The organism is Pararcticibacter amylolyticus, from assembly GCF_003130405.1.
GTDB classification, from domain to species: domain Bacteria; phylum Bacteroidota; class Bacteroidia; order Sphingobacteriales; family Sphingobacteriaceae; genus Arcticibacter; species Arcticibacter amylolyticus.
Genome location: NZ_QEAS01000026.1, coordinates 19045 through 75993, shown reverse-complemented (window position 1 = coordinate 75993; position 56949 = coordinate 19045). Strand labels below are relative to the sequence as shown.

General features: G+C 48.0%; 33 protein-coding genes and 1 riboswitch. Of the genes, 13 read left to right on the top strand and 20 right to left on the bottom strand.

Annotation, left to right across the window (positions count from 1 at the left end):
- Positions 1 to 501: 501 nt before the first annotated feature.
- Together DDR33_RS22740 and DDR33_RS22735 are read left to right on the top strand one after the other, a co-directional pair.
- Positions 502 to 723, top strand: coding sequence for a YidH family protein (locus tag DDR33_RS22740; RefSeq protein ID WP_109418101.1), 222 nt, complete (start codon positions 502 to 504; stop codon positions 721 to 723).
- 98 nt (positions 724 to 821) lie between these two features.
- Positions 822 to 1034 (top strand): hypothetical protein, encoded by a 213-nt coding sequence (locus tag DDR33_RS22735; protein ID WP_109418100.1) that lies wholly within the window; start codon positions 822 to 824, stop codon positions 1032 to 1034.
- Positions 1035 to 1042: 8 nt separating this feature from the next.
- Here the strand turns inward: DDR33_RS22735 and DDR33_RS22730 are convergent, their stop codons facing one another.
- Both DDR33_RS22730 and DDR33_RS22725 read right to left on the bottom strand, forming a co-directional pair.
- Positions 1043 to 2884 (bottom strand): carbon starvation CstA family protein, encoded by a 1842-nt coding sequence (locus DDR33_RS22730; RefSeq protein WP_109418099.1) that lies wholly within the window; start codon positions 2882 to 2884, stop codon positions 1043 to 1045.
- A gap of 73 nt (positions 2885 to 2957) precedes the next feature.
- Complete coding sequence (locus DDR33_RS22725; protein ID WP_158280838.1) at positions 2958 to 5045, bottom strand: FUSC family membrane protein; 2088 nt, start codon at positions 5043 to 5045, stop codon at positions 2958 to 2960.
- Between the two features lie 152 nt (positions 5046 to 5197).
- Between DDR33_RS22725 and DDR33_RS22720 the strand changes: the two genes are divergently transcribed.
- A complete protein-coding gene (locus tag DDR33_RS22720; protein ID WP_238387910.1) occupies positions 5198 to 6889 on the top strand; it encodes an RluA family pseudouridine synthase in 1692 nt (563 codons plus the stop codon).
- 102 nt (positions 6890 to 6991) lie between these two features.
- On the opposite strand, the gene DDR33_RS22715 is transcribed toward DDR33_RS22720, so the two are convergent.
- The 9 genes from DDR33_RS22715 to DDR33_RS22675 form a co-directional block, all read right to left on the bottom strand.
- Positions 6992 to 7777: a hypothetical protein gene (locus tag DDR33_RS22715; RefSeq protein ID WP_146198833.1), complete on the bottom strand. Its 786-nt coding sequence runs from the start codon at positions 7775 to 7777 to the stop codon at positions 6992 to 6994.
- Between the two features lie 320 nt (positions 7778 to 8097).
- On the bottom strand, positions 8098 to 9540 hold the full coding sequence (locus DDR33_RS22710; protein WP_238387909.1) for an APC family permease: 1443 nt from the start codon (positions 9538 to 9540) through the stop codon (positions 8098 to 8100).
- A gap of 10 nt (positions 9541 to 9550) precedes the next feature.
- On the bottom strand, positions 9551 to 10714 hold the full coding sequence (locus tag DDR33_RS22705; protein WP_109418096.1) for an LLM class flavin-dependent oxidoreductase: 1164 nt from the start codon (positions 10712 to 10714) through the stop codon (positions 9551 to 9553).
- Positions 10715 to 10718: 4 nt separating this feature from the next.
- The gene (locus tag DDR33_RS22700) at positions 10719 to 12434 is read right to left on the bottom strand and encodes an amidohydrolase (protein ID WP_158280837.1); all 1716 of its coding nucleotides are present in this window, start codon (positions 12432 to 12434) and stop codon (positions 10719 to 10721) included.
- A 71-nt stretch (positions 12435 to 12505) separates the two neighbouring features.
- Complete coding sequence (locus tag DDR33_RS22695; RefSeq protein WP_109418094.1) at positions 12506 to 14230, bottom strand: amidohydrolase; 1725 nt, start codon at positions 14228 to 14230, stop codon at positions 12506 to 12508.
- Between the two features lie 21 nt (positions 14231 to 14251).
- The gene (locus DDR33_RS22690) at positions 14252 to 15727 is read right to left on the bottom strand and encodes a RagB/SusD family nutrient uptake outer membrane protein (RefSeq protein ID WP_109418093.1); all 1476 of its coding nucleotides are present in this window, start codon (positions 15725 to 15727) and stop codon (positions 14252 to 14254) included.
- 18 nt (positions 15728 to 15745) lie between these two features.
- Complete coding sequence (locus DDR33_RS22685; protein ID WP_109418092.1) at positions 15746 to 18943, bottom strand: SusC/RagA family TonB-linked outer membrane protein; 3198 nt, start codon at positions 18941 to 18943, stop codon at positions 15746 to 15748.
- A 723-nt stretch (positions 18944 to 19666) separates the two neighbouring features.
- Positions 19667 to 21121 (bottom strand): phytoene desaturase family protein, encoded by a 1455-nt coding sequence (locus DDR33_RS22680; RefSeq protein WP_109418091.1) that lies wholly within the window; start codon positions 21119 to 21121, stop codon positions 19667 to 19669.
- 114 nt (positions 21122 to 21235) lie between these two features.
- A complete protein-coding gene (locus tag DDR33_RS22675; RefSeq protein WP_109418105.1) occupies positions 21236 to 25282 on the bottom strand; it encodes a hybrid sensor histidine kinase/response regulator transcription factor in 4047 nt (1348 codons plus the stop codon).
- A gap of 175 nt (positions 25283 to 25457) precedes the next feature.
- Here DDR33_RS22675 and DDR33_RS22670 point away from each other — a divergent pair, with 175 nt between their 5' ends.
- Genes DDR33_RS22670 through DDR33_RS22650 form a run of 5 tightly spaced genes read left to right on the top strand, consistent with a single transcriptional unit; the run spans position 25458 to position 35714 of the window.
- Entirely contained in the window at positions 25458 to 26885 is a 1428-nt protein-coding gene (locus DDR33_RS22670) for a SusF/SusE family outer membrane protein (protein WP_158280836.1), read from the top strand.
- A gap of 18 nt (positions 26886 to 26903) precedes the next feature.
- The gene (locus DDR33_RS22665; RefSeq protein ID WP_109418089.1) at positions 26904 to 29930 is read left to right on the top strand and encodes a SusC/RagA family TonB-linked outer membrane protein; all 3027 of its coding nucleotides are present in this window, start codon (positions 26904 to 26906) and stop codon (positions 29928 to 29930) included.
- Between the two features lie 12 nt (positions 29931 to 29942).
- On the top strand, positions 29943 to 31526 hold the full coding sequence (locus DDR33_RS22660) for a RagB/SusD family nutrient uptake outer membrane protein (RefSeq protein WP_109418088.1): 1584 nt from the start codon (positions 29943 to 29945) through the stop codon (positions 31524 to 31526).
- A gap of 54 nt (positions 31527 to 31580) precedes the next feature.
- Positions 31581 to 33179, top strand: coding sequence for a glycoside hydrolase (locus tag DDR33_RS22655; RefSeq protein WP_109418087.1), 1599 nt, complete (start codon positions 31581 to 31583; stop codon positions 33177 to 33179).
- A gap of 27 nt (positions 33180 to 33206) precedes the next feature.
- Complete coding sequence (locus DDR33_RS22650) at positions 33207 to 35714, top strand: sugar-binding domain-containing protein (protein ID WP_109418086.1); 2508 nt, start codon at positions 33207 to 33209, stop codon at positions 35712 to 35714.
- 95 nt (positions 35715 to 35809) lie between these two features.
- Here the strand turns inward: DDR33_RS22650 and DDR33_RS22645 are convergent, their stop codons facing one another.
- The 8 genes from DDR33_RS22645 to DDR33_RS22610 all read right to left on the bottom strand — a co-directional run bounded on the left by DDR33_RS22645 (position 35810) and on the right by DDR33_RS22610 (position 44006).
- Positions 35810 to 36934: a cell surface protein gene (locus DDR33_RS22645; RefSeq protein WP_238387908.1), complete on the bottom strand. Its 1125-nt coding sequence runs from the start codon at positions 36932 to 36934 to the stop codon at positions 35810 to 35812.
- A gap of 102 nt (positions 36935 to 37036) precedes the next feature.
- A riboswitch (cobalamin riboswitch) is annotated at positions 37037 to 37225 on the bottom strand.
- Positions 37226 to 37299: 74 nt separating this feature from the next.
- Complete coding sequence (locus DDR33_RS22640) at positions 37300 to 37617, bottom strand: DUF6686 family protein (protein WP_317047469.1); 318 nt, start codon at positions 37615 to 37617, stop codon at positions 37300 to 37302.
- A gap of 149 nt (positions 37618 to 37766) precedes the next feature.
- Complete coding sequence (locus DDR33_RS22635; protein WP_109418084.1) at positions 37767 to 39977, bottom strand: putative Ig domain-containing protein; 2211 nt, start codon at positions 39975 to 39977, stop codon at positions 37767 to 37769.
- 146 nt (positions 39978 to 40123) lie between these two features.
- Positions 40124 to 40762, bottom strand: a complete 639-nt coding sequence (locus tag DDR33_RS22630; protein ID WP_109418103.1) for a response regulator transcription factor — start codon at positions 40760 to 40762, stop codon at positions 40124 to 40126.
- A gap of 175 nt (positions 40763 to 40937) precedes the next feature.
- Complete coding sequence (locus DDR33_RS22625) at positions 40938 to 41117, bottom strand: hypothetical protein (RefSeq protein ID WP_109418083.1); 180 nt, start codon at positions 41115 to 41117, stop codon at positions 40938 to 40940.
- Positions 41118 to 41376: 259 nt separating this feature from the next.
- Positions 41377 to 41862: a hypothetical protein gene (locus DDR33_RS22620; protein ID WP_109418082.1), complete on the bottom strand. Its 486-nt coding sequence runs from the start codon at positions 41860 to 41862 to the stop codon at positions 41377 to 41379.
- 4 nt (positions 41863 to 41866) lie between these two features.
- The gene (locus tag DDR33_RS22615; RefSeq protein ID WP_109418081.1) at positions 41867 to 43018 is read right to left on the bottom strand and encodes a zinc-dependent alcohol dehydrogenase; all 1152 of its coding nucleotides are present in this window, start codon (positions 43016 to 43018) and stop codon (positions 41867 to 41869) included.
- 76 nt (positions 43019 to 43094) lie between these two features.
- Positions 43095 to 44006 (bottom strand): AraC family transcriptional regulator, encoded by a 912-nt coding sequence (locus tag DDR33_RS22610; RefSeq protein WP_109418080.1) that lies wholly within the window; start codon positions 44004 to 44006, stop codon positions 43095 to 43097.
- Between the two features lie 145 nt (positions 44007 to 44151).
- Between DDR33_RS22610 and DDR33_RS22605 the strand changes: the two genes are divergently transcribed.
- Complete coding sequence (locus DDR33_RS22605; RefSeq protein WP_109418079.1) at positions 44152 to 45816, top strand: UxaA family hydrolase; 1665 nt, start codon at positions 44152 to 44154, stop codon at positions 45814 to 45816.
- Between the two features lie 172 nt (positions 45817 to 45988).
- On the opposite strand, the gene DDR33_RS22600 is transcribed toward DDR33_RS22605, so the two are convergent.
- Positions 45989 to 47017 carry a LacI family DNA-binding transcriptional regulator gene (locus tag DDR33_RS22600; protein ID WP_109418078.1) on the bottom strand — a complete coding sequence of 343 codons (1029 nt, stop codon included), beginning with the start codon at positions 47015 to 47017 and terminating at the stop codon, positions 45989 to 45991.
- Between the two features lie 356 nt (positions 47018 to 47373).
- On the opposite strand from DDR33_RS22600, the gene DDR33_RS22595 reads away from it, so the two are divergent.
- Genes DDR33_RS22595 through DDR33_RS22580 form a run of 4 tightly spaced genes read left to right on the top strand, consistent with a single transcriptional unit; the run spans position 47374 to position 56770 of the window.
- Entirely contained in the window at positions 47374 to 50163 is a 2790-nt protein-coding gene (locus DDR33_RS22595; RefSeq protein WP_158280835.1) for a SusC/RagA family TonB-linked outer membrane protein, read from the top strand.
- Positions 50164 to 50178: 15 nt separating this feature from the next.
- Complete coding sequence (locus tag DDR33_RS22590; protein ID WP_109418076.1) at positions 50179 to 51870, top strand: RagB/SusD family nutrient uptake outer membrane protein; 1692 nt, start codon at positions 50179 to 50181, stop codon at positions 51868 to 51870.
- 29 nt (positions 51871 to 51899) lie between these two features.
- Positions 51900 to 55013 (top strand): SusC/RagA family TonB-linked outer membrane protein, encoded by a 3114-nt coding sequence (locus DDR33_RS22585; protein WP_109418075.1) that lies wholly within the window; start codon positions 51900 to 51902, stop codon positions 55011 to 55013.
- 8 nt (positions 55014 to 55021) lie between these two features.
- Positions 55022 to 56770, top strand: coding sequence for a RagB/SusD family nutrient uptake outer membrane protein (locus DDR33_RS22580; protein ID WP_109418074.1), 1749 nt, complete (start codon positions 55022 to 55024; stop codon positions 56768 to 56770).
- Positions 56771 to 56949: the final 179 nt, after the last annotated feature.

Genomic DNA, 56949 nt, shown 5'->3' with positions numbered 1-56949 from the left:
ATAGTTCAAACAGGATTACCAAATTGCAGTGTATAATTCAACCAGGAATAACAAATCATCGTGTATAATTAATTCAGGATTTATTCAGTAAGGTGTATAGCCATTCTAGGATAAGACATTGTTTGGGAATGGTTTGAGAACGATTCGGGACATCTTTGGGTCTGCTTTGGGTGCTGTCCGGGATTTGTCCCCGATTTGTCCGGGTTTTCTCCGGGGTTTCCGGGAGAAATCCCGGAGAAAACCCGGACAAATCTGCGAAACCGCTCGGTGAGAAGGGCCGGCAGTCCCGAAGCAGGGGCGAACCAGTCCCCTGCAGGTACCGGACAGTAAGCTGGACTGAGTCTCTGTTCTCTTCCTGTCTGGCTCATATATCCGTCAGACAATACGAGTCTGAATTCCTCCTCATACGTCCAAAGTACAATCGCCGACCTGCATAAACAGGAACCAATACAAAACAATCAGCCTGTAATTCTATTTTATCATTAAATAAACGAAATCAATATGAACAGAACCATAGGATTAATACTGATCGTACTTGGAGTGGTCATGCTGATCTGGACAGGATTTTCTTTTACAAAAAAGGAAAAAGTAATAGATGCAGGCCCTATTGAAATATCGGCAGATAAAAAAGAAACTGTTAACTGGCCGCCTTACGTCGGAGGTATCCTTCTGGTGGGGGGAATTGTGATCGTTGCAGCCTCAGGGAAGACCAGGAGCCGGTAAATGACAGGAGGCCTTTTTGCGGCCTCCTGTGTAAATTTTATTTTTCGGAACGACAATTACATGCGGATGTACTAAATTGCGTCCTTTTCCATACAGAGATGCACGAACGACTAGAAGCTCACTTTGAAAACAGGGTTTATTACTTCTATTTAGAATCACAATCCGACGACGAAATATTTATCCGGATGTACAAAACGCCTTACCTCTTTATTAAGCATAATAAAACATGGATAAATGCAACGTCCAATAAAATGGCTATGGCCGATGGCCTGATTGAAGCGGTGGTAAAAGCAATCAGCGAGGCCTCCTGATCTCCGGCTTAACGTTCAACCAGTTCCTTTACAGACTCTCCGTAAAAGTCAGTCAGGCTTCCTTCTTTCTTAAGCAAGTCATACCATTTTCTGAACGCACCAATAAATACCAGGAGCATCAGGAACATGGCGGCTATTGCCAGCGAGGCCAGGATGTACTGCTGATGCGGAAGATAAATAGATGTCACCTGGATATACCCCGCCCAGAAAGTAATCAAAGCCATAAAAACACCGGGAATTGCCGACCACAAGGCATATTTCCCGCGGTTCATGCGGATCAGCATAGTGGTGCAGACAATCAGTCCGCAGGCAGCCAGCAGCTGGTTGCTGATACCGAATAAAGGCCAGATACTGCTGACATTGCCCGTATATACCAGATATCCCCATGCAAAAGTAAACAGCACGCTGCTGATGATCACTCCGGGCGTCCAGTTCTTGTCATTGAATTTCGGGATAACGGCGCCAAGCATCTCCTGCAGGAAAAAGCGCCCGACTCTCGTACCGGCATCAATGGCAGTCAGGATAAAGACAGCTTCAAACATAATCGCAAAGTTGTACCAGTAAGCCGTCAATTGATCCATGTAGGGAATCTTATTGAAGATATGAGCCATCCCTACCGCAAGCGAAACGGCGCCTCCCGTCCGGCCATGGAGATCGAGTCCGATCACATCCGCATAGTGCTGCAGGTCAACCGTATGCAATGCCGGATGGGCTGCCAGAAAAGCGTCATATCCCTCCTTGGGAGTATTGATAGCGAAGTAATCTCCCGGCATCAGTGTACAGGCAGCAATAAGGGCCATTAAAGCAACGAAGCCTTCTACCAGCATCGCGCCGTACCCCACGAAGAGAATTTCCCGCTCATGAGCGATCATTTTGGGCGTAGTGCCGGTGGCGATCACTGCATGAAAGCCGGAAATCGCACCGCAGGCAATCACAATAAAGATAAATGGCAACACGGGACCGCCGATAACCGGGCCACCGCCATTAATAAAGGAAGTAATAGCGGGCATCTGCACTGTCGGGTGAATGACGATCACCCCTATCGCCAGCATCAGGATAGTCCCGATCTTCAGATAAGTGGACAGATAATCTCTTGGTACCAGCAGGAGCCACACCGGAAGAACCGATGCCAGGAAGCCATAAACAGGAATGGCGATTGAAATGGTGCTGATATCCCAGCTGAACAGGTTATTGATCTGTTCATTCTGCATAAGATCATGCCCCCCGATGATGCCGGCAATCAGCAGCACGCCACCGAGTATGCTCGCAAAAGTCACACTATTCTTCCTGTAGCGCATAATCAGGCCCATGATGATTGCAATTGGCATAGTAATGATCACGGTAAAAAGCGACCAGGAAGCTTCATGCATGGCGTTAATACAGGCAAGAGATAAGCCGGCAAGCGTGAGAATCAGGATAAACAGGATCGCCAGTCCGGCTATAGTACCGGTCGTAGCCCCGATTTCCTTGGTCGCAATAGTGGCAAGGCTTTGCCCTTTATGCCTGACCGAGGCAAACAACACGACCATGTCATGCACTCCCCCGCCGAGTACGCATCCGATCAGGATCCAGAGCGCCCCTGGAAGATAGCCAAACTGGGCTGCCAGCACAGGGCCGACAAGCGGACCGGCGGCGGCGATTGCCGCAAAATGATGTCCGAATAATACTTTCCTGTCCGTTGCTACGTAATCCTGTCCGTCCGAAAACTCCACGGCCGGAGTAAGATGTTTGTCATTAAGGCGCAGAACTTTGTTCGCTATAAAGAGGCCATACACCCTGTAAGCAATGGCGAAGATGAGCAGTGCAGAGAAAATAAGAGTAAGGGCGTTAACGCCGTTGAGAACATCCATAAGCAATATATTGGTTAATCCGGCCAAAAGTTACTAAATGGTTCTGATAATGCCTCAATGAACATAAAAAAAGCTATTCTGAAAACTCAGCGCAATGCAGATGGATCTCCCGGCAGATCCCTACCAGCCAGTCACTTTTTTCTCCACGAACATCCGGATTACCAGTCAGAGAATGATGATCATTCCTGACAAGAGAAAGTCCCGATTTCAATGCATCAATGGCTTCCGTGACAGCTGCTTTCCCAGGTACGCTGCCGGAAAAAGCCTCACCGGCACGTAGTACAGAGAACAGGGAAGAAAGCACCGAAGTGAGCATCTGGTTCAGGATCTGGAACTGGAAGACATTCTTTTGCCTTCCCGAAAACCGCCTTGGCTCAGACAGCATTCCGTTAAAAGCGGTTGAAAGATTAGCAAGACTTACATAAGCGTCCTTGCGCGAAAGTTTATAGGAGGTTGGCTGGGCCGGTTTCCCCGACAGCTCAAACAGAAGCTTTTCGAGATATACGATATTTGCTTTGAGTACCTCTGCCATGAAAAAAGAGATCCTGCCAGATTCCCACACAGGGAAGACATAAGCAGCCGCGAAAGCAATTCCGCAGCCTATCAGTGTGTCGACAAGCCTCTCCAGGATAAACGAAGCATCTGATCCGGTATAAATATTCAGGCATAATATTACCATTATGGTAATGAAGATCACGCTTACCTGGTAGTTGATCCGGTTGCAGGCAAAAAAAGCCAGCAGGAAAAAGATAGCGGTAATGAGCTGAACACTTTGCCCGGGCAGGATGTACAGCAGTATAAGCCCTGCTCCTATCCCCAGCAGGCTCCCGCCAAGGCGTTCCTTATTCCGGCGTACCGTATGCTGAAAAGAAGGCCTCATAATGATCACGATAGTGAGCAATATCCAGTAACTATAGTTGCCAAGGGGAAGAAAGAGCGAAAGGATATAGCCCAGAACACAGGCCAGGGTAAGCCTGAGTGAGAAGCGGAAAACAGGAGAATTAACGCTTATGTTGGTCAGCAATGCTGCCCCCGGCATTTCATTACTTACAAAATGGTCATATTCAATCTGCGTTTCATCCGGCCATTTATCTTCTTCCTTCATTAAGGCCGAGCGTATGGCTTCAATATGCTCTGACACTCCCGACACGTTCATCTGCAGCTTTTTCAGCAGCAGCGCATTATCCGGCGTTTCGCGCTCGATGATATACTGAAGCCTCTGACTCATCAGGTCAAGTTCTTCGTTATATGATTCCTGCAACTGTATGTCGGCCCCCGAGTTAACGGCATAACCCAGCCGGAACAATTCTGCCGACATCAGCTCTATGATCCTGTTCACGAGTTCCAGCACACCGCTGACCCTGAAAACGCCCCTTACCTGCACATAATCATAATGAACGGCTGTAATCTCTTCATAAAGATCGATCACAGAGACCGAGGCCCGGAGAAGCATTTTCCCTTTTATATCCCCTTCGTTCATTGCCCTGGGTTCGCGCAGAATGATGCTTCTCAGCTGTTCCTGCTTCTCATTTACCTTCAGGTGGCGCGCCAGCAACTGCTTTTGCGCTTCATCAATGGGAGTGTTCACATCATAAAAGAGCGCTTTAACCCGCAAAAAGCCTGCTGTCGCAAAAATGCACTCAGCAATTGAATGCCTCACGGATTTGAATGGAAAAAGCCTGCTCTGCAGCAAACTGACCAGATAATACCAGGTAGCGCCCGCCAGTACTTCAAAACTGAACGCGATCGGATCGTTGGGCTTAAATCCGAGTACAAAGATCATAAAAATGATAGCAGCTGATCCAAGCAGGTAGAACCGGTTTCCGTATGCCGTCAGCATTGAGCAGCCGAAAACCACCAGGGTTAACCAAACACCTGTCACCACCGGCATATACCATACGCTGGCGGTAATGTAAGAAAGAAGAAAAAACAGGGGAACGCTGATCAGGGAGATCCTGCTCTTCTGCAGGATCGACCCCGCGCTGTCAGTCAGGCTGATCATCAGGGCTCCAAGGCCGATCGTAATAGCCTCCCGGGAATAACCCAGGCTGAATGCCATCACAACAGGCACTACCACCGTTAGTGTGATCCGCAGAGCATCTGTAAAATACTCAGAAAGGAAGAAATGGAAAAATCTGGTAATGACAGAGTACTTGGACATACAGGAAAGCCATTTTGAAAGCCGGCTGCAAAAGTAATACATTTCAGTCTGAACGCAGATGTATCCTCCTGATTATTACAATCAGCTGTCCCGGGATCAGAAAAACAGACAAACATTTGCATCAGTTGCACGAAAGAAGATAATTTCGCAACATGGAATACGAGAAGATGAGTGGCGGGGCTTTTCATCAGTTTAACGAAAATATACCGGAAGGGCCATTGCCGGAAAAATTCACTTATCCGTTCTGCTATGAAGCCCATCCGCTGGCCAGAATGGCGGCTTCGCAGGTCCGGGATTTCCTGAACAGTTCTTACGACAACGAGCACAACTTCGGCATCGACCCGGAGCATGAAGGAATGGTGATCGGCAAGATGTTCGGAGTGCTGGTAGTGAAAACCCCTGAAAACCAAACAGGCTTTTTAGCTGCCTATTCCGGAAAGCTGGCGCAGGGCAGGCAGCATCCGTATTTCGTGCCCCCCGTTTATGATGTATTTCAGGAAGACGGGATGTACCTGAACGAGCTGAAGAACCTGGTCGCTCTTAACGAAGATGTTGATTCACTTGAGGAGGACGGTACGTTCCTGGCGCTCAGGAAGAGTTTTGCTGAGACCCAAAAGCTGGCTGATGCCGAAATCAGCGAATGGAAGAGAAAGCTCAGGATGTGGAAAAAAGAACGCGACCAGAGAAGAAACGAGGGACGGCAAAGCTTAAAAGAAGAAGAATTTGCGGGCTTGCAGGATGTCCTCAGAAATGAAAGCCTAAAACAAAAGTTTGATTTAAGGATCTTATCAGCCTCCTGGCAGGAAAAGATCAGCGACATAGAGAAAAAGATCAGTCAGCACCAGCAAAAGATCGATCAACTGAAGGATGAACGGAAAAACCGGTCCGCCAGCTTGCAAGTCCGCCTTTTTGAAAACTACCGGTTCCTGAATGCCAGAAAGGAATGGAAAAGCCTCCTTTCTATTTTTACAGAGCAATCCGGACTCACTCCGCCTGCGGGGGCCGGAGAATGTGCCGCTCCCAAGCTTTTGCAATATGCATATCTGCATAATCTGCAACCCATTGCCATGGCGGAATTCTGGTGGGGACAATCGCCCAAATCAGAGGTACGCAAGCATGGTGAATTCTACCCCGCCTGCAGGGGAAAGTGCGGCCCTATCCTGACATTCATGATGGAAGGCTTACAGGTCGACGATAATCCCTTAGAAACCAACCCGGCTAATGGAAAAGAGATCAGCATCGTGTTTGAAGACGACGATATTCTTGTGATCAGCAAACCGGCGGAATTCCTGTCTGTTCCGGGGAAATTCGTTACAGACTCCGTCCAAACCCGGATCCAGAGGCTTTATCCCCGGGCTACCCTGGTGCACCGCCTTGATCAAAGCACCTCAGGCATCATTCTCGTGGGGAAACATTACGATGCCTATGTGTATCTCCAGAAACAGTTCGTCAAAAGAACTGTTGCAAAACGGTATCTTGCCGTTCTGGATGGCATTCTGGAAGAGGACGAGGGGATTATTGACCTTCCTCTCCGTGTCGACCTGGATAACCGTCCGCAGCAAATGGTTTGCTACGAACACGGCAAGCCTGCACAAACCCGGTATAAGGTGCAAAAGAGGGTAAATGGCCGTACATATATTCACTTCTATCCTGTCACCGGACGGACACATCAGCTCAGGGTACATGCGGCCCATTCATCCGGCTTAAATATTCCCATAGCGGGCGATGATTTGTACGGAACTAAAGATACGCGGCTGTTCCTCCATGCCGAATATCTCGAATTTACCCATCCCACAACCAGGGAGAGGCTTTCATTTACGGTCCCGGCAGATTTTGATATATAAAAACAAAAAGACCATCCCGGTTTGTCGTACAGGGATGGTCTTTGTATAACTCCCGGAAGCTCTTCCGGGCTATCCGTTTTCCCGGTTGCACCGGATCACTTACTATTTCTTGTCAGTAGAATATTCATAAGAATAAACCGTTTGCATTGAATTACTTCCATAAGTCTGAGTGAATGTACTCTTCACAGGAAAACCGTCTTCTGAGTATTCGTACTGGAATTTAAAATCAGGGCCCAGTGTTAGCATATTATTGATTTTTCCAAATATAACAGAGTGGGTATAATAGAAAAGCCATTCCGGAGTTGTACAGTTGATCATCGAGCCTTTCTTATTGTCGTAAGTAAATTCTGTCATCAAATCAAAATCAGGATGTCCATCTATTTGTCTGAATTCAGACTTCAAAGAACCGTTTTCATTATAGGTGTAAGTCATGTTAGCACCATGGGCTACCGCCGACACAATCTGTCCCTTAGAATTCGTAGTATACACCTCTGTGCTGCTGCTTTGAGTTGAACCCGGGTATGAAAGAACAAGGGTTATTGTGTTGGCACTGTAAGTATAAACAGACTTCTGCGACACAGCTCCGGCGAAGTACATATCCATGCCTGTCAGTTTACCTTCTTCATCATAACTGTAAACTTCTTTCCGTTCTTTTCCATCACTGGCAAGAGGATGAAGGAGTTCAGACAGCCGGTTCTTGCTGTCGTATTTAAATTCCCAGCGTTCGCCGTTACCTGACGAAACAGCAGTCAGTAATTTAACCCCGCTGGTTCCCGGACTTGTAGTTTCTTCTTCTTCAGGTGTGATAAGTTCATTTTTGTCGTTTTTCTTACATGCAGAGAAAATTGTCGCCACAGCCATGGCGAAAATTAATAGTTGTTTTTTCATTTTTGAGTTTTACCTTTTCTTGTGTTTTCAATCTTCGACAGACTTTGCGCAACGTGTCTAGAGTGCCTTCCTATACGGTAGGAACCAGAAAAGGTTATACTTAATAAAATTAATCTCTGGATGGATTTGCTTGCCGCATGCGGATTAATTCTGACGACGCCCCCTACCCCCGTTAACCTCTCTTTAGCCTCTTTTCACCATTTTCATCGCCTTTTCCCGAAGGTGTCCGCACGAGGGGGCGACCGAGTCTCGAAGCAGCTCACCAGCGATCCCGACGCGTTCTGCACGAGGGCCTCACCAGCACCGAAAATCAGCCTTAATCATAACTTCAATGGTTTCTTTTGCAGATAATAAAGCGGCACTCCAATGAGTGTAATGATGAGTCCGGGCCATGTAAACCCCGGTTTATAAATGATCAGCAGAATGCAAAAACTTAATCCAAGCAGGATATATACTGCAGGAAGTATGGGATAACCAACTGCCTTATACGGCCTTTCCGCTGCGGGCTGCCGCACCCTCAGAATGAAAACCCCTCCTATCGTCAGTACATAAAATAATACGGCAATAAACGTGATCATGTCAAGAAGATCACCGTACTTTCCGCTGAGACAGAGCAAGGAAGCCATTAAGAACTGTGCCCATAAAGCAACTGCCGGCACTGAATGCCTGTTAAGCTTTGCGGTTCTCCTGAAGAACAATCCGTCTTTCGCCATGCTGTAGTACACCCGGGCCCCTGCCAGTATAAGCCCGTTGTTGCACCCGAACGTTGCCACCATGATCAGCAACGCAATGATCACAGTGCCTTCACTTCCGAAAATAGCATGGGACGCCCCAATGCCGACACGGTCTTTCTCAGCGGTAGCAATCTCGTGAAGCGGCAGAACTGCGGTGAACATAATGTTGAGTAAAACATAGATAAGAGTTACAAGTAAAGTTCCGAACAGAAGGCTCAGGCCGATGTTCTTCCGGGGATTCGTGATCTCTCCTGCAACAAATGTTACATTATTCCAGGCTTCGTAGCTCATAATTGCTCCGACAAGTGCTGATGCCAGGGCTCCGCCTATTGCAGGCAGCCCTTCATAAGACAGCAATGATCCATCCTTTGTGATCCGCTGGAGATCCCAGGCCTGCGTCCAGTTTACATTCCAGACCTGCGGCTTAAAATAAATAAACCCGAAAATGATCAGGCCGATGATGCTTAATAATTTGGTGAGGGTGAATATTGCCTGAATAACCTTCCCCCCTTTTACTCCTTTTGTATTAGCCCATGTCAGGAAGAAGATGATACCGATCGCGAGTACCTGCGCAGGCGACACATGAAAGGATCCTACGGAAAATAAAACCAGGTCTTCGCTAACCTGCGGGACAAGGTAAGCCAGGAATTTGGAGAATGACACACCAACGGCAGCAATAGTACCCGTCTGGATTACGGCAAAAAGGCTCCATCCATAGAGAAAGGCCGTCAACGGATTATACGCTTCTTTTAAATAGACATACTGCCCCCCGGCTTTGGGATACATAGCACTAAGCTCACCGTAGCTGAGGGCTGCAATAAGCGTCATAAAGCCTCCGATCAGCCAAACGGCGATCAGCCAGCCTGCGGAACCGCTGTGACGGGTAATATCTGCACTGACAATAAAGATGCCCGACCCGATCATGCTGCCTGCAACAAGCAGGGTTGCGTCGAGCAGGTTCAGTTCCCTTTTCATTCCTTCAGACTCCTTCAGGGCCTGAGGCTTTTCAACTTCACTGGTTATGTTCATCGACAGGTGTTTAATGTAATACAGCAGATGTTAAGGGAGTGACGGGTGTTTCAAGTGGCACCCGCTGGTGCAATTCTGACAGGGATACATTAGGCAGCCTGTTCAGAACATACCTGGCAAAATATTCCGCCTCTTCAATCAATGGAAATCCTGAAAAAATAAATGCGCGGATCCCCATATCCAGGTAACGGTTCAGCTTGGCTACAATCTGATCCGGATCGCCCACCAGGCCGCCTCCGCATCCGGAGAAGACCTTCCCGATAGTGGTCCACAGATGGGGCTCAATGAAACCTTCGGCATCAGCATACTTCCGCATTTCATCCTGCCGGATCACTCCAAGAGAGCGGGAATCCTCCCCTCTGGCTCTTATTTCGGCAGCACGCTGTTCATTGAAGAATGTCAGGAGGCGTTTGGTATATGCCCTTGCTTCTGATTCATGCTCGCGCACCACCACATGGATGCGCAGCCCGAAGTCGATGGTACGCCCGTAAGACGCAGCGCGGGCGCTCATATCCTGCATTGTTTCGTACATGCTTTCTTCTGTTTCCGGCCACATCAGGAAGGTATCGCAGTAACGGGCACAGATGTCTCTCGCCCCATCAGAAGTTCCCCCGAAATAAAGCAGCGGGCCTCCGTTCTGCTGCCAGGGCTTTACCGGATCGGCGGGCAGTTTTACCTGGTACAGGTCGCCTTTAAAGTCGATATACTCCTGTGTCCAGGCCTGTTTCAGTATTTCTATTGTTTCTGCACAACGCTGGTAACGCAGAGCAGGATCTTCGCGAAGACCGGGGAGGTCTGAATTAATGATGTTGATGGTGAGACGGCCTTTTAGCATATGATCGAGCGATGCAAGAGCCCTGGCCAGCATAGGCGGATAGACTTCCCCGGTCCGGATGGCAGCGAGCAGGTTAATCTTACTGGTAAAGGGAGCTACCCCCGAGGCAAAAGTGAGGACATCCTGGCCCACTGTATAAGCACTCGGCAAAAGGATCTTACTGAAACCGAGCCGCTCGGCTGCGAGGGTAATGTCCCTGCAATGTTCAAAGCTGCTCCTTCGCTTTTCATCCAGAACGCCGAGATACTCAGTATCTCCGCCAATGATATCGTTGAACCATGAAACTTCCGCTACGCGCTGAGCGGTTCTCACGTTAACCGGTACAATCTTCTCTAACATATGATTAATTTTTCCTGTAAATGGTCTTACCTTCCTTAATAGTTTCAAGCACTTCAATGTCACGGATCCTGGCAGGCTCAACTGAGAGCGGGTCGTCTGAAAGGATGGCCAGATCTGCAAGCTTTCCTTTCTCTACGGAACCCTTGTCTTTTTCTTCATGATACTGCCAGGCGCCATTGATTGTGATAGCCCGCAGACCTTCTGCGACTGAGATACGCTCCTCTGCTCCAATCACCTGTCCTGATCTGGATAAACGGTTTACCGAGGTCCATAGCAGGAACAACGGATTGACCGGTGTCACCGGGTAATCGGTATGATTGGTGTATATGATTCCCTTTCTTCCTGCGCTATGAAGGGGGCTTAAAAAGGCCGCACGCTCCTTCCCCAGGTTCTGCGTATGTACATCACCCCAGAAAAAGGCGTGATTGGTGAAAAACGAGGGCATCAGTCCCAGCTCTTTATACTGATCGAGCTGGTCGTCCCTTACAAACTGCGAATGTATGACGACCGTCCGGCGGCCAATACTGCCGGAATGAAGTTCCTTATTGGCATTTTTTACCGCTTCTATATACATATCGATGGCTCCGTCGCCATTGCAATGGGTATACAGATGCAGATTGTGACTGAAACATTTCAGTACAACTTCGTTAAATTTCTCCTGGGTGATGGTGGGAAAGCCGGTGCAGTGATCGTCACAACCGGGAACCGGCGTGAGATAGGGCTTTGAGAAAAATGCTGTTTTCCCCTGCGGAGAACCATCCGATGATAGTTTGATCCCGTCGAGCTTCAGGCGTTTGTCGTAGAACCCAAACTTATAGGCAGCCGGATCAGCAATAATCTTATCGAGCAGAACAAATGAAGGAAGGGCTACCACATCCAGGAAAAGCTTACCTTCGGAAGCAGCCTGCTTTAACAGGTCCAGGGATTCCTGACTGGTGAAACCATCCTGCGCTGTTGTAATACCGAAACTGGCATAAAACACTTGCTGTCTCCTGATCTGATCCATTTGCTTTTCGGGAGAAGGTTTTTGCTTGTTCAGCTCTTTCATGACTAAAGCCTGGGCGTTTTCCTGCAACAGGCCGGCAGGTTCTGAGCTTCCGGGTTTCCGGATAATCATTCCGCCGTCCGGATCTTTGGTAGCCGCTGTAATACCTGCCAGCCTGAGAGCGGCTGAGTTAGCTACGAGCATGTGCCCGGAAATATGGCCGAGCAGGACGGGGTTGTCCGGGAACACCGCGTCCAGATCCTCTTTCGCAGGGTGTCTTTTCTCCGTCAGCTGATCCTGATCGTAGCCATAGGCGGCAATCCACTGTCCCGCTTTTATCTTTCTTTCGTCCCTGAATTTCCTGACCTCCTCTACCAGCCCGGCTATTGAAGTGACTTTACCTACAGGCGGTGCAGCTATATTCACCAGGTCAAGTTGTCCTAAGCCCATAAAATGGCTGTGTCCGTCGATAAAGCCGGGGACTACCGTTTTCCCTTTCAGATCAATGACCGCCGTAGACTTTCCTTTTAAGCGGCTTATCTGAGCCGTAGAGCCTACTGCTTCGATCCTTCCATTCCGAATGGCCAGAGCCTGCACTATAGAATTGGATGAGTCGATGGTAAGGACTTTTCCGTTTATGAAAATCTTGTCGGGAGCGTGGGTTTGTGCACCCGATCCTTTCGAGATGACAAGCGCCAGGGCTATTCCCCATGCCTTTTTAAGTGTTGTATTCATTCTTAGTTGCATTTGTTATGTATAAAGCCGGATCCAGCTGATTTCCAAAGCCGGAACATAGGCTTCATCTCTTATTGCTGATGTTTAAAGATTGTTTTCCCTTCCTTGACCGTTTCCAGTACAGTGATATCTTTTATCCGGCCGGCGGGAACAGTCAGGGGATTATCGGAAAGGATCACCAGGTCTGCCAGCTTTCCTTTTTCTATACTTCCCTTCTCTTTCTCCTCCGAGTACTGCCACGCTCCGTTGAGAGTAATAGCGCGGAGCCCTTCGGTTACCGTAAGCCTCTGATCAGGGCCGATTACCTGGCCTGAACGCGATTCCCTGGTAACGGAGGTCCACAGCAGGAATAGCTGGTTGATGGGCGTTACGCCAAAATCAGTGTGATTGGTAAACAGAACACCTTTCTCAAGGGCTGTTTTTGCCGGGCTGAGAAACCAGGCACGTTCTTTCCCGAGATTACGTACATGCACATCTCCCCAGAAAAAAGCATGATTTGTAAAAAACGAAGGGATCATTCCGAGTTCCCGGTAGCTGTCGAGCTGATCGGCCCTTACGAACTGTGAATGGATCACAACCGGCCTGAGTTCCCGGCTGTAGCCGGGGAACTTTGTATTCGCATTCCTGACAGCCTGAATATACATATCAATAGAAGCATCTCCGTTGCAGTGTGTATAAACCTGGATTTTATGCTTAAAGCAATATATAAGCGCTTCATTCAGCTTTTCCTGGGTGATGGTGGGGATCCCTGTACAATGGTCACTGCAACCGGGCACTTCAGTCAGGTAAGGTTTGCTGAAAAAAGCAGTTTTTCCCTGAGGTGAGCCGTCCGTAAAAATCTTGGTTCCTTTAAGCTTTAAGTGATTCTGTAACTTATTGAACACATATTGGGAATCTGTCAGGATGCGGTCGAGGATCGCATAGGAAGGCAATGATTCGATATCAATGTAGAGCCGCTTCCTCCTGGCGGCTTCTTTCAACAAGACAACTGAGGCGAGGCTCGAGCTGCCGTCCTGGGCGGTAGTGATGCCCTGGCTGGCATAGAGAGCCTGCTGTTCGTCGAGCAGTTTCAACTGCTCGTCTAAAGACAACTTTTCCCCTTCGCCCGTTTTCAGTACTGAGCGGGCCCGTTCAAGCAGGAGGCCGGTCGGTTCATTGCTGCCTGCTTTTCTGACAATCTTTCCCCCTTCGGGGTCTTTTGTTGAAGCATTTACGCCGGATATCCTTAGAGCATAGGAGTTGGCTACCGACATATGGCCCGAGGTATGGGTAATGAGAACCGGGTTATCAGGAAAGGCCGCATCCAGATCCTCCTTAACGGGGTGGCGTCCTTCAGCCAGCTGGTCGGGATCGTAGCCACGACCGGTGATCCACACCCCTGCCTTTATATTCTTTTCTTTCTGAAACTTTTTCAGCGCATTTACAAGACCGGGAATAGACGTCACTTCTCCTACCGGGGGAGGTGACAGATCCGCTGTTTTTGAACGTCCCAGGCTCATAAAGTGGCTATGCCCGTCTATAAAGCCCGGAACTAAAGCCTTTCCTTCCAGATCGGTCACAACAGTCTGCGGACCTTTCATCTGTCCGATTGATCCCGAGCTTCCCACTGCTATTATCCTGCCGTCTTTCACCGCCAGCGCTTCTGCTTCGGGATGAGACGGGTCCATGGTAATCACATGACCGTTTATATATATCCTGTCTGCCGCTTCCTGGTTATCTTCATGTTTTACTTTCCTGAATGATACGCAAAGCAGCAACAAAGCAGCAGGTGCAATAAGCCATATCGTTTTATTCATACTCTCAGATATTTAAGCTTCTTATGGATTCGGTTGAATAAGCTTGTTTGTGCCGAGCTCATCTGCCGGAACCGGCCATATATAGTTGCTTGCCGTGGGGGATACTGCTGCTACGGTGCCTATTCCACCGGTTTTGGCCGGAAAAGGCTGAAGCCTCCTCTGCAAATCAGGGGTTCTGAACCCTTCACCTAATAATTCGAGCCGGCGTTCTGTGAGGATAGTGCTGATGAGTGCCCCTTTTGTTGAGGTTGCCGCATCCGGAAAAGAATAAGCGGCATCGGATCGCTTTCTGACAGCATTCAGCAAGGCGGCAGCCCTGGTCAGATCATCAGTTTCCGCCGCTGCCTCTGCATAGTTCAGCAATACCTCTGCATACCGGATCACGGGAATATAATCGGTAAACGGGGTGGTGATCTTTGGAAATTTCGACAGCACATTCAGCCCGTTCTTCAGCGTAATCAGGTTCCGCCGGGCGTCAGCAGAAGCGGAAGATGACAGCGCCGGGTTAGCATAGATTCCCGCCTGGTTTAATGAAATGATCACAGCTCCCAGGTAATTATGCGCAAGAGCGCTTTGCGAATCCGGGGAATCTGTGGCATTGAAAGGGAGAAAGAAAATCGCTTCATTCCCGGTATAAGAACCGGAGAACACGGCTGCAATGTTGTTTTCAAGCCTGTGGGTAAGAGAACCCGCAGTATAGGCATATGGCGCAACCGCGGGGACAAGTTTCGATGCTTCTGCGACCACCCTGCCATAGTCGGCTTTCGCCAGGTATACCCTGGTCTTTAAAGCAATGGCAGTAACTTTATGGGCGCGGGAAGCGTTGAGTGCTGCCGTACTGTATGCTGCGGGAAGCCCGGCTTCCGCTTCATCAAGATCTTTAATAACCTGGCTATACACCTCAGCCACGGAACTGCGGGCAAGGTCGTCATTCCCGCCCGACGTCTGCGGAGTGAGCCTTAAAGGAAGTCCCGGACTTGCTCCGTTATCGCTTGCATAAGGCCTGGCATAGACCTGTACCAGCACAAAATAGGAAAGTGCTCTTATGAACTTTGCTTCGCTTATATACTGATCCCTCAGCGCAGCATCCAGTACGGTCGTGTTCTGAACCTTGTCTATAAATATATTAGCATTATTGATTGCCTGGTAAGCAAAGCTCCAGAGGTTTCCGACGAATGTATCGGTTGATAAGGCTGTATGCTGCCAAATCAACGCTCCTTCGGCGGCATTTCCCGAATTCTGGCTGAACTCGTCGCCGCGCTGTTCATTGAACAGAATGTAGCGGCCGCCGTAAAAATGAGCTCTTTGCAACCTGGAATAGAGATTGTTTACCTGTGCCAGGATCTTTTCAGGGGTACTGAAGGCGGTGAGTTCCGAGATGTCGGTTTTGGGAGAGGTATCGAGTATATCTTTGGTGCAGGATGGAAGGCCGGACAACGCGGCGAGTCCAATCAGCACAAAGAATGTGTTTTTTATATTCCTGTAATCAGTTTTCATATACTTAATTCTTTTAAATCAGAGACCCAGATTAATACCAATCGCATAAGTGGTTGCATTGGCTACGGCATTGTGATCCTTACCGGAAGCAATAGAATTTCCATTTATGGAGATTTCAGGGTCCGACCCGCTATAATCAGTGATGGTAAACAGGTTGGTTGCCTGGACAAACACTCTCAGTGACGAAATCCTTCCCCTGGCAATCTTCTGCACAGGAACCTTGTATCCGAGTGCGACATTCTTGAGCTTGATAAAGTCGCCGTCTTCAACCATGGCCGAATTGGTAATGGAGAAGCCAGTAGACACATTATCAGAAAAATAGAGTTTTGGGATGCCGGTTTTCTGACCAGGGCTGGTCCACCTGTCCAGTACAAACGTTCCGTTGTTAAAATACCGCTGGTCGAGGAGATTTGCCCGGGTGCCGTTGTATAATTTATTGCCTCCTGAAAAGATGATCCCGGCAGTCAGGTCAAAGTTTTTATATCCAAACGAATTGTTAAATCCGCCATACCAGGCAGGAAGTGACGAACCCTGGATACGTCCATCGAGATAATTATCTATAGCCGGAGCTACGCTTCCGTCAAGGTATGTCCACTTATTTGCCGCTGCATGGTTATACTGAACCTTCTCGTTATTGCGGTTAATAAAGACCCTGTTGCCGTTATCCGGGTTGACTCCGTCGGTTGGCACTGCCCAGATTGAACCCACGGAGTAGCCCTCCCTTGTCATGTTCTGAATACCAAAATTACTTGGCGTGTAGATATCTGTAGAATTGAACAGGGTTGTAACCCGGTTTTTGACGGTCGACAGGTTTATATTGGTACTCCATTTAAAGCTCGCCCTGCTGATGAGGGATGCGTTTACGCTGAATTCAAGCCCCTTGTTATAGAGCGACCCTACATTGGCACTGATTACATTCCCCGGGATGCCCTTCGACGGTGCCTGTTTAGCATCGAGGATCAGGCCGTCTACTTTGTTGTAATAATAATCAGCTTCCAGCGTGATGCGGTCATTAAAAAAGGAAAAGCTTACCCCGGCATCAGTCTTCTTGCTGGTTTCCCAGCGAAGGTTGCTGTTGCCCGCCTGGGAATATCCCAACGTAGGGACCCCGTTATAGGTACCGGCGGTGTAGAGACCCAGTGAAGGGAAATCCCCTATATTGATATTTCCGACCTCTCCATAGCTTGCTCTTAGTTTGATATTACTGATGACATCAACCAGGGCTGACGATTTAAAAAAACCTTCTTCTGAAATTATCCATCCGACAGATCCGCCACTAAAATTCCCATAGCGGCTTCCCCCTGGAAGACCGGAATAACCATCCCTTCTGAAGCTGTAGCTTAACAGGTATTTCTCTTTGAAATTGTAATTAAGATTTGAAAAGTAAGAAATGAAGCCATTCCTGCTCTGGGAGTTAAGGCCTGCCGGAGCGGTAATCGTAGTGAAACCTCCCTGAAAGCTCGTAAAGAAAGGATCTGTAAGACCCGTCCTCTGTGCCCCCCAGATATCATTGGTGGTGACGATCTCTTCATATCCCGCCAGCACATTTATGTTATGCAGGCCGCCAAAGGATTTATTATAGGTCAATGTGTTAACCCAGTCGGTGCGGTTAAGCCGTCTGTTAGAGTTAGTAGCACCTCCATTAGCGGGACCTGCATCTCCATGAAGTCCGTTCTGAAAGCTCAGGTTCTCTACCACGAGCTTATTCAGGCCATAACTGGTTTTTATCCTGAGCCCTTTTGCAATTTCCCATTCGGCGAACACATCGCCTATCAGTGAATTGTTTTCGGAGCTATACTTATCGAGGTCGAGGATCAATTGCAGGTTGTATGCATTGATGTTTCCTACATACCCGGCACTTGTAGCCACCGCATTATTAGCTCCGTACCCTACCCTTTGCTTATCCTGGATATTGTAGGAACCGTCTTCATTATAAACCGCCACATTGGGGGGCAGAATATACGTCATCCGCGACAGTGCGTCGGTACCGATATACTGGCCAGGCAGTGAACCTGACGCCGGACCTTTTCCAAGCGAATTGCTATAGGATAAATGGGTACCTGCTTTTAAATTACTAAGAAGCTGGTGGTCCAGGTTGATCCGGGCTGTTTTCTGATCCAGGGTGTTGGTTCTCAGTATTCCGTTCTGATCAGAGTAACCGAGAGAAATGAAATAACTGGTAGCATCTGTTGCTCCTGAAAAACCGATGTTGTGCCCCTGTGAAACACCCGTATGATAAGCAACGTCGTACCAGTCGGTATTGACCACTGTGCCGTCAGAAAGGGTCTGCAAGGCAAAGCCGGGTTCCCGGCTTGAATTCACCATCGCTTCATTCTTTATCGTGACATAATCATAGGCATTCAGCAGCTTAGGTAAATTATAAGGCGTACTGAAGTTTACCCATCCGTCATAATCCACCTTCACCCTTCCCTTTTTTCCCTTCTTAGTAGTAATAACCACTACGCCGTTGGCGGCCCTCGACCCATAGATGGCTGTTGCCGAGGCATCTTTTAATATATCCAGGGATTCTATATCTGAAGGATTCACATTCGAAAGAGGGTTGTTTCCTACATTGCCGCCGAGCTGGCCGGTAAAGGAAGGAACGCCGTCAATGATAACCAGGGGATAGATACCCGACGATATCGAGTTTATACCCCTTATCCTGAATACCGGGGTAGCATTGAGCACTCCGCCGGGCTGCACGATATTGACACCGGAGGCCTGCCCACCGAGCAGCTGGTCAAAGCTTTGGGCTGGCCGGTTTTCAATCTGAGACGCATTAACGCGGGCGGCTGAACCCGTAAAATCCTTACGGCTTTGTACATTATACCCGGTAACAACTACTTCGTTCAGCTGTTTATGATCGGTCTCCAGCGTTACCTTAAGTTCGCGCTCCCTGCTTACAGGCAGCTCAAGCGTATTATAACCAATGAACTTGAAAACCAGTATATTTCTGCCCGAAGGTATCGTAATGGAAAACTTTCCGGCATTGTCTGTTACTGTACCGGAGGAAGCTCCCTTTACAAGGACACTCACTCCCGGCAGCGGAAACCCATCGTCTTTTCCTGTCACCACACCATGAACTGAATAATCCTGAGCCATCAAACCACTGACAGCCAGCAAAAGAAGAACAAAGAGAAGGCTCTTTTTTATAACAACAGGAATCTTGCCGGCCGTTGCATAACTGGGCAACCCGGTTCCTGGGATATTTACCATAATTTAAACTTTAAGCGTTAATATTTTACTATGAGATCACGCCGGTCTGACCGGTCATGACAAATGCCGGAACATCACATGCTCTTTATGCATGGTCTGAAACAGAAAATCAACAGCAAAGCTTATGGCGTGGAAAGATGGCAATCTGTAATAAGTTATTTTTCATAACTTTGATCGTTTATTAAGAAGTTGATTTTTAATAAATGGATAATCAGTCTGAGTGGAATTATGTCTGATTATCGCAACACTGTCCGGCAGGAAACTGCCGGATTTTTCTAACACTCCGGGTCTGTCCTGTTGCAATCACCCATATCTTCTTATAAATACAGGTAATACTCTATCATACCGGGCGCTGGTATTTGCGTTTAACAGCAGTTTGTACTACAACGATGGGCGTCACAGAAAAAATGAGAATCAGCAATCTGAGTAATTGAATTTTTCATACTTGTCTTTTATTTGGCAATAATAAAATCATACGGCCTGTCCGTACTTGTGCAACAAATATAATGATTATTAGAAATAGTCTATAGATTTTGTAGATTATTTATCAAAAGCCGCAGAAAGAACATATTAAGCCTTTTCTTCTCAATGGAAAACGCAAAAAAAAGCGCCTTATTTAAAGCGCTTTGAATGGAATTAAGACAAACTATTTTAATCGTCCGTTTTATCTTTCAGCAGTTTGCCATCTGCCGAATAGACTACTTTACAACTTTCCCCGCGGAATCAGATCAGTTTTTCCGGATCTTCTTTAAAAACGTCCTTTAACGCTGCTTTCGCTGCATGATATCCGCACATTCCGTGTACCCCTCCTCCCGGAGGAGTTGAAGAAGAACAGATGTAGAGCCCTTTAGCAGAAGTGCGGTAGGGAGAGGATCTCAGTGCCGGACGCGTAAAGATCTGCCTGATATCCTGAAGTCCGCCGTTGATATCACCACCAATATAGTTGGGGTTGTATTGTTCCATTTCACCCGCATTCATGGTATGGCGGGCGAGTATGCGTTCACGGAAGCCGGGAGCAAAACGCTCTACCTGTGTCTCGATCGCTTTAGTCATATCACCCTTATAAGCAAAGGGGACATGACAATAGGCCCAGGCGGTATGTTTGCCCTCCGGTGCCCTGGAACTGTCAAGCAGGCTCTGTTGTGCCAGCAGCACGAAGGGGCGTTCGCTAACCTGCCCTCTAAAAGCCGCTTTTTCACTTGCAGCAATCTCCTCAATGGTGTTGCCAAGATGAACGGTAGCCGCTCTCCGGCAGTCAGGTGCAGTAAACGGAACCGGCCCATCCAGCGCCCAATCGATCTTAAACACTCCCATCCCATAGCGGTATCGTTCCAGTTGCCAGCGATAGATCCGGGAAAAGCGGTGGCCGGCGATCTGTAATAGCTGTGCGGGGCCCACATCAAACAGAACAGCTCTGGCAGACGGAAGCTGGCTGAGTTTGGTAACAAAAAAGTCCGTCTCTATTTTCCCTCCCAATGCGAGGAAGTAAGAGGCGAGCGCCTTTGTGATAGATGCAGAGCCTCCTTTTGGCACAGGCCAGCCTGCCAGATGCCCGTTTATCATCAGTACCAGTGCTATAGCGGAGGTGGCGGGATTAGACAGCGGCTGTATAGAATGTGCCGCCATCCCGGCCAGGAGTCCCCGGGCTTCCATGGTACGGAAACGGCCGGCAAGCTGCAAAGCTGAGGGCAGAGCTTTCAGTCCAAACCGGGCAAAAGCAGCAGGATGAGAAGGGATACGCAAAGGCCCCAGCAGATCACTGCTGATGAGAGGCCAATCCCGGACGAGCGGCTCCATCAGCCGCCGGTAAGTATCTCCGTCATCACCAAGCCGGCCGGCCGTCTGTTCTATCGAAGGCAGGAGAATTGCAGCATTCCCATTATCAAATGGATGCGCAGCGGATATGCCGGGCGTAATATATTCAAGCCCGTATTGCTCGAGCGGAAGCCCGGTAAAAAAAGGAGAAGCGATAGCAAGGGGATGTACAGCCGAACAGATATCATGAACAAAACCCGGTAAGGTCAGTTCGGATGAACGCATGCCTCCACCGATTTCATTTTTGCCCTCGAGGAGAAGCACAGAGAGTCCCCGGCGCTGAAGCGTGATAGCTGCCGCAAGTCCGTTCGGGCCCGATCCGACCACCACTGCATCATAATCCGTTTTTACTGTTTCAGTCATTCCTGATCAAGCTGGCGCCATCCGGAGGCAGGGAGTTTTTCCGTAGTACATACCGGATGTGTTCAGGATAAATATACGAATCCCCGCCTGTGTTTGATCTGCCAGGCGTTTTTCTTATGACAAAGAGGAATCGCTGCTGTTAAGTTTCTTTACATATTCTGACGGAGCCAGGCCAAATTCGTCTTTAAAGCATTGCCGGAAGTAGGTAATGCTGTTGATTCCCACCATATAAGAGATTTCCGAAATAGTATACCGGCCGGTCAGCAACAGCTTTTCGGCATGACGGATCCTCACCTTCCGGATAAACTCATTGACCGATATTCCTGCCAGCGCCTTCACTTTACGATATAAAGTAGAATGGCTCATCATCATCTTATCAGCGATAAACACCACATCAATCTTGTCAGAATCAATATTCTCTTCAATAACGCTGGTTATTTTCTCAATAAATTCATTGTCTATTTTGTTCAGCGAGCCTGCAATGCCTGCATGTTTACTATCCGTATTTTTGCTGATCAGTTCAGCGAGCTTTTTCCGGGCGTCAAGCAAATTACCTATACGGCTTTTCAGCAATTCTGCACTGAATGGTTTGGTTAGATAAGAGTCGACGCCAATATTATAACTTTCTTTACGATCCAGCACAGCATCCCTGACGGTTAGGAAAATGATCGGGATATGACTGGTCCTGATATCCTCTTTGAGTGTTTTACCAAGTTCAAACCCATCCGCTTCAGGCATCATGATATCACTTACTATAATGTCGGGAATGTGCGTAAAGGCCTTTTCAATGCCCTCCTTTCCATTCGCTGCCGTATAAACCAGATACTGTTCTGACAGGGACTGGAAGATGTAATCTCTGATATCATGATTGTCTTCCACTACCAGCACCACCTGCTTTCCTCCGGACTGCTTTCCCTCTTCATGTATCAAAACATCTTCAGGCAGCACCGCATCCTGGTGTATCGCATCAGGATACCCGTTGTTTGTGCCGATGCGGAACCGGAAAGATGACCCTTCCCCCAGCGTGCTTTCTACGAAGATCTTTCCTTCATGAATGGATGCAAGATTCTGAGCGAGGGCCAGGCCAATGCCAGTACCCGATACATGCCTGTCCCTTCCAACCTGATAATACCGTTCAAAGATCTTTGAAATGGCGTCAGCAGGGATCCCGCTTCCCGTATCACTCACTTCGATTTCAGTGAACTGAACACCATGGTCTGTTACGTCCCTCAGAGCCAGGACAATACTGCCTGTTTGCGTATACTTAAAAGCATTGGAAAGCAAATTATCCAGAATGGTGGCTACGATATCCGGGTCGAAATACCACGTGGTGTTTCTGGTTTCTGAAACGATACTGAAGTCAACGTTTTTATTGGTATTCAACTCCTTGTACTTTAATCCGGTTTCGAGGACCAGTTGTTCGATGTTTCCGCGCAGCACGGTTAGTTTTCTGTTCTGGCTTTCGGTTTTCTGAAATTCCAGGAGCTGATTGATCAGGGTCAGAAGCCGCGCAGCACTTTTATGAATGACCGATATCCTGGAAGAATGATTTTCTGAAAGGCCTGTCTCTCCTTTGAGATCTTCCAGCGGCCCGAGAATGAGGGTCAGCGGCGTACGCAGTTCATGAGTAATATTCGTAAAGAACCGGATGCGCTCATCATGCAGTTCCTGCTCATGGCGGTGATTCATCTTTTCGAGTACGAGTGAGTTTTCGAGGTTAAGCTTTCGCTTATAAAATCGAAGAATAAACCACCCGACGACTCCGGCGGCCAGCATATAAATTGTCTTTGCCCACCATGTAAGCCAGAAAGGAGGAGAAATCACAATTCTCAGGGAGGTGATGTTGTCCTTCCAATCCTGGTTTTTGATCCTCGACCGGATCAGCAATTCGTATGTACCAGGGGGAATATTCCTGAAAGTAACAGAGTTATCTCCCTGTACCTGATTCCATGAATCAGATAATCCCCTGAGCATGTAAGCATATTCCGTTAACTGGTTCAGCGAAAAATCAAGAACATTAAAGGAAACACTGAAGGTATTCTGCCGGTAATTTAAGTGAATACCGGAGTTGACAGGAAGATCGCTTACGTTATCGGCTTTCAGCTGGTTTTGATACACCTTGAATCCCGTAATGATGGTTTCGGGCAGCTTAATATGGGTCGGGATCAGTAAGGGGTCAAAATAACATACGCCGTTTTGAGAACCGAAGTAGATCTTTCCGCCCGGGTCTTTTGTGACAGATCCGCTCATGAAGTCTCCCAGGGGAACTCCATGGTGATAGTCGTAATTAAAGAACCTCTTCTGCGAAGGCATAAAACGGCTGATGCCTCCTATCGTGCTGAACCAGATATTGCCGTTTGCATCTTCCGTTATAGCCCGGATATGGCTGTTGCTGAGGCCATCTTTTTCAGTAAAGGCCTGATACGAACCGCCGTTCCTGAACCAGACAAGCCCTTCACCGGTAGCCACCCACATTCCGCCCTTCCTGTCCCTGTAAATATAATTTACCGTATTGGAGGGAAACCCTGAATAAGTGTCGTACGTCTTCACGACACGGAGGTCTTTATCCAGAACAGCAAGTCCCTGTCCGAAGAACCCTACCCATAATTGTCCTTTATTATCTTTTGAAACTGCCCTGACCAGGTTTCCAGGAATCTTCGAATTCCCTGAAGAATAAAGTTTGAGTTGTTTCGTCAGGGTATTATACTGGTACAAGCCGCTGCTGCTGCCCACCCAGACGATATGGCCGCTGTCTTCATAAAAACACCGGATGTCTGAATCGTTGCCGCCTGCTCCGAAATGTATGATCCGCTGACCCTGAGGATTCAAAACATTTACACCTCCTTTAAAAGTTCCAAACCAGAGATTCCCTGAGCTATCGCGCATAGCGGCTAAAACCGCGTCGTCGGCTAGTTTATCCTTCTGCCTGCTGATGGTCCCGGTCCTTCTTCCGTTCTGAAAGATATTGATGCCTCCCCCATCGGTTCCTACCCATATCCGGCCTCTCGTATCGCTGCTGATCCCCCAGGCTACAGGGTTGTTTAAGACCTCTTTCCTGGTCTGGATCGGCGAATAAGTCCATGTTCTGAAAAGCGGGGGCCGGTGACCGATAAAATTGACTCCCCCTCCGTAAGTCCCCAGCCAGATATTATTAAATGAGTCCTGGAAAATACTGCGGATAGTCGGATTCGATAAACCGCTGTCGTCACCGCTGTAAGAAATATGTTCCAGTAAAATATGCCGGGGATCCAGGAACATATTGTGCTTTACATCTAAAATACTGATCCCTCCTTTCTCTGTACCGATCCAAAGTTTCCCGTCGTGAAGCTGCCGGATGGTGTAAACAAAGTTTGCAGCAAGCGACAAACTGTTAGCCGGATCATGTTTGAAGACCACAAATGATCCTTTCTCGCTGTTAAACAGGGCCAGGCCATTATTCGTACCGATCCACACGTTATCACTCCTGTCGACATAGACGGTTTTTACTTCGTCGCCGGGTAAACTCGCCTCATCGCCGGCGCGGTGCCTGAAATTCCGTATTTTTCTATCTTTTAATGAAAGGATGCTCAGACCGGCATTTACATGTCCGATATATAGATTGCCTTTACTGTCTTCGGCGACCGACCACACGTTGTCGCTCACCATTCCCGGGACTGTAGCCCTGTTGTAGTGGATAAAGGTTTCGTTCTTCTTGTCAAAATACTCGACTCCCCTGTAATAGGTTGAGATCCAAAGATTGCCGTTTCCCGAATTGCTGATATCCGTAATATCATTAGTAATAATTCCCGCCGGGCGGGCATCGTCGTGCTTATAATGCGTCAGCTTCCCGGTATTGCAGTCAAACCTGTTCAAGCCCTCTCTTTGCGTGGCAATCCACACCACATCCTCATATTGATCTGCATATACTTTATTCAGTTCGTTTCCGCTAATAGCGGAAGTACCCTGGTTCTTTTTGTAGACCCTGAATTTGCTTCCGTCGAACCTGTTGAGTCCCGACTCCGTAGCAAACCACAGGAAGCCCTTCCTGTCCTGGGTGATGCTCACCACATAGTTGCTGGAGATCCCTTGTTCGATACCCAGTTTTTTTATATCATAATTCCGGGTTTGTCCAAACAATGTAAGTGAGACCAGGCAAAATAAACAGAGTAATTTTACAGGCATATAATTCATTAATTCCAGGCTCAAAGATAACAACTGGGGGGCTTTCAAGAGGACACGGGGGACGGTTTATCACGGAAATGACCGATCTGCGATCTACAATTGACGGATCTGTATGCGCATGCCGGAAGCCGGTCCGCCTACTTTTGTTACAGTTTATAACCAAAACTTAAATTATATGAAAAGGTACTTTACCCTGCTATTGCTTGCTGCGTGCCTGTTGTGTGGATGTAAGAAAGATGAGTTTAAAGATGTTGACGGCTTACCCCCCAGCATCGAAGCTGCATCAGACCGTATATCGACAGAACCGGGCCGCGAATTCGTTATCCGGGCCAGGATCGAAGACAAAGACGGGATCAAATCCGTCAATCTGAAGAACACGGAATTTGATCTTAACAAAACGATCGATCTGACCCTTGACAGCACGGTGTATGCTTATGATCTGAGCTACAGGTTCACAACAAAAAAGGATCTGAAGGGAGACAACTTCCCGCTGGAGATTACGGTTCTCGACCGTGGAGGGCGCTCAACAAAGTCGACTGTTATGATCACGATGGACGGCGACTTTACCAACCCGGTTTTTGCCATTGCTCCGGATAAGGCCGTTACAGTTCTCCTGAAAAGCACGACCCGCTTAAACGTTAAGTTTACAGTAAATGATGACAAGGCTTTAAAACAGGTGAGGATTGAGATCCCCGAGATCAATTACACCAAAGATGTAACGGAATTCACCAATTCCGGAAAAATGCTCCAGTTCAATGAGGCTATTAACCTGCCTGCTGCACTGGCGACGTATACCTTGTCGCTTGTGGCGACAGACAAAGCAGGGCTTGAAGCAAAAAGTTCAAGTATCATCACGGTCTCTGAAATGCCGGATTTCCCTAAAATGTACCTCACTGATGTAGCGGACGCCGCAAAACTGAACAGTGACATTTTTGGCGTTCCAATGCTGATCTCACGCAGCGGGGCATTTACCTATAAAGCCCGGTACTATTCAGCCGCTGCAGGTACGCAGATCAGATTTATCCCGCAAAAAACGGACTTCAGCCCGATCTGCTTCGGTGTAGATCCTTTAAATAACAATTTGCTGACGGATGACCCGGAAGTGTCACTTCCGATAAGCCTTCCTGCAAAAGGATATTATGAAATAAACTTCAATGTAAAAACCGGCGTTTATTCGGTAACGCCCTACACTCCCTCAGATGCTCCTTTGGCAATAGGAAGCCCGATGCTCCTGGATCCTACCCGCCCGGGTGAAGGTAGTATCCCGCTTCAGATCGGTCTCGTGGGAAGTGGTGTACCGAATGCCGGAAACTGGAACACGGCATCTCCCTTATTGCTCACCCAGAACCCGGAAAATAAATACCAGTTCTCGGTGGAGATGACCCTCCAGGCCGGGGCTACTATCGGTTTCATCATCCAGGCACAGCATTCATGGGGATGGTGGCCTGAGCCGTTCTGGCGCTGGGACCGCAGCGACGATCCGGAAGCAAATGTCTCAAACGACGGAGAAAATCCCGGAGACTGGAAAGTGACAACATCAGGAAGATATATTTTCAAATTCGACACGCACCTGAAGCGCTCCCAGCTCTATCCGATTAATTAATTCATAAACTAAAGCAAAATGACAAAGAGATATTTAGTATTGCTGTTGCTTATACTGCCCTTATTTCTGCCGGCTCAGACCAGGGTCACCGTCAGGGGGAAGGTAACAGCCAGCAAAGACAATGAAACCCTGATCGGCGTAACCGTTAAGGAAAAAGGCACTAAGAACGGCACCGCAACGGACATTAACGGGCAATACACCCTGAGTGTCGGCAACAATAGTGTGCTCGTGTTTTCATATGCCGGTTATGTCGCGAAAGAAGTAACGGTAAATGAAAACCACACGATAAATGTCAGCCTGGCCGAAGATCAAAAAATGTTGGATGAGGTAGTGGTGATCGGGTATGGTGTGGCCAAAAGAAGCGATCTGACCAGCTCGATCAGTACAGTAAAAGGTGAGGATCTGAAAAACACGACTGCGGGCAATGCCATGCTTTCGCTGCAGGGGAAGGCAAACGGTGTGCAGGTTACGGCAAGTGGCGGCCCGGGGGCTTCTCCGCGGGTCCTGATCCGTGGAGTAACGACCATAAACGGGACGGATCCCCTGTATGTAGTAGATGGATCACCGGTAGGAACGAATATTAATTTCCTTAATCAGGACGATATTGAGAGTATTGAAATACTGAAAGATGCGTCTGCCTCTGCCATTTATGGTACGAGGGGAGCAAACGGGATCATTATAATAACGACCAAAAAAGGTACCCAGGGCAAGAACCGTTTTCAGCTCAATTCCTCCGTGGGTCTTCAAACCATCACCAAACCTAAACTGGCAGATGCCGCCACGTATGCGTTGGTTTTCAAGGAAAGATACACGAATGATGAATCTACCCCACTCTGGAATGAAAAGTCGGACAAAGGGATCAACACAGACTGGTGGGATCAGACGGTGAATGATTTCGGATATACCCAGACGCATAATCTGAGTTTCCAGGGAGGTAATGATAAGCTGATATACAGCGGAAGCCTTGGATATTTTCAACAGCAATCGCAATTTGATGTTGGACAATGGAAGCGCATCACCGGACGCTTCAACACAGAATATACGTTCAGCAAAACTGTAAAAGCGGGGATAAACCTGGCTCCAAAATATGAGAACTGGAACGATACCCCCGACCTGTTTTCGTCTGTTATGCGAATGGATCCCACAACACCTGTTTTTAATGCACAGGAAGACTGGGTAGCAAACCCCTTTAACAACTATGCACGTTCTTATAACAACCAGACATGGAACCCCGTGGCAAGCGTGGCGCGGGAGAACCGTCACAGCAACGAATACGGGATGCTGATGATTCCATTTATCAGCATAGAGCCGGTAAAAGGGCTTGTTGCCAGGACGCAGTATAGCGTTAATGCCAGGTTCAGGTTAAGCGACGAATTTTCTCCTGTATTTTATATTGATAACCTGGAAAAGAACGACCGGACTAAAATTCAGAGAACCGCAAGGAACTGGGTCGATTGGAACTGGATCAATACGCTGAATTACAATACAACGATTGCGACGATGCATCATTTCAACATGATGGGCGCCTTCACAATGGAAAAAGAAGGAGATTACCAGCTCTTCGGATCACGTGACGGAGTTCCAAGCAATCATCCTGACCTGCAATATCTCAATGCGGGCACCTTAACTCCGCAATCTTCCGGCACCAACATATACAGGACCCTGATCTCGTACCTGGGACGTATTATGTATAACTATGATAACCGCTATTACTTGACCGGTACATACAGGATAGACGGTTCATCAAGATTTCCTTCAGGAAATAAATACGCAAAGTCCCCGTCAGTCTCAGTAGCATGGCGTGCGTCAGAAGAAGCATTTCTAAAAGATGTGGAAGCTATTTCCAACCTGAAGATCCGCGCAGGATGGGGACGTGTAGGTAATCAGAATATAGATCCCGATCTCTACCTGAACCTTATCGGAGCCTCAGATTACGTGTTCGGCCCGGGGGGCGAACGACAAATAGGCACCTCGATCAGCCAGGTTGGAAACACTCAGCTCGGGTGGGAAACTGTAGAAGATTACAATATGGGTTTGGATGTCAGTTTACTGAAGGGCAAACTGGATATCACAGCTGATTTCTTCTCTAAAAAATCGAAGGGTATGCTCATGCCGAAACCTAATCTTTCTATACTTGGATATCCAATGTGGGCCGGTGAAATGATGACAAACATCGGCACCATGCAGGCCAGAGGATGGGAACTATCTTTTAGGTGGAAAGATAAAACTGGCGACTTTGGATATGAAGCCGGTATAAACCTTTCGAACGTAAAGAACAAAGCGCTCAAATTTGTCGATAATACCCCGCTGTTAAGAGGCGGCTTCTTCAATGACTTTATTACCAGGAACGAAGAAGGGGGCGAGATCAGCCGTTTCTATGGATATGTAGCGGATGGGATATTCCAAAATCAGACAGAAATAAATAGTCATACAGGCGAACATGGGGAAATCCTCCAGCAGTATGCTGTGCCCGGCGATATTCGTTTTAAAGACCTGAATCGTGACGGAGTTCTGAATGAAAAGGACAAAACGTATATCGGCAAGGCATTTCCCGACCTGACAGCAGGGTTGAATATCCGCTTGTCTTACAAAAACGTCGACCTGGTTTCTAACTTTTACGGGACATTCGGCAACGATATTTACAATAGCGCAATGGCTGGGTTCTATTCGGGTGCGGATGGCCAGAATGTATATGCAGATGCTTATGACAAAGCATGGAGAGGTGAAGGCACCAGTAATTTCTACCCGCGTCTTTCTGATAAAGATTCAAACCTCAACTTCAAGCGTGTGTCTTCTTTCTTCGTGGAGGATGGCTCCTATTTCCGCTGCAACCTGCTTCAGTTAGGATATACGCTTCCTAAAAAAATAACGAAAGGAATGGGAGTGCGATTATCCGCCTCCGGTCAGAATCTTTTCACTATCACCGGTTACTCCGGAATGGATCCGGAACGGGCAGGCCTGGGAGGCGTCCTGGAAGCAGGGATCGATAATATCGCGTACCCCAACCCCCGTACGTTCCTATTTGGTGTAAACGTTAACTTTTAATCTGCAACAGAGATGAGACATGCATTGAAAATATTTATCTGCTGTACATTTTTATATTCGTTCAGCAGTTGCTCTAACTTCCTGGAACAGCCGGTGCTCGGAAAGGAGAATCTTAACACTTACTTTCAGACAGAAGAAGAATGTCTGAAGCAGCTGACAGGCGCCTACCAGGGTGTGTTCTGGGATGACTGGTGGCAGATAGCCGCACCCAGTGTCGGCTTCGAAATGGCCTCTGACGATCTCTGGATGGGAAACACGACGCAATCGCAAAGCGACTGGCTCCGGACGGCCCACTATGGTAACCCAAGTCAGGATGGCCCTATCAGCAATTACTGGCAATACCGCTACAAGAGCATCCTGAGATGTAATATCGTGATCAGCAAGGTACCCGGTGCACCCATCAAAAATGAGACACTCAGAAAGAGGATCATTGCTGAAGCCAAGTTTCTCCGTGCTTTTAATTATTTCGAGCTGGTGAAAAATTTCGGTGGGGTGCCCCTGATTACGGAAATGAAACTACCCAGCGAGATTCTGGGTATTACAAGAGCTTCCGTCCAGGAAACTTACAAACAGATCGAGCAGGATCTGCAGGATGCAATCGCCGATCTTCCGCTGAGAAGTGAATATCCGGCAGCCGATCTTGGTCGTGCTACCAAGGGTGCAGCAATGGGTTACCTCGGCAAAGCATACCTCTACCAGGAAAAATATAACGAAGCACTGGACGTCTTGGGACAGGTTATCCAGTCAAATCAATACGATCTTCTGCCCAATTTCGGAGATGTGTGGTCGATCGAGCATAATAACAGTATTGAATCGCTTTTTGAGGTACAATATAGTTCCGACCTCACGTACAACCTCGGCGGACGGCTTCCGGTATTTACAGGTTCCCGCAATGACTCCGGATGGTCCTGGGGCTTACCTACCAGTAACCTGGAGAAAGCATTCATAGATGCGGGTGACGCTGAGCGTTTGAGGTGGACCATTGTTAAGAACGGGGATGATGTTGCCGGGGACAATACTCCTGAAGCAAAGAACTATGTGATTGCACCGGGCCAGCATAAATCGGCGCGCATCAACAGGAAGTTCTATATCCCTCACAATCTGCGTCCTACGCCCTACGACGGCAATCATAATAATCTCAATCAGCGTTTGCTGCGTTTTGCCGACGTACTGCTGATGTACGCAGAAGCAGCCAATGCGGTGGGCCGCGATGCCGATGCCCGTCAGGCATTGAACAGGGTACGCGGGCGCGCAAGTGTTAACCTGCCTCCGGTGACAGCTTCAGGCACCGCACTACGGAATGCCATCAGGCTGGAAAGAAGGCTGGAACTGGCACTCGAATTTCAGCGCCTTTATGATATCCGTCGCTGGACTGACGATAACGGCAAAAAAGCTATCGCCAATATTATGGGTCCCAATGGTTCTTTCGTCCGCTATAACATGCAGGAGTCGACAGATGAATACGAACGCAGCAACCAGCGGGAAAACAGTAATAAAGGTATTACGTTCCAGGAAAACCGCGACCTGCTGTTTCCGATCCCCAATACAGAAATTCAGCTTTCCGGCGGCAGCATCGTTCAGAACCCCAATTTTTAAAAGGAATCAATTGACCGGCCCCTCATACCCTGAGGGGCCTAAATAAAGTTATACATGAACATCAAACAAATTCTGCTCCTGGTATCGGCTATTGCAACTGGCTGTAACAAAGCCCCTGCCCCTACTATAGCTCCGGATACCAGGACCGTCAGTAACGGGGAAGAAAAAGTGGTGATCGATATCACGAAAAAATACCAGACCATTGAAAGTTTTGCAGCTTCGGATTGCTGGTACGCCAATTATATCGGCAACAGCTGGTCAGATAGTGAGCGCGAAGGGATTGCGAAGTTATTGTTTTCAAAGCGTGTAGAAAACGGGCAGCCCGAGGGAATCGGACTTTCAGGATGGAGATTCAACCTGGGAGGCGGAACCGCACAGCAGGGAGCAGCCAGTGACATTGAAGACATAAGCAGGCGGGCCGAAGCATTTATCGACCCCGTTACCGGATCAATAGACTGGACGAAACAGGCCGGACAGCAATACTTCCTGAACAAAGCCAAAAGCTACGGTTGCGAACAGTTTGTAATGTTCAGCAATACCCCGCCGGTTAACTTTACCAGGAACGGCAAGGGATATTCCGGCATGGGTGCATACTCGAATCTGAAAGATGAGCATTATGATGATTTTGCAGAGTATATGGCTTCAGTCCTGCAACATTTCAATAATAACGGCACCCGTTTTGACTACATCAGCCCCGTCAATGAACCCCAGCATAACTGGAATGAACCGGGACAGGAAGGGACTGCCTGGCAAAACAGTGAGATAAAAAAGCTGACGGTGGAACTGGACAAAGCGATTAAAGATAAAGGCCTTAATACCAAAATATTGCTGGCTGAGTCGGCTGCCTGGAACGATGTCTACGAGGCTGACGGTGATCCCGGTCGCAAGAATGTGATCAGCAACCTGTTCAATTCTGCTTCATCCAACTATGTGGGTAACCTGGAGCATGTAGCACCTGTTATAGCCGGTCATAGTTACTGGACTGACGGCACCTGGCAATCCCTGGTTTCCACCAGGACTAAAGTTGACCAAAGCGCTAAAGCAGCGGGACTTAAAGCCTGGCAGACCGAATGGAGCATGCTGGGAGATGGCTATAGTGAAAATGAATTTCCCGGCTTTGACAAAGCATCCTACATGGATATAGCACTCTATATGTCTAAAGTGATAAATTGTGACCTGGTGTACGCCAATGTCTCTTCGTGGTCGTACTGGACAGCGCTGTCTGCTGAAAGGTGGGGACATAAGAACAGGTTCCTCCTCATAAAAGTAACACCGGCAGGCGGCGATTACGGAGATATCCGGCAATCGGGAACCCATACTGCCACGAAAACCCTCTGGGTACTGGGGAATTACAGTTTATTCATAAGGCCCGGATATAAACGCGTTGACCTGCAGATCCAGGGCAGTTCAAAAGACCTGTTCGGCAGTGCCTTTATCTCCCCCGATGGTAAGAAAATTGTAGCGGTGTATACCAATCTTTCCACCCAGCAGTTTGACGCAAAAGCCCTCATCAAAGATACAGAGATTGCAGATATTAAAGCTTATACCACCAGTGCAAGCCAGGACATGGCTGAAAGAACGATCGCCGGCGGGCAAAGCCCCATTACAGTAAACCCCGGGTCAGTGGTTACAGTTGTTTATAATTTAAAATAATAGGTTCCGAAACAAGCACACACAAATATGAAACCGACATCCCTCTTCCCGATCTGGCTATTATTTCTCCTTTCCGTGCCCGTCTTCCTGCATGCACAGCCGGGCTTCGGCCAGCCGGAAAAAATCAATGCTGACTGGCTGTTTCACCTCGGCGACGTAAAAAACGGAGAAACTCCGGACATAAATGACCAGTCGTGGCAGCGGGTGAACCTGCCTCATGACTGGAGTGTTAAACAAGCCCTGAGCCCGAGCCTCGCCAGTGCTACCGGATATTTACCGGGAGGCATCGGCTGGTACCGGAAAAAGCTGACTGTTCCTAAGGACAGCGAAGGAAAGAAAACATTCCTTTATTTCGAAGGAGTGTACAACCGCAGCGAGGTATTCATTAACGGACATTCGCTCGGCATCCGTCCAAACGGCTATATCTCCTTTCTGTACGACGCTACCCCGTATATCCGGTATGGTGCGGAAAACATCATTGCAGTACGGGTAGACCACAGCAAATCGGCAGATTCCCGCTGGTACACCGGATCCGGCATTTACAGAGATGTCTGGTTAGTATCGGCAAACCCGGTACATATTGATCAGTGGGGCGTATATGCCTACCCGCAAGTAAAAGGGAACCAGGCATCGCTCCATACAGAGATCAGCCTGACGAACAGCTCTTCACGCAATGCAAGTCTGACGATCCGGAATGAGCTGATCGCTCCCGACGGACGTACAGCAGCAAATAAAACCAGTAAAATTGCAGTAAATGCAGGTAACGGGAACAAGGTAAAGTTTAGCCTCGCGGTGAAACAACCACAGTTATGGAGCCTGAACAGTCCTGCTTTATATAAATTACGCACAACCGTTCTGCAGGATGGTAAAGTAATTGACCAGTCGGTTGTCACCACCGGCTTCCGCACGTTTACATTTGATCCCGGCAAAGGATTTGCGCTCAACGGGCAATGGATGAAGATAAAAGGCGTATGCCTGCACCATGACTCAGGAGTACTCGGAGCAGAGGTGTATCCGGAAGTGTGGCGGCGCAGGCTGCTTACCTTAAAAGAGCTCGGGTGTAATGCTATCCGCACCAGTCACAATCCCCAGGCCCCGGGCTTATATGCACTCTGCGACGAACTGGGTTTGCTGGTGATGAATGAAGCATTTGACGAGTGGGAGTTTCCGAAACGCAAATGGCTGGAGGGATGGAATGTAGGTACGCCGGGCTTCGACGGTAATTTCGATTTCTTCAAAGAATGGGGAGAGAAAGACCTGGCCGACATGGTGAAGCGCGACCGGAATCATCTTTCTGTATTCGCCTGGAGCATCGGCAACGAGGTGGATTATCCTAATGATCCCTACTCCCACCCTGTGCTGGACGGAAGTCGCGAAGGCGGTTTTACACAGCCAATTTTCGGGGGATATAAGAAGGACGCTCCTGATGCCGGCAGACTTGGTGATATCGCAAAACGCCTGGCTGCTGTTGTAAGAACGTACGACAGAAGCCGGCCTGTCACGGCAGGGCTAGCAGGTGTAGCGATGTCCAACGAAACTGAATATCCTTCTGCTCTTGATATCGCCGGTTATAACTATACCGAGAGCCGTTACCAGACTGACCATGTAAAATACCCGAAAAGAGTGATCTATGGCAGCGAGAACCGGCATGACTTCGAAGCATGGAAAGCAGTGAGGGATAATAAACACATTTTCGGACAATTCCTCTGGACCGGCATCGATTACCTGGGAGAGTCCGGAAGATGGCCTTCACGGGGGTTCTATTCCGGGCTGCTGGACTTTGGCGGATTTATAAAGCCCCGTGGCCATTTCCGCCAGGCACTATGGGCAGATAAGCCAGTGGCTTACATCGGCACCTACCCAACTCCGGGAAAAGAGCGCGTGCAGCAGGCCAAAGATGTGTGGTCGGCAATGGAAGCAGAAAACGCCCAGGATAACGGAGAGGAAAAGGTCCCATCTATGGATGCCTGGCCCATCTGGAACTACCAGGAAGGCCAGTCAATAAGGGTGGTATGCTACACCAATGCAGCAAAAGCCCGCCTGGAACTAAACGGAAAGACCATTGGTAAAACCCTGGTACACAATGACGAGCATGGGATCATCCATTGGGATATCCCCTACGCGAATGGGAAACTGGAAGTTGTTGGCCTGGATGAGCACGGTAAAGAAACATGCCGCTACAGTATTCAGTCCTCAAAAAGGCCTAAAGCCCTCCGGATCATCTCATCAGAGAAAAGTATAACAGCAAATGGCGGTGTGGCCCAGATAGCCTTGCAGGTGGTTGACGAGGATGGTGTGCCCGTGATGCTTTCTGATAACGAGGTGACCTGCAAAATAATGGGACCAGCAGATCTGCTTGGCCTTGAGGCGGGCGATAACTCAGATATGTCTGATTACACGGATAACCGCCAAAGAGTGTATCATGGAAAAATGATCGCTTATATCCGGGCAAGCGGAAAAGCGGGTGAAAAAGTGCAGGTACGGTTCTCATCGCCCTGGCTCGAAGGTGTTGAGGCAGAGCTGGAGATAAAGTAAGATAAAACGAACTAAATCTGTAATTTACCAAAAGAGCTCTGTTCTTGTTTATAAGGACAGAGCTCTTTTGGTAAATTTGTTAAATGTCGGGGTGCTTACTTCACCAGGCTGGCGTCTGCTACTCCCAGCACTTCCGTAGAAAGTTCCCCTAACCAGCCCATGTTTGCCTGAATACCGGTCTGGATCTTAATGAAATGAATTCCCTGTAAATTCACGCTGTTTCCGCTGGCATCTATTGCGTTTGATATATCCAGCTTATCGAATCCTTCTCTCGCATTATCGGCATAACCGTATTCAAACGGAGAACTGGTGATGTAAGAAGGATTAGACATATTGATATTAACGGAAGGCAGGGAAGTTCCGGTCAGGGTGTATTCATTGCCGCTTATCCATAACGGGAAATAAGTCTGAGGATGATAGCTATTGGTCTTCACCACACCGGTATTGCCCTTATTATCTTTCCACGGCACATCTCCTGTAATAGGGTTCGGACGGGTGTAAGTAACAGAGTAATTGCGGACATAACCTGCCATCGCCGAAGCACTGCCCTTAAGCTCGTACCAGGTATCATCCGGCTTGCCGTTTCCATTCTGATCTTCCATCACCCAGACTACACCCGGTTCAGAAATCAAGCCGGCATTATTGTAAATGATAATGTCTTCCTTACCGGCTACGTTCGGTACTTTGTGATCAAACCCCAGTACGATATATCCTCCCCAGGCACCCAGGGTGACAGTTCCCCGCTTTCCCAATATTCCTGCTGCACTTTCCAGGTTTCCAACGTTCACGTTGATATACTGTCCCGGCGCCGGCAGATATTCAAACAGGCTGGAAACATACATCTTATTCGCTTCGGATACAGGTGTGGTTTTGGGCAGAACATTTACGGTGATTTTTTTGCTTGAGCTACTCCCTTCAGCAGAAGCGACATATTCAACCGCGTATGTCCCTGCCTTGTATTTTAACAGAACCAGGCTGTCGGCTTCGGATACGGTTTCGTCATTTACCTTCCATACACCTTTGTAAGTTAAGCCCTGAGGTGCTTTTACCTTAAAAAGTACGGTATCACCCAGTGCTATGTCGCCCTGTGCACTGGCAGATATGTCAATCTTATCCAGTCCATCCTGCTCTTTGTCCTTCTTACAGGAAAAGACGAACAATGTTGAAAAAGCTATTACCAGCGCGGTAATTTTACGATGTGTGTTATATTGTGTTCTCATATTCAGATTAAACACGAATGTAAATATGCTGGTATATCGAAATTCTAAAATGCAGATACCCGGTAAGTACCTTCATTCCAGCTTCAATCCCCGGAAGCCATGAATAAACATTCAGCATTGGCAGGTCTTCTGACTTGCTCCCCTCAACCCGGCCTTCCCGATTTACAGTGGCCAAAAGAATGGATTTTGGTTTCAGAGCTTACAGCTGCGGGACAGTTCCGGATTCACACCGGGATTCCCTTTTAATTCTGATCCGATACAGGAACAGAAACCAACGCTGGGCAAAGATATAAAAATCCGGGGAATTGGCGGTGGTAAGGGAAAAGCCTGGCATCTGTTCCCCCGGATCATGCTGTACATACAGCCTACTGCATCATCGAATAAATTTCAGAAAAGTAGATCGCTTCATCCATGGCCTGCTTAAACTGCTCGAAATCAAATTCTGCAAAGGTAAAGCTGATGTCACGGTTAGGAGTCCGCAGGATGATCCGGTCTATATCATCGGGAAAAGGAAGGCTGTTATCCCCGAACACAAGGTCGTTAATAACCTTTCTGAACGATAAGAACTCTTCTTTTGTAAAATTCAGCAGCAGGTTGTTGTGCCATATATTCATGCAATGGCAATCTAAACAATCGCTTACAACAGTTTGCTCAACGCTACTTAATATTCTTATTCTGCACATACAAATTCATTATCTGGTGATCTGTAGGGTCGCTCGCCGGTTCTTCTATGGGACCTGACGGATCAAATATAGAACATTATTTAAAATGATTCTAAATAAATGTTCTATATTTTAATAACCATTTGATGAATTTGCACGCTTATTAAAACCTACTTCACCTTCATCATCACTGTCCCATGCGGTGCCAGCGTATAAGTAAATGTTGCCCCAACTCCCGCCATATCCTTTTGCCTCCACAAATCACGGGCAGATTTGACCCGGCCAATTTTAAGATCATCCCATTTAATGTTCACCGCTTTATAATCGTTTGAGAGATTAAAAACGCCGATTGCTTTACTCCCATCTTCCAGTTCTTTTGCGTATACCTGGTATTCATCCCCCGTAAAAACGAGTTTTGCCTGTTTCCCAAGCACGTCCTGGTTAACGGCTATCACTTCGTCATTCGTGAGCAAACTAAGAGTAAAGTCGTCGAGCTGGCTGATATCACACCCAATTAGCAGCGGCGAAGCGAGCAGGCTCCATAAGGTAATGTGAGTATACTGTTCGTTCGGGGTAAGCCTGGTTTGCCTCAGATTGCCGCTCCATCCTACCTTGCCGACTATCAGCATATCCGGATCGTTCCATCTTCCGGGTTTAGCATAATCAGAGATCCTGTACTGCCGGAAGCCGATGTCGTATAAACTTTCCCAGGTATCCGTAATATCACCCGTGGTTCTCCAGCTGTTGGCGTCTGTCTCGGGTCCCCACTTCCAAACATCCCCCATTCCATACTGGCAGAGGCTGTAGTAGATATCACGGGGTTGATCCCTCAATGCTTTCTGCATCACGATATAGGGCTTCATGTAAGTTGCTCTCGATGTATCACTGCCGGCAACTTCGCCATAAGAACACCAGTCGTATTTCAGGTAGTCCACACCCCACTGATTGTAGGTTTGTGCATCCTGCAGCTCGTATCCAAGCGATCCCAGGTATCCACCGCAGGTGAGCCGTCCGGGAGATGAGTAGATGCCGAACTTCAGCCCATGGCTGTGAAGCCAGTCGCCAAGCTCTTTCATATCCGGAAATTTTTCGTTGGTACTGATCGTCCCGTCGGCATTCCGTTTTTCCGACTCCCATCCGTCGTCGATATTCATGTAGCTCCATCCATGATCAATCAGCCCTTTATCTATCAATGCCTGCGCAGAGCTTTTCACTTTATCCGAACTGACGGAAAGCCCCCAGCAGTTCCAGCTGTTCCATCCCATAGCAGGTGTAAGCGCAAGTAAGTCTCCGGCTTTTATGGTCATAACACGTTCATCCTTGCCCAGGGAATTAGCAACGGTTATTCTTACCGGGTACTCCCCTGTCTTTGCGATCGAGCCGCTGATAATGCCATTCGTTTTATCAATCCGCAAGCCCTCAGGCAGAGATGCAACACTGTACTGCAAAGGCTTTTTGCCGGTAGCAGCAATCTTATACAGGAAAGGAGATCCGGGTCTCACCCCGGCTATCATGGCTCCGTTTATCCGCGGCTTCGGCGATGCTTTTGGCGTAAGAATATAGGGCATAGGATCATCGGCCTCCACCTTCCCGCCTGACCTATTCTCTGTGAACACATACGACATTGTCAGTCCCTCCCGGTTGTTGCCGGTTACCTGATAGATTTTGCTCCCGCCAGCCGGTAAACTTACCGCATATTCTTTGCCGGAGATGATCTTTCGTGTACGGTCGTCCCTGGTAATTACCTTAAGGGTACCGGCAACGGCCATTTTATTCCTGTTGAGCACGCTGATCGCTTTGGAGGCAACACTGCCGGAAAAACGAAAGCCCTTACTCTTGTCAACAACGATCTTATCGGCAATATCCTGTATTTTGATGTAAGGCTTAGTGCTGTTGAATCCACCGTCGCCGCCCCCGTCATATACCCGTACTGCCAGTACATTATCGCCGTCCCAGTTTATCTGCATCCTGTTCAGCGGAATACGGTAAGTTCTTTCTGTGCTGTAAGCCGACTGGTACGTTATATTTTCTGAGGGGATCGTTCCTGTTTTACCAATTGGCCGGCCATTCAGGAAAGATTCATCGCAGTCATCAATATAGCCGAGATATACCACCAGGGTATCTTTTAACACAGATTTATCCCGGAAAGATGAAGGGATGTTAACATGAAACCGGTACCACGCATACCCATTGTAGTCTATTGCCTGTTTCTCCCAATGGCGGTCCGTGTTGATCGTTTTCCAGCCTGAATCGTCGAAATCAGGCTTCAGCCAGGCGGAATTGTCTCCTGTCTGAAATCTGGCCTGGCTTACGAAAATTTTGTTTTGAGCTCTGACTGTCAGAACGGTCATGAAGCAAATTAATGCGAATATTTTTTGCATGTGTTTATAATTGTAAAGCAAACATACTGAAAATTATAACTCATGTAATATGAAGATAAGAATTGAGGAACAGGGATATACGACAAGTATTTCAGGTAACAAGAAAGGCAGGGAATGCCCGGATAAAATGCACGTTAATTTAAGGATCAGATGAGCCCGTTCTTACAGGCAAAAGTAATGAGCTGGGCTGTATTTTTCACCCCTGCTTTATCTATGAGGTGCTGGCGGTGGCCTTCAACAGTCCGCCTGCTTGTAAAGATATGGTCGGCAATTTCCTGGTTAGTATAGCCGTCGGCAATTAATGCCAGTACCTCCAGTTCTCTCGCACTCAGGTTAAAGCTTGCCAATGCTGAGTCATCATAGGCGCGTGCTGCCCTTTTGAGCATCATAAGAGCCAAATCCATACAGATCACCTGCTTGCCACTGAAAACATGCCTGATTGCAAAAAGGAGTTCTTCGACGCTGGTGTTTTTTAACATATATCCCTGGATGCCCAGATTAAAAGCCTCGAAAATATACTTTTCATTATCCAGCATGGAAAGTATCATCACCCGGACATCAGGATATTTTTTCTGGATTTCCCCGGCAAGGGTCATCCCGTCCATCTCCGGCATACTGATATCCGTCAGAACCACATCGGCTTGCAGTCCCGATGATAACGCTGACAACACCTCCAGTCCGTTATCTGCCTCTGCCACAACCTCGATATCATCTTCTCTTTCAAGGATGCTCTTTAAGCCGTTTCTTACTACGACATGATCTTCTGCTAATATCAATCTAATCATGATCCTGGATTTAGCTACCATTTTAAGCAGTATGTGAACGTCTGCTGGTAACGCCTTCTATAGAACACAGATACAACTGAAAAAGTTTACCTGAAAACAGGTCCGGACATTGATCCGGACCCGGGGAAGAAGAACAAAAAAGGAGAGCGAAAAAATACAGTATATAATTTTTGACTTATTTAGTGTCGCGCCTGGTAACCTCGTGAGCAGCTCTTCTCGTCCTTTCTTCTGCAATCTTTACCTCATCCCGCTGAGTTAATGGCCACTCAGTTTTAAGCGCCTTGCGGTTTTCATTTTTCACATTCCCGGCTGCTGCCCGGAGTCCCTGATCCTCAGATCCCTCATATTTATTCATAACGCAGTGCTTATTGTTAACACTAATATAACACACTATTGTTCAATGAGTTTAGTTTCTTCATCATAAGAGGTATTTATACATTCAAAACAAGTATTATTCCCCATACCTTCAATGCCCGTCAGCACTAGACTCCAAAATTTTAGCGAAATCATAGCAGTAATAATACGTTCTACTGTCGCATTATCTGCCTGAACAGAAAGTCCGGCGCCATTTTCAACAGCGCCGGACTTTCTTATACATCATGAACCTAACGTGCTTACTTCTTCCGCTTCAGAACACCTGCAACCACTACAGCAGCAAGCGTCGCAAAGGCGATCTTCGTGACAAAAGCCTTCTGGTTGTATTTCCATTCAGCTTTCCAGCCCCATTCACTAAAGAAGTTCGGCACATGCCCTGCTTTAATGTCACTTATGATCCCTTCGTACACATTGACCCTGTCGGCCATGATCAGCGGGATCCAGTGGCGGTAACGATCTTCGCTATGCCTGAAAGCATACCGGCGTATCGCCCCGCTCAGGCCTGAAGGAGGCACGGACGTACCAAACACCACACTGGGCGCCGGCCGCTCGTTGGATTTCAGCAGTTCAACCGTCACGGGCTGCTGAGGCGACCGTTCATAGTTTATCCGGTTATGATCGTCACCCGTATAGTTTTTCATCGGATATGTCGGTTCATTATCCGGATCGGCATCCATGCCCCATCCGGGTATATTCTGATAATCAGTGTTGCTGATATTTTCCATGATATTAAGCTTTAGAGGATGGAACCAATACGGTCTTTATACAATTGTCCAGTTTGGAGGAGAATAAACGGTAAGCATCCGACACCTCTTCCAGGGGTATACGATGGGTGATCAGTTCTTTCGGGCTCAGGCGGCCTGACTGAACGTGCTCGATCAGCCTGGGCAGCAGGCGCTTTACCGAAGCCTGATTGGCACGCAGCGTGATCCCTTTATTCAGCACGTTCCCGATCGGCACATAATTAAACGGAGGCCCGTAAACGCCAACCACAGATACAATACCGCCTTTTTTAACGGAATTGATCGCCCATTGCAAAGCAGTCGCCGCACCCGCCTGCATGAGGGCTACCCTCCCTGTAAGTGTCTGAAGCGTGTTACCTTCCGCTTCGCAGCCTACACAATCAATGCATACATCCGCGCCATACCAGTCTGTAATTTTCTTAAGGAATACCACGGGATCTTCCATGGACCTGAAATTATAGGCTTCGCATTTCGCATAGTTCCGTGCGAATTCAAGACGGTAGTCAATATGATCGATGATAATCACACGCGAAGGGCCGAAGAACCAGGCACAGCGTGCGGCCATAATCCCGATAGGACCGGCACCAAAAACCACTACGGTATCGCCTTTTTTAATTCCTCCCATCTCGGCCGCCTGGTACCCGGTGGGTACTACATCCGTAAGAAGGACGGCATCATCCGGATCCATATCCGGAGGGATCACGGTAGGGCCAACATCGGCATAGGGCACCCGCACATATTCTGCCTGTCCGCCATCAAAGCCTCCCGCTGTATGCGAATAGCCAAAGATACCGCCAACTGCCGTCGCCATCGTATTCGACTCGTGGCAGTTTCCGTAAAGGCCCTGCTTGCAAAAGTTACATTTCCCGCAGGCAATGTTAAACGGCACGAGCACGTGATCGCCCACTTTCAGATTTTGCACCATTGGCCCAACCTCTTCCACAATACCGGTGAACTCATGCCCGAATGTCGATCCGACACGCGTGTCGGGCACCATGCCATGATATAAATGTAAGTCTGAACCGCAGATACAGGTTCGCGTGACCCGGACAATCGCATCCTCTGGATGCAGGATCTCCGGCATAGGCCTTTGTTCAGCCCGGACCCGGTAAGGCCCTCTGTAATTCATTGCTAACATAGATAGATTTTGTTTTAGATGTTTGTATAACAACCAACTGCATAAATCTATGTTTTGATAAATTGATCTTTAACAGCTAAAGCACAACCATGCCGGCTTCCTTTACCTCGTGGGGTGCATCAAAATGCTTCGCTGTCCTCTGGTAGTCAACCGGGCTTTTACCGGTCACTTTTTTGAAGTAACGGTAAAAACTGGCCTGGTTATAAAAGCCGCTCTGGAAACAAACCTCCTTAACATTATAAGTATTGCCGATCAGAAGCTTGCAGGCATGCCCCACCCGTAATTCATTTAAGAAATCGGAATATGTTTTGCGGCTCCGCGACTTAAAATATTTGCAGAAGAAACTCGGGCTTATATTTGCAACGGAAGCAATTTCCTCCAGTGTGATCTTCTTCTGAAAATTGGTGATGGAATAATTATAGATGGCGGTGATCCGGTCTTTCTCAGCATCCTGAAAATTATATTGAAAACCCAGTGAAGCCAGTTGCCTGCAATCCGGAGAGTGACTTATCCGGAGCAGTGCCTCCATCAGCAGCATGATCTTCCGGGCCCCGGATGCGTGTACGATCTGCTCAATAAGGTCACCTATGGCACCCGTATCGCCATTAAGCTGTATCCCCCATTTCGATCTGTCGAGCACTGACTTCAGATCACGGTTCTCAGGCAGGTTAAGGAATGTTTCGCCCCAGAAGTACTTGTTGAAATGAACCACGTAGACATCTACCTTCCCGGCACCGGATCCGGGGTTGAAATAGCAGTCATCAAACTGCCAGCAATGCGGAAGATCTGGTCCGATCAGTACCAGGTTCCCATGAGAAAAAGGGGTAATATTATCTCCCACAAACTGGTTGCCCGTACCTTTCCGGATGTAAATAAGTTCAACTTCAGGATGGTAATGCCACCGGCTGTTAATGTCAGGCAGGGTATCTCTTCTTGAGCTGAAAGAGTAATCCAGATCTTTATTCACATGTAGTAATTGCGGTTTCATATACTGGTTTGACGGTCAAATTTATACGGAATTATCCATTATCTTTTGATTTTGAATAATCAAAGACAATATCGCTTATTATTTGGATAAATCGATAAAATCAAGCAGTTTTTAAAATCCTTTCCTTTGCAGTAAATCCATAACGATGACAAACGAAATAAACACCGGGTTTCTGCAAATACATCCCTCCGATAACGTACTGGTTGCATTGGAAGACCTGAAACCGGGAACGGCTATACATTTTAACGGCGCCACGTTCCCGCTGGTCACAGACGTTGCGGCAAAGCATAAGTTTACCATCAGCACTCTGCAGCCTGATGATAAGATCGTGATGTATGGTGTGCTCGTCGGCCGGACTTGCACAGAGATCCCTGCGGGAAGCGTTTTAACCATTGATAATGTCAGGCATGATGCCGAAGAATTTAAACTTGGTGAACGGAAAACCAGCTGGACACAGCCGGACGTCTCCTCTCTCCGGCAAAAGACTTTCATGGGCTACCACCGGCATGACGGCTCCGTCGGAACCGCAAACTACTGGCTGGTCATTCCGCTTGTATTTTGCGAAAACCGCAACGTGAATGTTCTGAAGGATGCCCTTAGCGATAAACTCGGATATGCCAAACCAGCAGATTACGAATACGAAACGAATACCCTCATCGATATGTACCAGGCCGGCAAGACGGCTGAAGAGATTCTTTCCGCCGATCTCCATATACTCCCTGGCCAGCAGCCAGCCAAAAGGCTGTTTCAAAACATTGACGGAATTAAGTTTTTAACCCACGACATGGGCTGCGGAGGCACCCGGATGGATTCGGACGCTTTATGCGGTTTACTGGCCGGTTATATCACCCATCCGAACGTAGCAGGTGCTACCATCTTAAGCCTTGGCTGTCAGCATGCACAGGCTTCTATTCTTATGGAAGAGATTAAACGGCGGGACAGTAATTTTCAGAAACCGCTGATCGTGCTGGAGCAGCAGGCAGCCGGTACAGAAAAAAGTATGCTGCAGGAAGCACTTAAACGAACATTCACCGGCCTGATGGAAGCCAATAAAACGGAAAGAAAACCGGCTCCTCTCTCGAAACTATGTATCGGCCTGGAATGCGGAGGATCAGACGGATTTTCGGGTATATCTGCCAATCCCACACTGGGATTTCTTTCTGATCTGCTGGTAAGCCTTGGCGGAAGCGTGATCCTGGCTGAATTCCCGGAGTTGTGCGGAGTGGAACAGGAGATCAGCGACCGTTGTATCGAGGAACCGGTTGCTTTGCGGTTTATCGAACTCATGCGATCCTATAATGCACTTGCTGAAGCCGGTGGATCCGGATTCTATGCCAACCCTTCACCCGGGAATATCCGGGACGGACTGATCACCGATGCGATTAAATCCGCAGGTGCAGCGAAGAAAGGGGGCTCCTCCCCGGTTACAGACGTACTGGATTATCCGGAAAAGGTGGTTCGCCCGGGTCTGAACCTTTTATGTACTCCGGGAAGCGATGTGGAGAGCACAACCGCCGAAGTAGCTGCTGGTGCGAATATCGTACTGTTCACCACCGGCCTGGGCACTCCAACCGGTAACCCGGTGGCTCCGGTGATTAAGATCTCCACAAATTCTGCCCTGTACCACAAAATGCCTGACATCATCGATTTTGACTGCGGGACCATCATTGAAGGCAAGGAATCCATCCCGGAGGCGGCAATGCGATTGCTTGGTTACGTGCTGGAAGTGGCAGGCGGGAATGAACAGCCCAAAGCAGTGCAGCTGGGACAGGATGATTTTATTCCCTGGAAAAGAGGGGTCTCTCTTTAGCGGTTTCAGAGCCCCCCTGTTCTGACCTGGTTCGGAGATGCGCCGCTTTTGCTTCGCTTTCCCTTCGTTATTCCTTTGCTTGAAGACCGAAGTTCGAGCGACCGGTATGCCAAGCATTAGCTTATCAAAAGCGAAGGGATTCAGACTAAAGGCAGAACAGCACCCCTGTATCTCAGGATATTTTTTTTACTGTAGAATTCCTTACTATAAGTTCGGTTTCCAGTGTTTTAATGATCGGCTTCCAGAGAGCTGTTTCCTTATCCATGAGGTCCAGCAACAAGCCCATAGCTGTCCGGCCAATTTCTTTTACCGGCTGTGAGATCGTCGTCAGACTGGGTTCAATGAAGCTTGATGCATAATTATTACTGAATCCCACCACCGCTATATCTTCCGGGATACGCAGACCATGCTGTTTTATCACCTGGATCGCTTCTATCGCTGTCGGATCGTTGATAGCAAAAATGCCGTCGGGCGGGTTCTCCAGTTCCAGGAGGTGCCTGATATAGATCCGTACTTTACTTAATGTAAGATCGTAGGAAATGATCAGATCTTCATCAACCGGGAAGTTATATTTTCTAAGTGCATCCTCATACCCGTTCAGACGCTTCCGGCTGATCGCGAGCGAATCCGGCCCCGCCAGATGGGCAATCCTCTTCTTTCCTGTCTGAATAAGATGCTCCACCGCTTTAAAAGCCGCATCGTAGTCATCTACGACCACCTTGGGAACGGCCATCTCTTCGCACACCCTGTTAAAGAACACAATGGGGATGCCCTTGCGGTGGAATGTTTTCCAATGGTCGAAGTTACGCGTTTCCTTGCTCAAAGAAACCAAGACGCCGTCTACCCTGTTGGCAAGCATCACCCGTGAGTTCGCTACTTCTGTTTCATAACTTTCGTTGCACTGGCTGATCAGCACGTTATATCCCTTTTGTGCGGCAATCTCCTGGGCGCCTACCACCACCTGCGGAAAGAAGGAGGTCATAAACTCGGGAACGATAATTCCGATGGTTTTGGTTTTATTGGTTATTAAGCTAATGGAAAGCATGTTACGCTGGTAATCCATCTCCTGCGCTACTGCAAGTACCGCTTCTCTCGTCTCAGGCTTCACACTGGGATGCCCGGTTAACGCTCTCGAAACAGTTGATTTAGATATGCTGAGGTGCTTAGCAATGTCTATAATGGTTGTTTGATGGCTTTTCATGGAACTAATCTAATCTAAAAACAGGATAACCCAAACAGGGATCCCCGCCATTTTCATGAAACCGTTCCCATCGTCTGGGAACGGTTTCATGAAAATTACCCTGCATAAATACTAAAAGCATTGATAAAAGCTGGATACATTCGTTCATCAAACTCAGCTAATCATAACCAAAGGATAATTATGACAGATATTTACTCTTAAATCACACACTCTTTTTTGCCATTATAACAGGCCGACGACGGATCCTGATCCACCTCATATGGCCGGGATCCGCCACTAACCATTTAATAAAACCACAAGTAAACTATAAGTCAATGGTGAGTTATATCAAATCCCTTTTTTTACCATACTGCTTTTTGACCGTATTTGCAGCGTATGGCCGGAATGTCCCGGCGCCCGGCAAACCAGGGGCCCGGACTTTTGCTCCCGACACTTCAGGAGCAGACTCATTAACCGTGCTTAAACAGTTGATCTACTTTCAAACACCCGGAAAGTTATCAACTTCATCGGCTTCATCTGCAGAAGGTTCTGACTTCGCCAGAACACCTGTTATGTCTTATCCCCTGGCACTGGGGGGACGACTCCCGGGACTTAATGTTATCCAGGGAAACGGACAGCCTCTGAACGAAAGCTGGTCCATCTCATTGAGGAACCAAACCCCTCTGATACTGATTGACGGAATTCCGCGGTCGGTAACCGAAATAGGAATTGAGGAAATCGAATCTGTAACCGTTCTTAACGATGCTGTTGCAACAGCCATGCTGGGCATCAGGGGCTCTGGCGGCGCTTTGTCGGTCATCACTAAAAAAGGTATTTCCGGTAAGCAGCAGATTAGCGTCAATGTACAGACGGGCTTCCAGAGGTCACTCGAAAACCTGGTCTCCCGCCCCCTCGGATCCTACCAGTATGCCCTTCTTTATAACGAGGCGCTTAAAAATGACGGGCTTCCAGCCGAAACGTATGGCTTCGGCCAGACTGCCCTGGAAGGTTATCGTTCAGGATCTGATCCGTTCAAGTATCCGGATGTGAACTGGGCGGACCAGGTATTGAAAAATTCATCCATGTTTGCCCGGTACAATATCAATACAAGCGGGGGAAACAGGTTTGTTCGTTATTTCGTCAACCTGGAGCATGTCAGCCAGGATGGGATACTTAAGACAAGCGATATCAACAAATACAGTACGAATGCCAGTGCCAAAGGATACTTTGCCCGTTCGAATGTCGATCTGAACCTGACAGATCACCTGAGCGCCGGCATCTACATCCAGGGAAGGATCATCAACACCAATGAACCCGGAAATAACGGAACGGCTAACTTATTCTCCTCTGTTACTACCACACCCGGCAATGCTTATCCTGTGTACAATGAAAACGGGACATACGCAGGGCTTGCCAGGTTTCAGAACAATATAGTGGGACAGAACATTAGTTCAGGTTATTCCCAGGGAAATATACGGACTGTTTTGTCAGACTTCTACCTCAAAAGGGACCTGGAAGACTTCCTGCCGGGTATGTGGATAAAGGCAAGGGCTTCATTCTTCAGCAGCCTCAGGGAAAATATCACCAGGAACAAAACCTTCGCTGTGTTCGAACAGACAGGCGTGTCTGCTTCGGGAAGCCCCACTTACATGCAATACTCCAGCAACAGTCTCCAGGCTAATACAAACGGCATCAATTTCCAGAACCGCTCTGATTTTGAAGAACTTTCATTAGGGTATTCCAAAGAGCTCAACCGTCATGGCATCGATGCTGTGCTGCTTGCAAACCGGGATAACCTGGTTAACGGATCAAACCTTCCCTACACCATCCAGGGGATCGCGGGCCACACCTCGTATAATTATGACCAGAAATACCTCCTTGAAATTTCCTTCGCCTATAACGGAGCCAACCGCTATCCCAACAACGGAGGTTTCAGGTATGGCTTCTTCCCGGCAGCCGGGCTTGGCTGGATCGTCAGCAGGGAAAACTTTATGAAGAGCGTTACCTGGCTCAATCATTTGAAACTGTATGGATCTTATGGAAAAACAGGCCAGGATAAAGGGGCTTATTATACCTATCAGCAGATCTTCAGTACTTCGCCGGGTGCCATCTTCGGATCCAGTGCGGGGACTGTTACAACGGCGGAAGAAGCATTCCTGGCTAATCCGGCAGTGACATGGGAAAAGGCTAAAAAGCTTAACATTGGTGTTGAGGGCTCATTGCTGGATAACAAGCTATCATTCAGCACTGAGTATTATTCAAACCGCTTCAGCGACCTGAGCATCGTGCGGGGTACCAGCAACGGACTCCTCGGGATCGACTATCCAAATGAGAATATAGGCAGGGAGCGCTACAACGGCTGGGAAACGCAGATCAAATGGCAGCAGAAAAAAGCCCGGTCCGGCTATTTTATCTCTTTCAACGCCAGCTTCCAGGATTCGAAGCTGCTTTATAATGCAGAAGCATTTCAAAAGTACGACTGGATGAAACACACCGGTCAGCGCGTCGATCAGGCGTTCGGATATATCGCAGAGGGGTTGTTTCAGAGCGATGCCGAGATTGCCGGGCATGCCACGATAGAGGGATATAAACCCCAGCCGGGAGATATCAAATATAAAGATCTGAATAATGACGGATTGATCAATCAATATGATCAGACGGCTATCGGAGCAAGGAAGCCTACGGTCTTATTGGGATCGTTTTTGGGTTTCACCTGGCGGAACCTGGATTTTACAGCATTGCTGCAGGGGAAGATGAACCGGTATGTCAACTTATCCGGAAACAGCTACTGGGAGTTTCAGAATAACGGAAGCGGGCAGGCTTTTGAAAACCACCTGAACCGCTGGACTCCTGCCACTGCCGGAACGGCCAGCTATCCGAGGTTATCTACAGGCACAGGTCCGCAGGACGGCTCTGTGAACAATTGGGTGACTTCGAGCTTTTGGGTACGACAGGGAAACTACCTCCGCCTGAAGTCGGTAGAGCTGGGATATAAGATTCCGGTACGTTTCGCAGGAGGCGGAATTAAGTCTGTCAGGATCTATACGAACGGGCTTAATCTTTATACGATCAGTTCCAAAACGTTCGGAGATGCCGACCCGGAGAACTATAGTGGCTCCTATCCCATCCAAAAGATATTCAACCTTGGTGTAAACGTTCAATTATAGCCTTATTGACAAGATATGAGACGTTCCTTTATTTTGATTGTATTCTCTGTTGCAGTGCTGAGCTCCTGTAGTAAAAAGTTCGAGAATGAACCTGCAGACAGGAATTTCGAAGCCGATATATTCGATCCCAAAGACCAGAAAGGGACCGGAGCCAAACAGTTCCTGTTTGATATTTACTCACTCCTGCCCGGCGGCTTTAACCGGATAGACGGAGATTACCTGGATGCCGCTACCGACGACGCTGTTCCGTCTTCTTTTGCATCGGGTATCGTCCTGTTTACCAATGGTCAGTTGAATTCGGTCAACTATCCGGACAACAACTGGAAAAACTGCTACTCGATCATCCGGAAGAGCAATTTCTTTCTGAAACATATCGGTGTGGTACCGATTCCCGAAGCAACCATGAAGAACCAGGTGGCGGAGGCCCGCTTTCTTCGTGCATTTGCCTATTTCGAATTATTGAAAAGATATGGAGGCATCCCGCTTATAGGAGACACGATCTTCTCCCTGAACGACGACCTGAACCTGCCGCGAAATACTTTTGCGGAGTGTGTAGACTATATTGCTGCGGAATGTGATGAGGCCGCCGCCGGTCTGCCCGCAGGGTCAGCCATCGCTACTACAGATTTCGGCCGCGTTCCTTCAGAGGCAGCACTGGCGCTGAAATGCCGTTTATATGTTTATGCTGCCAGTCCGCTCTACAACGGTGGTGGATTTGAGTCTAACAGCCAGCTGAAAGCGCTTACGGGATATCCTGATGCAGATCCCGCCAGATGGCAAAAGGCCATCGATGCAGCACAGGCGCTGGTCAGCTTAACATATTATAAACTTCCTTCCGGGTCAGGATCTACAGCCTATTCAGCTGTTTTCACCACCAAGATCAATACGGATATTATATTATCCAAACAATCAGCGGCTTCCACCTCCATTGAAGTAAACAACGCGCCCGTCGGCTATGTTGCGCCTGCGGCAAGTAACGGCAGGACGAGTCCGACGCAGGAGTTTGTAAATGCCTTTCCCAAACTGGACGGCACTCCGTATACTGGCTCAGTTACCGACGCAGGTCAATATACCGGCAGGGACCCCCGCCTGGCGTCCATGCTGTTCTATAATGGGGTAAAATGGCTGAACAGGCAGATCGAGACGTTCGAGGGAGGTCGCGATAAACCCAATGTTCCGTTTAAAACACAAACGCGTACTTCTTACTACCTGCGCAAGTTTATGGGAGATTTCTCTTCCTCCACTTCCTACTCTAACCAAAGCCATAATTTCCCCTATTTCCGCTTTGCAGAAGTGCTGCTGAACTATGCAGAAGCTTTAAACGAAGCCGGCAGAACGGAGGATGCAGTAGCTCCCCTTAAGCTGATCCGGGCACGGGCGGGAATCACTGCCGGTATCAACAGCAGATACGGCATTAAGGCCGGTATCGGACAATCAGAACTGAGGGACCTGATCAGGAACGAAAGACGTATTGAGCTGGCGTTCGAAGAACACCGCTTTTGGGATGTCAGAAGATGGAAGATCGCGGGCACCGTTTTAAACACCACTCTTAAGGGGTTAAAGATCACGAATGACGGTGGCTCCCTGTCGCTTCAGGAGCAGGGGGTGAGCACTATCGTCTTCCATGATAAATTCTACCACATGCCCATTCCCTATAATGAAATGATCAGGAACCCAAAACTTGTTCAGAACGAAGGCTACAACTAGGTTTCAGGAGATCTAAAAAAAAGAATAAAATGAAAAGAAGACTATCTATATTTTGTGTATGTTTTCTGTATTGTCTCAACCTGTTGAGCCAGACAAAACGAATCACAGGTTTAGTAAAAGATAAATCGGGGCCGCTGCCAGGGGTATCTGTTTCGGAAAAGGGAAACCCATCAAACGGAGTAAGTTCAGACGTGAACGGAAAATTTACACTCACGCTGAAGCAAAGTAATGTGATCATCCTGTCATCCATCGGATACCTAAAAAAAGAGGTCTCCGTAGCCGGTATGAGTTCTGTTGTGGTAGACATGCAGGATGACTCCAAAAGCCTGGAAGAGGTAGTGGTGATCGGGTACGGACAGAAAAAGAAGGTGACACTCACGGGGGCAGTGAGCGTCGTGGGGGGCAAAGAAATACGGCAGAGCCCGTCGCCCAGCCTTCAGAACACAATGGCCGGAAGGCTCACCGGGTTCACCAGCCAGCAAAGAGGCGGACAGCCAGGGAAAGATGCTGCCGCTTTCAACATCAGGGGCGTAAGCTCCTATACCGGGAATAACAATCCACTGATCGTGGTGGACGATATTGAATTTACCTATAATGAATTTGCTTCCCTCAATGCCAATGAAGTGGAAAGCATCAGTATCCTGAAGGATGCGTCTACAACGGCTATTTATGGGATCAAGGGGGCTAACGGAGTGGTGCTGGTCACCACCACCCGCGGAAAAGCGGGTAAGCCGCGTATTACTTTCCAGTCGGAATATGGGCTGAATCAGCCCACCCGGCTTCCTAAACAGCTGGATGCATACGGAGCAGCCTCCATACTCAGGGAAGCACAGATCAATACCAACAATTTAAATCCCAATCCCTCCTTTAAACCAACTTTTTCGGAAGAAGACCTGGAACTTTTTAAGAGCGGCACAGATCCGTACGGACACCCTAACAACGACTGGAAAGACCTGCTTTTCAAGGAATATGCGCCACAGGCAAGGGCTAACTTCGACATAAACGGGGGAACGGACAGGGTAAAATACTTTGTATCGGTAGGTTATTTGAATCAGGGCGGACAACTTAAAGACTACGGAGTGGACCTTGACAGCAGGTATTATTATAAGCGGTATAACTACCGGTCGAACATCGACCTTGCTGTAAACAAGGGTCTGGATGTCCGTTTTGACCTGTTTGGAAATGTCGGAGAGATGAATCAGAACAATGCGAGCGTAGATAACGCCGGGGTAATGTTTGCAGACCTGGGAAGAGCTTATGACACCGCTCCTTACAATTATCCTGTTTATAATCCCGACGGAAGTTTGGGTTATAGTGTGTGGCAGCGTACTGCTACAGGCCGAAATAAAAACAATCTGATAGGACGGCTGATGTACAACGGCTATATCCGTAATTTCACCAACAACATCAACCTGGTAACATCTGCGAATCAGAAACTTGACTTTGTGACAAAAGGCTTGTCGGCTAAGCTGGTCCTCTCCTACCGGAATCTTTACGGCTATGAACGGAGCATGCAGCGGCCCATCGATGGATCCGGATTTGTCTCCTACGTTTATGCCCCTAACACCAACACCTATTCTTATGGAATGAAAGAAGATTCGTACCGGATCACCACTCCATATATGGTATACAACCCGGGAAGCACTAACAGAGCTGTCACCCTTCAGGGATTTCTGAACTATAACAGAGCTTTCGGAAAGCACCATTTCTCGGGACTGCTCCTGTACAATATTAACACTAAAACTGCCCAGAATACCAGCGATAATGATTACAACTTTATTCCTGAAAAGTTCAGGGGATATACAGGCAGGATCGGGTACGACTACAACCAGCGCTATCTTTTCGAGATAAGCGGAGCATACAACGGAACAGACCGTTTTTATAAAACCAGGCGGATGGGATTCTTTCCATCGGCAACTGCAGGATGGAATATTTCTGAAGAGGAATTTTTTAAGAACAACATAGGATTTGTGGATCGTCTGAAACTCCGGGGATCATACGGCCTTGTCGGGGTCGACAATACAGGTGGAGTTTACGCTTACAAACAATCGTATACTTCGGCCAGCGGAACGGGCCTCTTTGGGTTGGCTACAAATAACAGTTATTCCACCGTGACAGAAGGAAGCCTTGCCAATAATGATGTCGGATGGGAAAATGAAAAAAAGCTGAACATCGGGCTTGACTTTTCTATGTTCAGCCAGAAACTGACCGGCTCGGCAGACTGGTTTAATAACAACCGCTACGATATTATAAGCGGCAAGGGTACGGTGTCGGCCATCTTCGGACAGGGATTACCTCTTTTCAACTTGGGAAAAACCAATAATAAGGGATACGAAATAGAACTGGGCTATCAGGACAAAGCAGGAAGAAACTGGCAGTATTCGGTCAAAGGAACGTGGTCGGTGGCTAAAAACAAGATCGTCTTCAGGGATGAAGCACAGACCCTTTATCCATGGCAGGCCTCTACCGGGCGGGCAATCGGCGCGGTCATGAAATACTCCTGGACAGGAGAATACTATACCGAAGCCGAATTAGCCGACCCATCTGTTCCTAAGCCGACAATTGGCGGCCGGCCGGGCGATTTCAAATATAAAGACCTGAATGCAGACGGGGTTATTGACGGATATGACCGTTCGTATTTCGGATATACCAATCTTCCAAACACCGTATATGGCCTCACCCTCGGTCTCAGCTATAAAAATTTAAACTTTACAGTACTATTCCAGGGGGCTGCAAACGTGGTTGCCAGCGCACAGGGAGCTGTCATTCATCATGTCACGACGAACGCCATGCCCATCCACCAGGAACACTGGACTCCGGAAAGAGGAAACAGCGCCAAATACCCACAGCTCTATACGAGCGCAATGGATCAGAGTCCCAGGGACTACTATTCAGACTTTTGGGCCATTCCAGCCGACTATTTGCGGTTGAAGACAGCCGAACTGAGTTATAGTTTTGGTGCAAAGTTTCTCAGCAAAACTCATCTGAAAGGGCTCCGGGTTTATACGAACGGGTACAACTTACTGACGTGGACCAAGCTCGACAAGCTGTACGATCTGGATCCGGAACTTACTGAATCTTCTGATTCGCTTCCCTATCCTCCTACCAGGATCATGAATTTCGGTGTTAACATTACTTTTTAACAGGCAATATGAGAAAGAGCATATTTGTGATCATCCTGTCTTCTGTTTTAGCCTCATGCGCTAAAACAGGCTTTCTGGATGACAAGACCAACGGATTAACAGAAGATGTAGTCTTTTCGGACAGTATCCAGTCGATTAACTTTCTGAACCGGATTTACGCAGATGCCGGGTACAGTTTTGGTCCCTCGAGGTATACAGGATCAGGCGGTTCAGGGAATTCTGAACTGTGCACAGACAATGCAGAAGGTTCCAACAACACTGCTGTACCTGCCGATTCCTATGTGCAGGGTGCTTTGTCTTCCATCTCGGTAAACAATGGGTTTGCGACCGATAAGGATTACTGGAACACTCCCTATAAAAATATAAGAAGAACGAACCTGCTGTTGTCGAAACTTCCGGAAACTCCCTTTGCCGACGTCACGAAAAAGCGTATGAAGGGGGAATTAAGATTCCTCCGTGCATGGTACTACCATTATCTTCTGATTGCATTCGGAGGGATACCGGTACTGGAAGACAAGGTATTTGAAGCGAATGACGTACCGCGTGTCCCCAGAACCAGTTATGCAGACTGTATCAGCTACCTGGTATCGGAGCTTGATGGCGCGGCATCAGACCTGAGAGATGTGGTGTACAAAGATGCTGACTATGGAAGAGTTACCTGGGGCGCCTGCCTGGCTTTAAAATCGAGAGTTCTAATGTATGCTGCGAGCCCGCTTTTTAACGGAGGTGGAGTTGCAGGTGATACCGAGCTTAAAGCTGTTCTGGCTTATCCTTCTTTTGATAAGAACCGCTGGCAAATAGCGGCAGATGCAGCCGAAGCCGTCATCAATACGGGCTTGTATTCCCTGTATGTTGACAATACCACCCGGCCGGGTTATGGCTTTTACCAGGTATTCTTAAAGCGTGTGAACCCCGAATATATCTTTTCTTTTAACCGTCCGGCACAAAAGGAGTTTGAAACTTTCTTTTTGCCTCCATCCCGTTCGGGGAATTGTACCATGCGCCCAACGCTAAGCCTGGCAGAATCTTTCCCGATGATTGACGGAAAAAGTATTCGGGAGAGTTCCCTGTTTGATGCAAACGACCCGTATGCAAACCGCGATCCCAGGTTCGGCAATTCCATTATCCACAACGGCATGATGTATATGAGCAACAACGGAACCAAAACAGCGATCCAGACTTATATGACCGCGAATGGATTTACCAATACCTCGACAGATGCTTACACCATAGTCAATAAATATACCGGCTTTTTCTCCAGGAAAATGCTCGATGAAAATTTAACAGGGACATCCTCGGGCACCACCGAACGGGCCTGGCCATTGATCCGCTACGCAGAGATCCTGCTTAACTATGCTGAGGCAATAAATGAAGCAGGATATCCGGAAAAGGCTTATCCTAAATTAATTGAATTACGAAACAGGGCCGGGATCCGGGCAGGGTCAGACGGCATGTACGGGTTGAAAAAGGATATGACCGTAGAGGAAATGCGCGACATCATCCGGAATGAAAGGAGAATTGAACTGGCATTTGAAGATCAGCGTTGGAATGATATCAGGCGCTGGAAAATAGCCTCCACCGTTTTAACTGGTTTTAATACCGTTCACATTCTCACAAAGACCAGTGCCACTACTTATAATTACACAACCGGATACTCTATGAGACAGCTGAAGTTCAGGGATGCCATGTATCTGCTGCCGATTCCATTAACGGAAATTCAGAAAATGCCGGTATTGAAACAAAACCCGGGATATTAAAATCACACATTTCTTTCCTCTGAAAATCAGGCACCTGCAGATACGTTCTGCAGGTGCTTTTTGTTTTAAGTGCCCTGCCCTGCTTCTGCAAGCGAAAACCAGAGGACGCCGGACAATAAAAGACTTTTTTGTATTTTATTATGCAGCAGCAAAATAAAAAGATACTTTTGTCTTTTATT

Bases quoted from the DNA above. Each gene is read 5' to 3' on its own strand.
- DDR33_RS22650 (WP_109418086.1), top strand. From the start codon at position 33,207: ATGAAACCGACATCCCTCTTCCCGATCTGGCTATTATTTCTCCTTTCC.
- DDR33_RS22735 (WP_109418100.1), top strand. From the start codon at position 822: ATGCACGAACGACTAGAAGCTCACTTTGAAAACAGGGTTTATTACTTC.
- DDR33_RS22590 (WP_109418076.1), top strand. From the start codon at position 50,179: ATGAGACGTTCCTTTATTTTGATTGTATTCTCTGTTGCAGTGCTGAGC.
- DDR33_RS22685 (WP_109418092.1), bottom strand. From the start codon at position 18,943: ATGGTAAATATCCCAGGAACCGGGTTGCCCAGTTATGCAACGGCCGGC.
- DDR33_RS22740 (WP_109418101.1), top strand. From the start codon at position 502: ATGAACAGAACCATAGGATTAATACTGATCGTACTTGGAGTGGTCATG.
- DDR33_RS22605 (WP_109418079.1), top strand. From the start codon at position 44,152: ATGACAAACGAAATAAACACCGGGTTTCTGCAAATACATCCCTCCGAT.
- DDR33_RS22715 (WP_146198833.1), bottom strand. From the start codon at position 7,777: ATGAAAAAACAACTATTAATTTTCGCCATGGCTGTGGCGACAATTTTC.
- DDR33_RS22615 (WP_109418081.1), bottom strand. From the start codon at position 43,018: ATGTTAGCAATGAATTACAGAGGGCCTTACCGGGTCCGGGCTGAACAA.
- DDR33_RS22600 (WP_109418078.1), bottom strand. From the start codon at position 47,017: ATGAAAAGCCATCAAACAACCATTATAGACATTGCTAAGCACCTCAGC.
- DDR33_RS22630 (WP_109418103.1), bottom strand. From the start codon at position 40,762: ATGATTAGATTGATATTAGCAGAAGATCATGTCGTAGTAAGAAACGGC.
- DDR33_RS22665 (WP_109418089.1), top strand. From the start codon at position 26,904: ATGACAAAGAGATATTTAGTATTGCTGTTGCTTATACTGCCCTTATTT.
- DDR33_RS22655 (WP_109418087.1), top strand. From the start codon at position 31,581: ATGAACATCAAACAAATTCTGCTCCTGGTATCGGCTATTGCAACTGGC.
- DDR33_RS22670 (WP_158280836.1), top strand. From the start codon at position 25,458: ATGAAAAGGTACTTTACCCTGCTATTGCTTGCTGCGTGCCTGTTGTGT.
- DDR33_RS22690 (WP_109418093.1), bottom strand. From the start codon at position 15,727: ATGAAAACTGATTACAGGAATATAAAAAACACATTCTTTGTGCTGATT.
- DDR33_RS22620 (WP_109418082.1), bottom strand. From the start codon at position 41,862: ATGGAAAATATCAGCAACACTGATTATCAGAATATACCCGGATGGGGC.
- DDR33_RS22680 (WP_109418091.1), bottom strand. From the start codon at position 21,121: ATGACTGAAACAGTAAAAACGGATTATGATGCAGTGGTGGTCGGATCG.
- DDR33_RS22645 (WP_238387908.1), bottom strand. From the start codon at position 36,934: ATGAGAACACAATATAACACACATCGTAAAATTACCGCGCTGGTAATA.
- DDR33_RS22635 (WP_109418084.1), bottom strand. From the start codon at position 39,977: ATGCAAAAAATATTCGCATTAATTTGCTTCATGACCGTTCTGACAGTC.
- DDR33_RS22705 (WP_109418096.1), bottom strand. From the start codon at position 10,714: ATGTTAGAGAAGATTGTACCGGTTAACGTGAGAACCGCTCAGCGCGTA.
- DDR33_RS22640 (WP_317047469.1), bottom strand. From the start codon at position 37,617: ATGTGCAGAATAAGAATATTAAGTAGCGTTGAGCAAACTGTTGTAAGC.
- DDR33_RS22710 (WP_238387909.1), bottom strand. From the start codon at position 9,540: ATGAACATAACCAGTGAAGTTGAAAAGCCTCAGGCCCTGAAGGAGTCT.
- DDR33_RS22580 (WP_109418074.1), top strand. From the start codon at position 55,022: ATGAGAAAGAGCATATTTGTGATCATCCTGTCTTCTGTTTTAGCCTCA.
- DDR33_RS22695 (WP_109418094.1), bottom strand. From the start codon at position 14,230: ATGAATAAAACGATATGGCTTATTGCACCTGCTGCTTTGTTGCTGCTT.
- DDR33_RS22625 (WP_109418083.1), bottom strand. From the start codon at position 41,117: ATGAATAAATATGAGGGATCTGAGGATCAGGGACTCCGGGCAGCAGCC.
- DDR33_RS22725 (WP_158280838.1), bottom strand. From the start codon at position 5,045: ATGTCCAAGTACTCTGTCATTACCAGATTTTTCCATTTCTTCCTTTCT.
- DDR33_RS22720 (WP_238387910.1), top strand. From the start codon at position 5,198: ATGGAATACGAGAAGATGAGTGGCGGGGCTTTTCATCAGTTTAACGAA.
- DDR33_RS22610 (WP_109418080.1), bottom strand. From the start codon at position 44,006: ATGAAACCGCAATTACTACATGTGAATAAAGATCTGGATTACTCTTTC.
- DDR33_RS22675 (WP_109418105.1), bottom strand. From the start codon at position 25,282: ATGCCTGTAAAATTACTCTGTTTATTTTGCCTGGTCTCACTTACATTG.
- DDR33_RS22730 (WP_109418099.1), bottom strand. From the start codon at position 2,884: ATGGATGTTCTCAACGGCGTTAACGCCCTTACTCTTATTTTCTCTGCA.
- DDR33_RS22585 (WP_109418075.1), top strand. From the start codon at position 51,900: ATGAAAAGAAGACTATCTATATTTTGTGTATGTTTTCTGTATTGTCTC.
- DDR33_RS22660 (WP_109418088.1), top strand. From the start codon at position 29,943: ATGAGACATGCATTGAAAATATTTATCTGCTGTACATTTTTATATTCG.
- DDR33_RS22700 (WP_158280837.1), bottom strand. From the start codon at position 12,434: ATGAATACAACACTTAAAAAGGCATGGGGAATAGCCCTGGCGCTTGTC.